Origin of the sequence: Photorhabdus cinerea, assembly GCF_011189575.1 — a bacterium.
Lineage (GTDB): Bacteria > Pseudomonadota > Gammaproteobacteria > Enterobacterales > Enterobacteriaceae > Photorhabdus > Photorhabdus cinerea.
In genome coordinates, this window is the sequence record NZ_PUJW01000025.1 from 1 (window position 1) to 57529 (window position 57529).

Below are 57529 nucleotides of genomic sequence, written 5' to 3' on the forward strand. Positions count from 1 at the left end.
AAGGCCAGATCACCATTGGTGACAAAGGACTGGACGGTAAGGCGACGGATTATGTCGATATCCTCAGCCGGGCAACGGAATTAAATGGCAAAATTCAGGCGAACACCCTGTCGCTGACGCAGGGCGCTAACCGCATCAACCTGAAAGACGGCACAGTGAAACCTGTCGCTGGCGAAGGGGCTAAACCGCAATTAGCCGTGGATACCAAAGCCTTAGGCGGCATGTACGCGAATAAAATCCGGCTGGTGGCGACTGAGGATGGCGTCGGGGTTAATCTCACTAATCTGACCACAGCGCAGGACGCTATCCGTTTAACTGCTGAGGGTAAAATTATTCTGGGGGAGATACAGGCCAAAACAGACCTTCACATCAACAGCAAAGCCATTGAAACAATAGCAAAAAGTCATGTGCAGGTGGGTCAACATCTGATGTTGACCACCGACACCCTCCACAATCAAGGCCAAATCCGGGCGGGGGGAGATATCACCCTGAAAGCGGCCAAACTGGATAACGTCAACGCAACCCGGCAAAGTCACCCCATCATTACCGCGGGGAAAAGCAGTCGCATTACCGCTGACGAGATAAACAATGTGGGTGAGTTAAGCGCCGCGCAAAATCTCACCCTGACCGGCAAAAATTTTTCAGCGGAAGCGATAAAAGACCATCAGGGGAATATCTTCGGTAAACTCAGCGCCGGTGGGGATTTAACCGCGGTATTTAAAGAGGGATTTAGTTTTAATTTTGATAAAGAACATTTTAAAGCGGGAAAGAAATCCACTGATCTGGCGTTAATCACCGGGAAAAACATTGCTCTAACTGCCGGAGATTTAGTGAGTCGTGCGTCAATGAGGGCAGAACAAAACTTAATCGTTGACGCAGAAACAATCTATTTAGGTCAAGGAAATTTAAAAGCCGGGAACCATGTCATGCTGGATGGAAAGTCACATCTTGATGTGAATGGCTATGATATCTCCGGTCGTGATGTGACCTTGCTTGCCAGCCGAGGGCCGCTTTTTGTTGTCTCTGGAGACGACTATACCTCGGAAGGAATAAGGGCATTAACCACGCTTTCTGCTGATAACCTATTACGCATTATCGCCGATGGTCATATTAATATTGTAGATACCCTAATTAACCGGGCGAAAAATATCTTTGTGGCGAGTAATGAGTGGATTGATATTAATCAGCGTTTGGCCGCGGATGAGAATATTAATCTTCACGCGGGTGGAGGGATAAATTTAAAGGGTATTTCCCTGACCGCCGGGAAAGATATTACCCTGACCAGTGGTGATTCGCTTGATGTGGGTAACGTCACCGCCGGCAACCATTTAACCCTGATTGCCGGCAGCAAGATGACGGAGACAACATTATCGGCAGAAGGGACGACCGTGGTCGCCCAAAATAGCGCCGCACTGCACTTAGCTGGCGGGAAATATACCCCGGTGACTTCGGCGTTGATTGACCTCGCATTAGGCCATGCCCCCCAACTGACCCTCAATATCCCAGACATAGCCGGGGGCCTACCCGGGATTCAACTGGCGGATAAACGCGCGCGGATTGCCGTGAGAAACAACCTGCCTATTCTCCATATTGCGGCACCAAATTCCCGCGGTGTTTCACATAACCGTTATCAGGCGTTTAATGTTGGGGCTTCCGGGCTGGTGTTCAATAATGCTACCGAGGCGACCCAATCCGTACTGGCGGGACCCATTGGGGCAAACCCTCACTTCAATGGTCAATCGGCTGAGTTGATTATTCATGAAGTGGTGGGGACGGTGGCCTCAAATCTACAGGGCCTGCTGGAAGTGGTGGGGCAAAAAGCCCGTGTATTCATTGCCAATCCGAACGGCATGACCTGTAACGGCTGTGGCTTTGTGAATACCTCGGCGGTCACCTTATCCACCGGGAAACCGGTGTTTGATAAAGCGGGCGCGTTAGCGGCTTTAGACGTGAAAAAAGGCACCATCACCTTTGATAAAAAGGGGCTGGATGCCACGGCGCAGGATGATGTCGATATTATCAGCCGGGCCGCCCTGTTTAACGGCAAAGTCCGGGCAAAAAACCTGACACTGGCACAAGGACCCAACCGGATTGATGTCAAACGCGGCACCCTGGTTCCGATTACAGGAGAAGGTGATACCCCCTGGAAAGCGATTGATGTCCAACCATCGGGGGGCATGTCTGCCGGTAAACTCCGTCTGTTGAGTACCGAGCCGGGTAAGGCAGTTAACCTGACCCACCTGACCGCCACGCAGGGCGACATCCGTTTGACCGTTGATGGCGAGATAACGCTGGGCAATATACAGGCCAAAACAGACATCACCGTGAGCAGTCAGGGCATTAAAACGGCGGAACAGAGTCAGGTGCAGGCCGGGAAAGATATCACGCTGGCAGCGAACACGCTGAACAACATGGCTAAGATTATCGCAGACGGTAATATACGGTTGTTTATTGACCGTTTATATAATCAGAATCGGGGACTGATTCAGGCCAGTCATCATCTCTGGGTGCAAAAAGACGCGAGCGGTCACCTCAGCACCGGGATTGACAACACTTCAGCGACGCTGAAAACCCATAACGGCGATATTATTATTCGCACCCAAACATTAAATAATGCCTGGAAGGCCAACGTCGCTGCGGGAATGAACGCTTATATCAATGCGACAACGCTGGATAACAGTCAAAGCCAGTTTCATGCGAAGAAAAATCTTATCTTAACCGGTCACGACTTTAACAACGGGATGGACGGTAAACTTTCAGCCGCTCTGAATGTGGTGGCTGACTTTATTCATCAATTCAGCGGGAGCGCGTTAATCTCAGCTAAAAATATTCTGCTGCATGCCGGTGACATTACCGGCATGGGGCACCTCAAGGCGGAAAATGACCTGTCCGTTATCGGCGAATGTCAAATTGATGTTAACAACAGCAAACTGGCGGCAAAGAAAAATCTGACCCTGATGGCGGGTAAAGAGATTGATGCCTTTCAAGCTGAGTTGAAGGGGGAAAATGTTGAGCTACTGGTGCGTGAAGGCGACATCCAACTGGGATGGAGACAGTTTGAGGCATCATTACCCACCATTTCGGCGGATAATCATTTGCGGATTTCCGCGGGCCGCGATCTGGATCTCGCCGGTATCCAGTTAGCTAAATCCCGTCATCTGACATTCAGTGCGGGCCGTCACCTGAATGCCTACCAAAGTCAATTGAACGCGGCGGGCCATATTCATCTGTTTGCGGGCCAGGATTTAGTTTTGCAGAGAGCGCGGATCAATGCCGGGCAACAAGTCACGCTCAGTGCGGGTCACGATATCGATATGTCTCGTCCCAATACGCAGCAGGCGTCAGACAGTCTGTTTTATTTATCCGAATTAGGCACACAAATCACCGCAGGTGATGACCTGCAACTCAGTGCGGGGGGCGATATCGTTGGTAAGATTGCCAGATTAACCTCGACGCAGGGAAATGTGTCGGTTAACGCTGGCCGGGACTTCATTTTCTCTGCCCAAAAATATTCGCCGGTTAATGATGGCGATAAACACTACCTGTATGCCACCGGCGCCATCAACGCCGCGCAAAACCTCACCTTAGCGGCGGCAGGCAACCTGCTGACATCCAGCACCCGCCTGACATCCGGCAGGGATATGCGGCTTTCAGCGGGCGGGAATGTGCGTTTTGAATCATTACAAGAATTTATCCGCGAGGGAAATATTGGCCGCTTTACGCAACACGCCAGCCGGCTGAAGAGTGGCGGGGCATTAACGCTCCACGCTCAGGGCAGTATTTTATTCCAGGCAACAGAACTCATGGCTAAAGGTGTGATAGATATCGCGGCAACCGGCGGCTTTCTCTATGCGCAAGCCATGGAAGAAACCTATAAAAGTGAAGAAACGCGGAAAAGCTGTAAAGGCTTGGGGTCCATAAAATCGTGTAAAGTATTTGGTTCTAAAACAGAACATAAAACACAAATCAAGAATACCAACAAAGTCACGGAATTGACTGCCGGTGGGGATATTACCCTGATGGCAAAAGATGACGTGACACTGGAAGCGAGCCGGCTCGACACCCAGAAAAACGCGAAAATCACCAGCCAGACCGGGAAAGTGAACTTCCGGGCCATGCCCAATACGGATGTTGAGCAGACCATCACGACATCAAAAGGCTTTTTCATTACGCACCACGATAAAGGCCACAGTGAGACGACCTGGGCCATCCCGTCCGTGCAGGTTGGCGGAACACTGACCGTGGAGGCGGCAGCCGGTATCAGTGCGGATGTGAAAGTGAAAGACGGACAGTTACTGGAAGACACGTTAGTGAGACTTGGTAACACCCCCGGTACCGAATGGTTGAAAAATCTCCGAGACCGCAACGATGTTCAGTGGGATCTCGTTAAGGACGCTTACCGTAGCTGGGACAAAAAAAGCGAAAGCTTAAACCCCGTGGCGGGTGCCGTAATAGCGATTGCAGTTGCTGCGGTCACGGCGGGTTCGGGTCTGGCGGCCTGGGCGGGAAGTGGTGCCGTGGGGGCGACAGGGGCCACCGGAGCTACGGCGAGCGCGGTTTATGGGGCGGCTTATGGCGGCATGATCGGGCTGACCTCGCAGGCGGCGGTCGCCTTAGTTGAAAACAAAGGCAATCTCACCCAGACACTGGCAACCTTAGCGAAACGTGATTCCGTCAACTCCCTCGTGACCCAAATCGCGGTGGGTGGCACATTAGGGGGATTAGACCACACGATGGGCTGGAGAAAATTAGTGGAGGGAAAAGCCGTTGTCGATCCGATAAAAGCGCAACTTCCCTTATTGAGTCATCATAACTGGAGTCAGGTAGCCCAGCGTGTTGCGGCGCATTCCATCGTCAGCTCAATAATCGGTACGGCCATAAATGGCGGCAGTTTTACGGACAATTTGCAAACTGCGTTGTTGAACAATGTGGGAAACCAGATTAATGCCGAAGGGGCCCGGCTGATTGGGGATAACAGGGAAATTCTGGGGGTACCGGGTAAAGCGATTAGCCATGCGGCGGTGTCTGCGCTGGCGGCGGAAATTGGTGGTGGGGATGCCAAAGGGGCGGCAGTGGGTGCTCTGGCGGCTGAATTAGCGGCCATTACAATGGAAAGCCGACTATTTGAACCTGCGTATAAGAATGAAACAGAGCGACAAATTCATAAACTTCAGGAAGCGCTGACTGGTAATGAAGCCAAGGCTCAGACAGCTAAATTTATCGGGGCGTTATCAGGTGCCCTGATTAGCCATACCCCGGAAGGCGCTTACAGTGCAGCGAACAGCGCCGAGCTTGTCTACCGTAATAACATGACTGAGCATATGCTGTCTCAGTTATCGGTAGATAATCAAAAGGATATCTTAGCAGCAGAAAAAGGGGATAAAGCGGCGGAAGAGCGCGTCATTGCACGGCGGGATGCAGCGATTGCCGTCACCGCAGTGGCAGCAGGCGGCTATGCGCTGGTTTATGGCGGTCATATACTGATTGCCGGCTCGGCTGAAATGGCAACGGCAGGACGCGTTGCGCTTGAAGGCTGTAAAACCAATCCGGCACTGTGCCTGAACAATGTGGGAATTTTTGTTGCGGATACGGTTGCGCCGGAGGCGGCTGTTGGGACCGGTGTTTTGGCTGCTGGAACGGTAAAAGTATTAGGTAACACCAAAGAAGGTACGAAGAATCTGGCAGAAGAATTGAGTCATGCCTCAAAACCGCTGTTAAGCAATGTTAAACCTGATACCCATGCCGTAACTCGCTTGATTGAAAATGAGAAGTTATATGCTGGAAAGGGGACGACGGCTCAATCAGTTCAGAAATGGTCAGTAGATCCAGCGACTAAAGCAGCGGATGAGGCAGGTGGTGTTTTAGTTAATGGTATTTATAAAAATAATCCTACAGCTCAGAGTATAACCGGGCTTTTAACTGATTCAGGAAGAATTGGTAGCAAAAATATGAATGGTCAATTTATGTATATTGTTGACCCAAAAGGGAATGTAATTATTGGTACTCGTAGTGGTGAGAGAATGCCACATCCAACTTTAATTGGTGGTAAAGATCCACTAGTTTTAGGGGCTGGAATAGTCGAAATTAGAGCAGGTAAAATTTACTCTATAGATAATGCTTCGGGTCACTATAAACCAGGCTCAGGTTCTTTAGATGCTGCTAAAGATGCTTTTGGTAAATTACCAGATAAATATTTTAGTAAAGATTTTCAGGGGTATAAACCATATGATAAATAGTTTAGATTTAAAAGGAACGTGGGGACTATATCCTTGGTTTGATGAGGATGATGTTAATTTGATCTATCCAGATGATTTAGAACGTGTAAGAAAACTTATTTTGCATGGAAAAGTTTTCTATTGTTCAGAACAATGTGGGAAGTTTATTAGATTAAATTATGGAGATTATTCTTTTAGAGTTAAACCTGATTTGTTTAAACCAGTCAGAGAAGTTCATTTTATGGTGGGAGACAACGTAAAAGTTGCCTCTTCGCTAGATAAAAGAGGTACTATATTAAATATAGGATGGCATCATAAAAATGATGAACCAATCTACTATTTATCTTTTAATGGTAAAAAATCATCCAGACGTTATGCGGAAGATGAACTTATTCCAGTTCAAGAATAAACTCAGCAGGAACTTCCTTCGTCAGCCAAACGCCATTGTCGGCTAAATAGAACTTAAAGCCTTGTTGAGACATCAACAGGGCTTTTATTTTAAGCACAACCGGTTTACCGTGTCTTTGACCAACTGACATAGCGATCTGTTCGTCATTGGATAAGTGGACATAATGACGAGAGCCTGTAACTAATCCTTGAATCTTAATAGAATCAAGAAACCGTGTTGTTGTACCATGATATAAAAACTCAGGCGGTGTCTGTTCAATATGTTTAATCTGAACTTGCTGAGTTGAATGGCCTTGTGCTGCACGGATTTTTACTCCGTCTTCCGAAATCGTAAAACGCCTCTTATCACTGGTAGCAACAACTTGTTCAATGAGTTCCTTATTAAGTGATTCACCATGTTGATTAGCATGAGATACCAGTTTATCAATATTAACCCAGCCGTCTTGCTCAAGAGTTAGCTTTATCGCTTCGGGTTGATGCCGTAAAACATAGCTTAAAAATTTACTCGTTTTATCAAGTTGCTTACTCATACTTTTTCCTCTACCCCGACCCATCAGATCAACTGCCCCCCGAATGTTAGACAAACATATAACATTCGGGAGTGAAGTTCACTATGCCAGATAAATGCCGAAGGGGCCCGGCTGATTGGAGATAATGGTCAGATTCTGGGGGTACCGGGTAAAGCGATTAGCCATGCGGCGGGGATGCCAAAGGGGCAGCAGTGGGTGCGTTGGCCACAGAACTGGCTGCAATAACATTGGATGAAACCTTTAGCGACCCAATGGCAATTCAGGCCGGTGGTAAAATCCTTGGCGGCGTTGCGGGGGCCATTGCAACCAACAGCGCAGAAGGTGCGAACAGTAGTGCCAATACCGGTGAAATAGTGATTGTCTATAATTCGCTGGCTCATCTTCTGTCCGCCGCAGAGAAAGAAAAGTCAGGCACACTCAAAACCTACGAGGAGAAAAAGCAAGCCTTTTGTCAGCAGTCACCGGCGGTGTGTAAACAAGCCGGAGACGTTATCAGTCTTAGTACTGATTTCGTGCCGATATGCCACGATAAGCTGCCTCTATGATGTACTGAACTCAGTATTGTATGATATTGATTTTATTAATCATAATAATAAGAGGCTGTGCAAAAGGACACCTTGCGTGTCTGGGAGAAAATGCTGTTGTTATTTTCGATCATGGTTACTTCACTCTATCAAGTCATCCTAAGCAACGTGAATGCGTTAATTACCCACCGAAACCTATCAAATTGCCGATTTTAATCGGTAATACAACCCGGTTTCCTCTCAACACCCCGCCTTGAAACAAAGCTTTACTATCGAAAACATAGCACGTTCAATAGTAACACCAAGCAAACAAGAAAAATGATTTCTAAATGGAAATCATTTTTCTATGGTGCTACAGTCTTCATGACATATTTATTATATGAGATGAATGACAGTGAAAAAATCAGAAAATATACTAAATGACAATTGCTTAGATTTGAATGTTTTGTCTTACCAAAAAGGTGTGCTGGGATTCAAACTTGTTTTGGTTCTGGGAATGTTGAGTGCTATTGGCGCTCTTTCGACTGACATGTACCTCCCTTTATTTCCCGCTATGTCTCACGCACTAACCACAACTCAAGCTGGTGTTCAATTAAGTCTAACGTCATTTATGTTTGGCCTCGCGATTGGACAATTAATTATTGGCCCTTGGTCGGATGTGATTGGTAGGAGAAACCTTCTATTAGGCGGTATGGTTTTGCTAACTGTAGCATCAATTGCTTGTTCATTTTCTTCAAGTATTGAGATGTTAACCATTAGCCGTTTTTTTCAAGGTGCTGGTGGTGCATCAGGTATTGTCTTGACACGAGCCATTGTTTCTGACCTTAGTTTTGGTAACAAAGCCGCATACTATTTCAATCTGATGTTAGCGATACAAGGTGTAGCGCCGATAATTGCGCCATTGATAGGAGGCATTGCTGCACATTTTCCGTGGCCAGTTGTATTTGTCTTTTTAACGGTTATTTCACTGATACTCACCGTCTTAACGTTTGCTTATGTGCCAGAAAGTTTGCCAAATAAATCAGCATATAGCGGGATTAAGAACAGTTTAGTTAAACAGTTTTTCAAACTGTTCAGAAATAGAGTCTATATGGGATATACGTTAGTATTCTCAGCCACCTTTGGAGCACTGTTTGCCTACATTTCAGCATCACCTTTTATATACCAGTCCATGTTTAATTTCACCCCAGGATTTTTTTCTGTTGTGTTCGCAATTAATGCCGGAATTATGATGTTCAGCAGCATATTGAGTGCCCGATGGGTTGAACGGATCGGCGCTAAAAGGCTTGTCATAGTTGGTGTTGTAACAACTTTTGTCTTATCTTGTTTGTTACTGATTGTAAATTATCTCAGTGTTTATCAACTTGAGTTAACTACGGCCATTTTCATGATGCTTATGTTTACGATGGCGTTAATTTTCGGCAATGCAGCCAGTTTAGCATTAACAGCGGTTCCTGATTTAAGGGGGGCAGGCTCTGCTGTCCTTGGTGCCCTTCAGTTTGGAACAGCTTCTTTGACGGCATTTTTAACTGGTCTTGGCAAATCTGTATCTCTGTTTCCTGTATCTATTGTATTAATCGGATGTGGGATTATGACTCTATTTTCCTTAATATTAGTATGTGTAAGGAGATAAATGAAGTGAGGGGTCATAAACAAAACACGATTGAAATTCTTGGTGCCAGGCAAAATAATCTTAAAGGAATTGATTTACGTATTCCTAAAAATGTCATCACAGTATTTACCGGTGTTTCTGGTTCAGGTAAAAGCTCTTTGGTATTTGATACAATTGCAGCGGAATCCCAACGACAACTTAATGACACTTTTCCACCTTATATACAGCATCGGTTACCATACTATAGTCAACCGGATGTGGATGAAATAAATAACCTCACTACCGCAATTATCATCAACCAAAAGCGTATTGGTGAAAATGTCCGTTCAACGGTTGGTACAGCATCAGATATTTATACCTTACTGCGCCTCTTATTTTCCCGAATAGGCACTCCGTTCATCGGGTATTCCAACATTTTTTCTTTCAATCATCCGTCAGGAATGTGTCCACATTGCGAAGGATTGGGCATTACCAGCACAATAGATGTTAATAAGCTGGTGAATGAAAACAAATCGCTGAATGACGGTGCAATTGAATATACCACATTTGCACCAGGCACCTGGCGATGGCGTCGGTATACTCACTCTGGTTTGTTTGATAATAATAAGAAAATTGCCGATTACTCTGCCGAAGAACGCCAGATTTTACTGTATGCGGATAATATTACTCCAGAAAATCCATCCTCAGGTTGGCCTAAATCGGCTCGATTTGAAGGGATCATTCCCAGATTCACGCGCAATTATCTTGTGAAAAACAACAAAGAGTACAAAAGTGAAGAATTTCAGAAAATTGTTTCAATAAAACAGTGTCCTGCCTGCTATGGTCAGCGGCTTAATAAACATATACTATCGTGTTTAATTCAGGGCAACAGTATCGGCGATTGTATTAATATGCCGATTATTGAGTTGAATCAGTTTATAGCAACACTAAATATCCCTTCTGTTAATACGCTGATTGATGCCTTAAAAGAACGTTTAGTATCAATGTGTTCTGTTGGTTTGGATTATCTGAATCTTAACCGCCCGACGGCAACATTATCAGGTGGAGAGTCCCAACGGCTAAAAATGGTGAGACATTTAGGCAGTAGCCTCACTGGAATGACTTATATTATTGATGAACCTAGTTCCGGTTTACATCCAGCTGATATTACAAAACTGAATACGCTGATCCAGCAGCTGCGTGATAAAGGCAACACTATTTTAGTGGTCGAACATGATCCCGATGTTATTAAAATCGCAGATCATGTGATTGATTTAGGTCCCGGCGCAGGTGATAACGGTGGAACGATCACTTATCAGGGAAATCTGAACGGGTTGCTAACTTCTGAAACATTAACAGGAAAATATCTTTCTCAGACAATCCCGCTCAACCGAAACCCAAGAAAACCGATTAGTTATATCCCTGTTAAAAACGCAACGCTACATAATCTTAAAGGGATCTCTATCGACATTCCATTGGGGATAATGCTCGTGATCAGTGGTGTAGCAGGCTCAGGAAAAAGCTCCCTGATTATGGGAGAGGTTGTCCCGAAATGTGCCAATGCTGTCGTTATCGACCAAAAACCTATTCACACCTCGAAACGTTCTCATATTGCATCGTGGAGCGGTATTTTTGAACATATCAGGGAACGTTTTGCCTTGGCTAATAAGGTGGATAAATCGTGGTTTTCGCCAAATGCCAAAGGAGCGTGCCCTGAATGTAAAGGATTGGGTGTCATTGAAACTGATTTGGCTTTTATGGATTCAGTAACCTTACCTTGCGATGCTTGCCAAGGACAAAAATTCAATCAACAATCCCTGAATTATAAATACAGAGGTAAAACGATTGTTGAGCTTATGGATATGAGTATTACGGAGGCGTCAAATTTTTTCGCGGGAGACAACCAGATCCAGCTAACATTAGAGAATATTCGGAATGTTGGGTTAGGCTATATGCGCCTTAGTGAATCGCTTGACCATCTGTCTGGGGGAGAGTGCCAAAGACTGAAACTGGCATCTTACCTTAATAATGAAAGTGACGTGTATATTTTTGATGAACCAACAACCGGACTTCATCCTTCAGATGTAACGATACTTATGACGTTGTTTCGTCGCCTTGTCGAACAGGGAAATTCTGTTCTGATCATTGAACATAACATAAAAGTTATTGCAGAAGCGGATTGGGTGATTGATTTAGGCGAAGGTGCGGGGACTGCTGGTGGACAGGTAATGTTCAGTGGCACACCACAAACGATGTTTGAAAAGGGTAATTCATTGACTGCGAATTACTTACGTCAGCATTGCTGATAAATAAAACCAACAAAAAAGTAAAGCGTTAATTGGTTCAGTGGGGACAACCAAGTGTATTATTCGCATACCACATCAATTGTCCCAACAACATCCTATAAGTAATACGTTACTTTATAATGTATTGATTTGCAGTTCCTTATCTGCGCAGGGCGCTAGCACACTATTTTAGCCATTTTTTAAAGACGATTATTTCTTAAAAACCAACTTTAATAATGTTTATATCGAACGAAATTTAATTAAATAATTTTTTAGGATTTTATAGTAAACCAAAGAGTTAAAGAACAATATTGACATTTTAAATCCAAATATTAATCAAAGTATGTTCACACCCTGCTTATCTGTGTAACCTATAGCATTATTAATCATCCAGTTATAAATAGGAAATGCATCAGTAGTTAAAAAAGACTCGTTATGAAACTGTATTGATGCCACATTATTAGATTTCAAAGCAATAATTTCACTTTTACCTAATCGTTCAAGATAAACCAATCGATTGTATTTTGGCGTAAACCAGTGTGGTAATTTGTGCATCGCGGCAAAACTATTATAAAACCCTACATAGCAGGTCATACTATCAATAGCTATTTTATACTGCATTCCTTGCCGTGTTTTGGGAAGCCGTTTGATGGGCAAACCAAATTCAGCACAAATAAGTTGATGTCCCAGACAGGTTCCAATTAGTGGTAAATTTTGTTTTAAACGATTTGTAATCAGTGTCCGTCCCATTACCATCTTGTCATGATTAACAGCGTTTGGGTTTCCTGGCCCTGGACCAATAAAAAGGATATCTGTTTTACCTGTATTCATTAATTGAGGCAAACGCATACCAGACTCAAACCATGAAACTATCGTCACATCATGTCCTATATAACGTAGTTGGTGAGCAATCATCTCAGTAAACAAGTCTTCCATATCAATGAGTGTAATGGAGGGGAGGGAACTGGTTGTTAATGCAATTTTTTTAGAATTCCCTAACCAGAAGGAAGACACTTTCTGATTTCGTTGCCGTAATATTGTAGTGATATTACTCAACACATGTTCAGATAAATGGATATTATTGGTTAGATTAATACTTTTTTTCTCCTCAAAAAAAGAACTCATTAAACCACTCAATTTTGCTTTGGTTTCTTCAGCTTCATTTTCTGGAACTGAATCACGAACAATTGTTGCCCCTGATGTCAATCGGAAATGCCCATTTTTCGTAATATCAGCAGCTCGGATTAAGATAGCAGAATCCAGATAACGTTGGTTATTCTTAACGCCAATCATTCCGATAACACCACTGTAATACCCACGACCACGATTTTCCCAGCGTTTAATGACTTGAGATGCATTTTCCACAGGGCTTCCGGTCACAGTTGGTGCGAACAATGACTCTTTCAGGATAGTTTGAATTGTCTGTGATGTTGAACCACGGATAAAATATTCCGTATGTGCAACCCGAGACATCATTTTTAATTGAGGACCAGTTACCGTAATATCACTGTCACATATACGGCTCATCATTTTTAGCTCCTCATCAACGACCATGAAGAGCTCATTCTGTTCCTTTTTGTTGTTAATAAAATGGTATAAAGCCTGTTCTATTCCTTTTTCTGGATATTTTAACGTACCACTTATTGGGTTCATGGCAACATCTTTACCATCCACTAGAATATGTTGCTCTGGACTACTGCCGATAAGATAGCGTTCTCCAGTATAAACAATCCACGTCCAATAAGAACCACTTTCGTTTATCAATAATCGATTAAATAGCGAAAGGGCATTCTCCAATGAAAAGTCTTCAATATCACCTTCTAAACTTCTCGACATAACAAAATTACTGCCTTCTCCAGCATTAATCTCATCGTTGATCACATGTTCCACCACCTGGCTGTAATTTTTATCTGTGATATCGAAATGTATATTAGACGCTTTTATTGGCTTACTATCCTCAATAATCCCCCAGTTATTTATCTGATAACGAGTTTGTGTTTCGATGCTCATGATAATGATAGGTTCGTTGTCGTTATGGCATGCAAACCCTTTTTCAGCGATTTGATTAAATGGAATAATAATTAATTGAGAAGCACTCAGTTCTCCAGAAAGTGTTATATCCATCGTACCGAAATCGTCTGATTTCAATGAAAGAGTTGGCTCCAACGAAATTGGCTCTAGTTCTGAGAGTGAATGGCTGTATTTTATTTCCCCCTCAAATAATAAAAAAGAGTCTTTAGCATCAGATAATGGGCGATAAATACATGCAAAAGGTTTATTTGTCTTAACTAAACGGCTAAAGAGATTTTTTGCATCATTTGATTTCAGCTCTCTTTGTGGTAATTCTTTCAGCGACATTATTTCCCCTTATAATCTGTTTTATCAGGATCTTTAGTCTCCCGATGTATTATTTTTTTAGATTTGCAATGATTTGCTCTGTTGATGCCACTACAGAGCATATTTCTGCCGCCATATTCAACGCTATGCGGTGTTTTTCCTCTGAAAAATCTGCCACAGCATCTGATATAAAGAAGGTCTCGATATCATGTGAGTAAGCATCAATAGCGGTGGCCAGACATCCTATATGTGCATACACACCACAAATGATCAGTTGATTGCGGTTCAAATCCCTTAAATGGTGTAGCAGATTAGATTTGAAGAACGCACTGTAACGCCATTTAGTCAGTACAGTTTCATCTTTAATAGGGGTCAGGAGTGGAATAATTTCCCGATGTTCATCTTTTGCTTTCATGCCTTCACCCCATATTATTTTTAATAATCCCCGTTGTGCTGGAGTCATACTACCGGGTTGAGCAGTATAAAATACAGGGATATTAAAATTTCTAGCAATACTCAATAGTGTATGGGTGTTTCTGATGACACTATTTATCGGACTGGCTTCGGTTTCAAAAAAATCCACAAAGTATTTTTGCATATCATGGATCAATAAAGCGGTGCGATGCCGATCTGGAAGCCAATTTGCTGCCGATTTGGGCAAATCTGTATATTTAGGTAATGGGTACGATAATATTTTTTCCATTTTGTATCTCTTTGTTTGCTATGTACTAACAGCTACCTAATGCAGCACCACCATCCACCAATAAAGTTGACAACGTAGTTTGACTAGATTCTTCACTTAGATAGAAACAAACAGCTGCGGCAATTTCATCTGATGTGGCAATCTTGCGTAGAGGGATACCGATACGAAATTGCTCTGGATCACCGTCCAATGTGCGACTTTTATCATTTTCATTTTCCCACATACTGCGTAGCATTGGTGTATCTGTTGAACCAGGAGCCACAACATTACACCGGATTCCCAATGGGGCTACCTCTAACCCAAGTGCATATGTAAAGGCTTGGGCTGCCGCTTTTGAAGCACAATATGCTGCCATCGTTGCCCGAGGTACTCGTGCGGCATTTGAAGCAACAGTCACGATGCTACCTTTTTTTTGCTCCGTCATATAACTGGCAGCAGCTTTACTGACGTTGAATACCCCCGTCGCATTAACAGCAACGATATGATTCCATGCATCAATATCTGTATTTTCAACAGAACCGTGATGTAATACACCAGCACCATTCACCAAATAGCCGATTGGTCCAAGTTGATTTCTGATCGCAAGAAATGCGCTACCAACTTGTTGAGGTTCGGTAACGTCCACAGAAAAACCGATAATTGGTTGAGAATATTCATGGCTGAGTTTGTTCACCAGAGATTGCAAAACATCAGCCTGTTTATCAATAAGTGCTAAAATTACTCCTTCCATCGCCAATCGTTTAGCGATGGCTTTTCCGATACCACCACATGCACCGGTAATAACTGCAACATACTTTTTGTCAAATGTCATAACATTTCCTGATCAATTGTCCATAGTTTAATTAGTTCAATTGCCTGTATTTTATTTAATCGTGGGCTGCATTATAATGTTTGATAATTCGGACTCTTTAGGATTGAATCCGCAACCAAAACATTCGACGATATCTTCAGCCAAAACAGGTTCCGGGCTATTTATACAGTCGCCGCGCCATACTGGTAATGTTATATTTTGGTATTTTTCAATTGCATTAGAACGCGGTTTTGCATATTGACCCGCAATATACGACCAACTGTGATCACAGTTTTATTCAATAAAGTAGAAAAAATTTCTGATAAATTATGTAAAAAATCGATTTTCGGAGTAACCGATTGCTGGTCACATGCAATAATTCGTTCAGCACAATCACCAAAATTTGAATTATTACCACTTTGTCTAACCAAACTTTTTCCAATTGCTTACAAAGATACGTAAAATTTTTATGATTAATCAATGGCGGTAAATTTAATAGTTCTTTTTTATGACATCGCATCAAGGTAGCTTTTTATCACTTGAATTGATCGTTATTTACTCATTCATGCCATACAGTTGTTTTATATTAGTAGTTTTTATGAATATACATATAAATAATCACCGACTTGATGATATGAATCATCCATAACTTACCCACACCTTGTCAACCATTAAAACAAAATTATTATATAAAAAATTATAATGAATTGATTTCAAACAATTTAAATTATAGATAGAGATGATACTCAAAGAAATATTATTTTATTCTTCCACTTTCAGTACGTTAATTACTAACCTAATTACTTTAGTAGATGGTTTTTTATTTTGGAAATCATTTGACTGGTTTTAAGATTACATTGTAGACTTCGATTCATTAACACCTCAGACAATAGATAGAAACAAACCCAAATGAACATATATTGTTTAAATATATATTGTTTAAATATATCTTTAAAAAACTAAACTATTAGCTCTTAGGGTCTAATTCTCCGCCACCTATGGTGTAAACTGATAGTTTTAAGATATACCCTACTCACATTGGGGTATTTCATTATATCTTAGCTACTTTAATTCATATTAAGTATGAGAAGGATTCCTGCATGATTCAAAAACAGGTTGAACAATTGAGTACTATACCAAGCGTTTTGTGTGAAATAGTAAATAAATATCCTAATAAAATAGCGTTAATATTTCATTCAAAAAAATTATCGTATCGTGAACTTTGGGAACAATCAGCCCAAGTGGCGTTTGTTTTACAAAAAATGGGAGTAAAAAAGGGAGATAAAGTAGCAATTAATATAACTCGTAGTCTTGAATTATATCTGACGCTGATAGCAATAATAAGGTTAGGAGCTGTTATTGTTCCATTAAGTAATTCATTTAATAATATTTCAAAACAGTATATAGCAGATTGTATCAAGGCTGCTGACGTTAGTTTACTGATTTCAGATACTGATCACTTCGAGCCATCTAAATTTAAAAAAAATAGTTCAAAATTAAATTATCTAAAAATAAATTTCCTGTTTATTTCTGTAGAAAAACTTTTTTCTCAAGCCAGAGATTTAAATTGTATACCAATAGAATTTGAATCCATGTCCGAAATGTTAGTTGTGACAGACCCAGCCATGATATTGTTGACGTCAGGCTCAACAGGTAAACCTAAGAGTGTGATTATTCGCCATTGTGGTTTAACTCGTCTTGCAACCCCTATCAGCCAGTTAGGTAACACAGATAATGACCGTTATTTACAGCTTGCAGAGCCGTCATTTGCTGCAAGTGCTAATGAAATTTGGATAAGTCTTCTGACCGGAGCCACACTAGTTATTTATCCAAAAGACGTCCCCGATTTAGAAGAACTAGATGACATCATTAGTCATCAGCATATTTCTATTCTTTTCTTATCCGGCGGACTATTCCGGTTATTTGTAGAAGTTTCTCCAGATACTTTACATAAACCTGATTGTGTCATTGTTTCAGGTGATTTTATTAACCCCAGGCTGTTTTCAACTGCCGCGAAAGCAGGTAAAGGGCGAATATTCAATGGAATGGGATGTACGGAAAATTCAGCTCTCACTTCTGTTTATCAGGTGTTACCCGATGAAATATTTGATGCTAATTCGCCAGTTCCTATTGGTTGCCCATTACCTCTCGTCAATATGGTCGTACTAGATGATAATTTAGAAATTTGTGCTCCGGATATACCTGGGGAACTTTACATCAGCGGTGCAGGGCTTGCAGTAGGATATTCAGATCCTGAATTAACCAATGAGTGTTTTGTCTGGTTGGATATTAATGGTAATCACGAGCGTTATTACCGTACTAATGATCAAGCTAAAAGAGATAAATCCGGTAATTTTACATTACTAGGACGCACCAACCACATGTGCAAAATTCGTGGTTTCAGGGTCGAAATCACCGGAGTGGAACATACGCTACGTTCGCATCCTCAAATAGAAGATGTCATTGTCACTATAGAGCAGACAGATAATGAACCTCTGTTACATGCCTGTTATCTGAATAAATCAGGCTCTCTATCCAACACCAATCTTCGAGAATTTATGAATTCAAGACTGCCATCATACATGGTTCCAGAACGGTTTACACAGGTTAATTCCTTGCCAATGAATAAAAATGGTAAACGCGACCGAAATAAAATGGCTCAGCTTATTGCTGATGGAATGCACAAACAACAAGATGATAACGTAGAATCAAAAATTCTCTCAATATGGGAGGAGATAACGGGTTATAAGAATCCTGATCCAGCAACTTCGTTTTGGGAACAGGGGACAAATTCCCTTCATCTAATCAAATTAGCCTCTCTTGTCAGTAAAACACTTGGTATTCATGTTTCATCTGCCGATGTGTTTTCAGTGGATAGTGTCAAAAAATTAGCAGCTAAGTTTGGAAAAAACGACTTGGAGAGAAAAAATGGGCAATGAATCATTGAACAAATCAGTAAAGGATACATGGGATAACAGAACATATATACCCAGTACACAAGGGCAAAAAGGGTTATGGTTACTTGATCAGGTACTGAGTCAACCCGAAAGCTACAACATCCCATTACTTATAGAAGTGGGGACTCAGTTAGATCATAGTTTACTGGAAAAGGCTGTTACTCAATTTGCTGAAGTCACTCCTGTTTTACGCACACACTTTACATTTCATCAAGATCAGCTTTATCAAGTTATAGAACAACCCTATCATATTCATATTATGCACAAAGCTATCACCGAGGCGAATCATCCAGAAAAAATTATTCAACAAATGGCGTCAAAACAATATGATTTGGCAAAAGGACCGTTATTCGATATCTGTTTAATAACAGGGGAATTAAAACGATGTTGGTTGGCGTGTTGTTTTCATCATATTATCGTTGATGCGCCATCAGTGACTATTTTTATAAAGAATATTCTCGAATGTTATGCTCATTTAGTTGAAAACAGAGAGTTTAATTATCTGAAAATCAGTGCTGATTATTTGGAGTTCACTCAATGGCAAAAAGAGCAATTAGATAAACCTGAAATTTCCACCATGAAAGACTATTGGAAGGAAATACTTACTCCGTACCCTTCTATGATAGATCTCCCAACTGATTACCCCAGAAAGGAGTGCAAAGGAACCAAAGCAGGTTATCGGAATTTACAACTTAGCCATGATGACGCATTGAAAATATCTCAGCAGGCAAAAAATCTTGCAATGACTCCTTTCATGTATATGACCATGTGCTGGCAGTTTTTGCTGTATCGTTTATCTGGTCAAAAAGATATCACAATTGGTATTCCTTTTACGCTGAGGGATAACAGTGAATTTGAAGAAACTGTGGGATATTTGGTTAATACTTTACCATTTAGATCTCATTTAGATTCAAGTAGTACAGTGAATCAGTTTGCAGTATCAGTCCGTAATTGCTTTATTCAAGCACACTTAAATAAGCAATTACCGTTTACTGAGATTGTTGCAAATACAGGCCAGAACTTCGGCTTAGATAACCCCGTGTTTCAAACATTACTTGTCAATCTCGATACTATCAATGGTGCATTACAGGATTTCCCTTACTCAATAAAGGTCACCGAGCAGTATATTCAATCCGCTAAATATGATTTAACCCTATTTGTTGAAACGGGTATATCTCATCAGTTAATTATGGAATTTAATGCCGAACTATTTAGAGGCAACACCATCCAATATTGGCTGGAGCTATATAGACAAACAGTTTTATATATGGGAGAGTGGGGTGAAAAGACTTTAGGTGAAGTTGAAATACTCACTCAAGATGAACAACTATACATCGTAAATCGTTCAAGTACTCCATTAGCTGATATGAACAACCCATGTTTTATTGGTGAGATAGAAGAATATGCAAAAATTCATTCGAACAGTATTGCATTAATAACACGTCACGGTCACTGGACTTATGGATGGTTAAATCATCGCGCCAACCAGCTAGCTGAATTCATGTATACAAATCATACAATCAGTGCGGGTTCACGAGTAGGTTTATTGCTAAACCGAAATGAAGATTCTATTGCCGCTTTGCTAGCCGTTTTGAAAACAGGCGCATCTTATGTTCCCATTGACCCCAATTATCCCCAAGAACGTGTTGAATATATGCTCCGGGACGCAGCGGTGGATTGTATCATAACCACCAGTGAGTTTGTCACAACATTATCTGCGACCATCCATAAAATTGTGTTATTAGATGAAACGGTATTTATACGGGATGTTAACTGGCAATCAGTGCAACGGAAGCCAGAAGATGAGCTATATGTCATCTACACTTCCGGTTCAACAGGACAACCCAAAGGAGTGCGTTTACTAAATAAGACACTGTCCAATCTTCTTACATGGCAAAAAGAGATCACTATTTGCGTTGAAGGTGATTGCACACTTCATTATATGTCTTTATCTTTCGATGTTTCTGTACAGGAAATATTTGGCACTTTATGTACTGGCGGAAAATTATATATTGCAGATGAAGAGGAACGTAAGGATCTACATCATTTACAAAGTATCATTGAGTTAAACGAGATCCGCCGGGCATATTTTCCCTATGTGGCACTTCAACATTTGGCTCAATTAACAGCCACGAATAAAGCTCAACTATCAATGCTTGATGAAGTTTACTCAACAGGTGAACAGCTGGTTCTTACTTCTGATATTAAACATATGTTTAATACCAACCGAAGACTGATTAACCTTTATGGTCCTTCAGAGAGTCATGTTTGTTCTGCTTATGTCATGCCGGCAGATATATCTTCGTGGGGAGACAGCGCATCAATAGGGTATCCACTACCCGGATTTACAATGCTTATATTAGATGAACACAGACGTATAGTTCCAGCTGGTGTCGCAGGTGAACTTTGGATTATCAGTGATTTTCTTTCTCCAGGTTATCACAACAAAGATCATGAAACTCAAGCACGATTTTTAACCGGAAACTGGCTAGGTACACTGAGCCAACATGCTTATAAATCTGGTGATCTAATAAAACTAAAATCCGATAACTCATTTACATATCTTGGTCGTTTGGATAACCAGTTAAAAATCCGAGGATTCCGCATTGAACCATCAGGAATAGAAGCAGTTATCAATTCATTGGATGGTGTAAAAGTATCCGCAGTCATTGGAAAGGAAATATCAGCAGGTAACAAAATGCTGGTGGCTTTCATAATCACAACTGAACCATTAGAACGCGTTGAATTGTTAACTAGGTTACGCAGCTATCTACCAGATTATATGGTTCCAAATGAGTTCATATTTTTGCCTGATCTTCCAACTACTCCCAGTGGTAAAATTGATCGAAAAGCACTGCATCACATTGAAATAACTAAAATGTCGGATAATGTTGAAAAAAACGACATTGAAGAGGTTCTGACTTCAACCGAACAAACAGTAAAATTACTCTGGCAAAAAGTTTTTCCGAATCGGGCGATTAACCCAGGAGATAATTTTTTCAATATCGGAGGGCATTCGTTGTTAGCAACACAGCTAGTATATTTACTACGCAAAGAATTTAATGTCGATTTTCCGATTAAATCACTATTTAATGCAGCTACCTTACGTGATATGGCTGATTCGGTTGAAATGTATCTGAATAACGACAAAAAATCAGATGATGAAATAAAGAATACATTTATTAACGATGCTTTCATCCAGCATGATTGGACGTATACGCTCCAATTAAATCCATCAATGAGTAGTGATGTATTACTCACAGGTGCTACCGGTTTTTTAGGTATCTATCTGCTTCGGGCTTTACTGCAACAAATTACGGGTAGAGTCATTTGTTTAGTCAGGGCCATAGATAGCAATGCCGGATTGAGCCGTATAATAAAAAATGCTCATTGCTATGGCATCGATCATGACATTGATTTTTCACGTGTTGAAATTGTGGTGGGGGATATTGCCAAAGCGAAATTTGATCTAACAGAGGCAGAATACCAATCATTATCAGAAAGAGTATCTAAAATATATCACGCAGCTGCCCATATTAATTTTGTTCTCCCATACAGTTCTGTTAAGGGAGCGAATGTCGATGGTATCGTGGAAGTCATTAATTTTTGCTGTCACCATGAGCGTAAGAAGCTGGAGTATATTTCTACTATTACTGTCTTTGCACCGGACTATCCCAAACAACCAATAACAGAAGATAGTCTCCCTGACTATCCGAACTCACTATCTATCGGTTATACTCAAAGTAAATGGGTAGCTGAACAGTATGTACAGCAGGCCCGATATCAAGGTGTTGATATCAATATTTATCGGATAGGGCGTATATCAGGTGACAGTATGACCGGTGCATGTCAAGAAGATGATTTTTTATGGCTACAAATTAAAAGCTTTATCCAAATGGGAATTGCACCATACCCTGAATTGCTAACTACTGATCTATTGCCAGTTGATTTCGTCAGTCAGGCCATTGTGGCATTATCAGCCTCTAATAAGATACATGAGCATCAAAACTTCCATTTATTTCATCCGAAAGGCACAGATTTTACCCCAGCATATCTGGCTATTACACAAACAGAGTATGACATCACAACGGTTTCTGAATCAGCATGGTTAGAAAAACTCGAACAGATGGTTGTCAATGGCGATGACGTGGCTCTGGGATCACTGATCCACCTTTTTAAAGAAAATGCTTTGAATATTGGCAATAATACCTATAACAACCGAAGTACACGCGAAGCCATTAAAGTCCTAGGTCTCGATTTTCCAGATATTAATGTAAAAACTTTCTCAAAACTAATTTCTTATTTTATGAATAAAGAAATCATACGGTCATATAACCCTGAAAGCAAACAATATGTAAGACACTAAGGAGAAATGATGTTTAAAGCTGTGTTCGATAAATATATAGAAGCAGTTTTGGAAAAATCACCAACAAAACTTGCTGCTCTATTTTGTAACGATGGCATTCTGAGGTTACCATTTCGTACCAGTCGCGATACAATTGAGAGCCAGTCACAGATACTTGAGCATTATTCAGCAAGTTTTGGTCAGGCACCTCTGATTTTTACTTCTGTTCAGGATGTAGAACTGTACTCTACAGATAATCCTGATATTTTTATCGTTGAATATCGACTGAATGGTAAGACCTTGCCAGATAAAAAAGACTTTTATTGTTTATATATTAATGTATTTAAATTGAACAACGGTAGGATCAAAGAATTACATGACTATGAGGATGTTCTTAATCGAGCAACCATTTTCTCTTAATTTTGGCTGTTTTTAATCGTAAATTAAGCAAATATTTATAAGCCTGTTCTATAAAAAATCACTTTTCTTTATAAATTTTTATTTATGGGACAGGCAGTTAACTCGATTTCTTATTCAATATTCAGGTTATAAAAGAGCCCACATGACAACAGATAATCAAGATACTTGTGATACTACCATAACATCTTTTGAAGATGCATTGAGCAGGCTTCAGTGTGTCCTTGTTGCAAGAAGGACCATCACAAACCCGGAGGGTATTTCATGGGCAGAATATGATACTTTACATTTACTTCGACAATATCAATCTATGAATCCTACTGCGATTAGCGAAAAACTCGGCTTTACTCGCTCTAAAATGTCTAAAATTCTGAGATTGCTAAAAGATAACGAATTTATTAAACAAGAAACAGGAGAAAACGATAAACGCGAGTTGGTCACTAAATTGAGTCCAAAGGGGCTAATGTTTTTGCAGCGAGTCGAGTCCAACAGACACAATATGGCTGATATTGTGGCATCTAATATGTCCCAAAGTGAAATAGCCATATTTACAGAACTTTGTCATCGTGCCGCAAATCTTTTATATACACAAACACTAATTAATGATGAGGATTAAATATTATGAAGATAAAATCACGCTTCACAAAAACTAAAGCTGAATTAACCTATTAAGTGCAGCAGGTATGATAGATGTTGGGGTTGTGGTTGAGCAGACCCGCCGGTTACCCGGACGGGCCCCTCCTTAGAACCGGACGTGCGGAACTCATCGAGGCGCAGGCTCCTTGCCTACCGTGACGCCGGATAGATTTAAGCAAGCCAAAAATTCATCAAAAATTAGTGTTGCAAAAAGGGGGGTGACCATAGATTCAGGATCAGATTCAGCTTTTTCCACGTCAGTTGGCGACGACCACCTTTACGGTTGAACCATCTGTAGATTATTCGCGTACTTTGGTAGATAAACTGCCCAACTCGTCTCTGGTTATCAGATATGCCGTGATAATTTATCCAGCCTCTGACTACTCTGATGACGGTATTCAAAACGAGCCTTTTGTCAGCAGTCACCGGCAGCGTGTAAACAAGCCGGAGACGTTATCAGTTTAGGTACTGACTTCGTGCCGATCATTGGTGATATCAAAGGTTTTGCCGAAGCCGAAAGCACGTTAGATTATCTGGCCGCCGCCGTAGCGATTATTCCGGGTGCGGGTGATGCTGCCGGGAAAACTATCAAGGCGGTAGAAAAAGCCTTACAGAAAGGTGACGTTGGGGAAGCTTCCAAACTGTTCAATAAGGCCAGTGATGAAATAACATCAGTATCACGCCCCGGTCATCGGCAGTCAGAAATCAACGTAGGAACAAAAACCACCCCAAAATTTTACTGGTCTATAAATTAACCAAATAATTCAGAATGAGATCCACATCGGATTAAGATTAGTTCCTGTTTTTCCCAATCAATATCCCATATCAACAAAAAATCTGGCTGTATATGGCATTCCATGCACGGTTTCCAATTTCCTCTTAATTGATGCTGTTTAAAAGTCTCCGGTACAGTACCCGTAACGATTAGCCTGTTAATGAGTGTTTTAAGTGGTTCTGTGTTCCTCTTTCTATCCAGAATCGCTTTTTTTAAATCCTTTTTAAATTGCGCTTTCTGTCTAATCTTCAGCATCATCACCACACACACTAGAAAATAATTCATCTGCTGAAATGAATACCTCATCAGTTACCGGTGCAGCAATTGCTTTTAGAGTTGTCCTGTTAGGTATCTTTAACTCAATAGGAAATTCCTGCCTTAATGAAACCTGATTTAAAAATATCCTAATAGCATCAGATAGACTTATTCCCAACGCGGATAGCACCTTTTCCGCATCTTCTTTCAACTTGGGATCAACTCTTGCTCTGACAATTTCAGCTTTTATAGTTGCCATTTTAGCCTTAGCTCCTTGTTATCAGTTTACATCACAATGTAGCACACACGAGCCACAAAAATAGCTTTTAATCTTCTTTGAACAGGTTAAATCTTTGACTATATTACCCACCTCAGAAATGCACTGGTAATAACAATCAAAAAAACAAAGCTTTTAAGCCCGGCATTAAAACCGGGCTAATACACTTAAGGACGGTACCTATCTCAGCAAAAATGACACTGAAACGCCGTCCCCTCCCAAGTCACCTGCAATTGTGAATAATGTTGATTCTCTATCGTTGCCGTCAGCAATTTGCGACTGATCTGCGGTAATAAAGTATTCGTAATAATGGAATCAATCCTGCGAGCACCAGATTCCTGTTCTATACAACAGGAAATAATCTGTTGCGTCACTCGGTGGTCAAACTGCGCTGCAATACCATAATTTTCCCGCAGACGCTGAGCCACCCGCGCCAGCTGTAATTGCACAATATTTTCCAACATTTCATCACTCAATGATAAAAAAGGAATCACTGTCAGGCGGCCAAGCAGTGCAGCAGGAAATGTCCGTAACAGCGGTTGGCGTAACTGCTGGGTCAACGTTTCCATATTCGGCAAACCATCCTGCCAAGTACAAGCGCTGATAACTTCCTGACTCCCCACATTCGAGGTCAATATGATCAGCGTATTACGGAAATCAATACGCCGACCTTCCCCATCTTCCATCCAGCCTTTATCGAATACCTGAAAAAACAGTTCATGCACATCGGAATGGGCCTTTTCCACCTCATCAAGCAATACCAAACTGTATGGGCGTCGCCGAACCGCTTCCGTTAAGACGCCACCTTCACCATAACCAACATACCCCGGAGGCGCCCCTTTCAGGGTTGATACACTGTGTGGCTCCTGAAATTCACTCATATTAATGGTAATCAGATTCTGTTCACCACCATACAAGCTCTCAGCAAGTGCTAATGCCGTTTCGGTCTTCCCTACCCCAGAAGGACCACACAACAGAAATACCCCCACCGGTTTATTCGGATCAGCCAAATGTGCACGCGCCGTCCGCACCCGCTCACTGATGATATTTAGCGCGTGTTGCTGACCAATAACCCGTTGCCCCAAGCTGTGTTCCAGCTTCTGGACAACATTGAGCTCATTTTTTACCATCCGACCAAGAGGGATGCCGGTCCAATCCGCAACCACCGCTGCAACACTGTGCGCATCCACCGCCACCGTAATTAATGGCTGTTCTCCCTGCAATAAACTCAATTGTTGCCGACAATCCTGTAACTGTGTCTGCCACGCCAAACGCTGTACATCATCCACCGGTATTTCATCATCGGCAATCAGTTGTTGACGCAAGCTGATAATCTGCTGAGCCAGTGTCATTTCAGCCCGCCAACGCTGAACCATCTGCTGCTCCGCCGCCTGTAATTCACGGCGCTGCTCATCAAGCTGAGCTAAACGTGCATCATGATCACCACCCAGTTGTTGCTCACGACAGACAATCTCATATTCCATTTGGAGTGCATCAAGCTGACGGCGATAATTTTCCAACACCGCCGGTTGACTGTGCTGGCTAACCGCGACCCGTGCACAGGTGGTATCAAGCAGAGCTATAGCTTTATCAGGCAATTGGCGAGCCGGAATATAACGATGAGAGAGCGATACTGCGGCTTCCAAAGCCTCGTCCAGTAATAACACACCATGATGCTGTTCCAACTGCCCAGACAAACTCCGTATCATTTGTAAAGCCAGCGCTTCGTCCGGCTGTTCGACCTGCAATACCTGGAAGCGCCGGGTCAGTGCCGGATCTTTTTCAATATGCTTTTTGTATTCCGCCCAAGTAGTAGCACCAATAGTACGCAACTGTCCACGCGCCAGTGCCGGTTTCAACAGGTTCGCTGCGTCACCAACCCCTTGCGCACCACCAGCGCCAATCAGCATATGAATCTCATCAATAAACAGAATAATGGGAACTGGGCTTTGCTGAACTTCATTAATCACCGCTTGCAAACGTGCCTCAAATTCTCCTTTCATGCCAGCGCCCGCCTCCAAACGGCCAATATCCAATGACCAGAGCTGAACATGACACAATGACGGCGGTAAATCGCCTGATGCAATACGCAATGCCAATCCTTCCACCAGCGCCGTTTTACCCACACCAGCCTCACCGGTAATCAAAGGATTGTTTTGCCGACGACGTAGCAGAATATCAACCAATTGGCGGATCTCCTTATCCCGCCCAACAACAGGGTCAATTCGCCCGGCCTTCGCAAGTGCTGTCATGTCCTGCGCATAACGTTGTAACGCGCTCTCTGATGTTGACTTATTATTCCCATTCTCTGCTACTGATCTCTGAAGACTATTTTCCGTACTGTTGCTCAGGATATGAGTAAAATCCTGCGCCAGACTTTCCGCATTAATACGGGCAAACTGGGCGGAGATAGCTAACAAATGCTGGCGCAGATTAAAAGTCGTCAACAGGGCCAGCAATAGGTGAACCCCACGAATCTCACCTGCCGCAAAGGTCACAGAGCTACACACCCAAGCCCGTTCCACTGCTTCATCAATATGAGCGGAAAGATCGGAAATCGCGCTAGCTCCGCGCGGCAATGCGTCCAGAGCCTGTACAATATCCCGTGCCACCTGCTGCTCATCCAGTGCAAAATGGCCCATGATCTGTTGCAGATCGCCCGCTTTTTGCTGCATCAGCTGATGCAACCAGTGCGCCAGTTCAACATAAGGATTGCCTCGCAGCTTACAAAATGCACTGGCGCTTTCCAAAGCACTAAACAAGGGCGGATTAAGTTTATTAAATAGTGACTGGCGATTGATATCTGACATAGAACCCTCGTCCATATTGGATAGAAAAGAAAACAGATGCAGCTTGTTATGACTACGCAGCCTTATCTGGACTGAAACAGAGATCGCTACGATCGTGATGATGGGTGTTAAGCCCCAGCCAACAGTTTTGCCCCAGAGACTGAGCGCTACCTAATGAACAGCCCTGATAATGTTGGTGATCCAACGTAATTCTGAGCTTCCAGGCATATTCAAGGCCGACATAACCCCGAACCCAGTCACACAATTGCTGAAGATCATCACAACAGGATGTTGCGAATCGTGAAGCCGGTAAGAAACGCTGATATGCCGACCAGGAGAGCGGGCCAAGTTCCAGACAAAATGCATATTGCACATCGGCCACCGCAATACCGAGACGAGTTGAGCATCCCAACCGGGCACCTGAATGCCCGTTATGCAGCCGTAACTGCTCATCACGAGCAATCGCTAACCAATGAAACTGGTTTTCATGTAACGTAACCGGTAAACCAAAGTGGTAACGTAACAAACACAGCAAACCCTCTTTATTACGCGGATAACGGCTCAGATGCCCAGCCATATAGTGATGCGTCCGTTCCTGCCGAAAGTTATAACTCGGAATGTGTCCCATGCCGATAAAGCTAGCAAAAAAGTGGTCAAAACGACGGTTATCGCTGCGATCAAAGGAAAGACAAGGCTGAGCATCCGCCCATGCACGCCAAAACAAGGTTATTAAACGGTGCTGAAAAAGGTTAAAAAAGGCACTCAGTGCATGATCTTTATGTTGCTTCTGACGTTGCCAGGCAAACTCAGTGACATGTAAAGGCAGAGGCCCATTCGGGCCAAACAGACCAAAGTTATTGATATTAATCTGATAGCAAGTGCCATCTGGGTAAGGCACGATGGACGCAATTTCTGCCGGTGCAAAGCACAACGTCGGTTGCTGTCCCAAACGCAATGGCTCATAACGCGGTAAAGGTGAACGTCCCAATGAATAGGGCGCGCCTGACTGTGCATCAATACGCCGTAGCAGTTGAAACAGATCGAAATCCCACGGTGTTTTTTCTCTTTCAGACCAAAAGTGTGTATCAAGGGCAGATGATGCAGTCTGTATTTTTTCTCCAACTTGTACGATCTGATTGTCGGCGTGTATGGCGAATATCTTCATAACAAGGTCCTCACCCCATCACGCCCCGACCAGAATCCGATCGTCCCCCGTTGCACACTGGACAGCGTTGTTTCGGCAAAACTGTTTACTGTCACCAAGCGACTAAACAGCTGCGCCAGTACACTTCCCATTAACCAAGGAGAACGGCCAGAAAATGCCTGTTCATCGACCTCCAATGCTACGCTGATTCCACGCCGAAACAACGGTGTACCGGCCATGTGGCGATTTTGAGCCTGTAAGCGACAACAACGGATACCGTTAATCTGCTGCGCAATCACCGCATCTGCCTGACTTGCATGAAACCGTAACAGCTGTCGTAGTTCCGTTTCACCCTGTTCAGTGGTGCAATCCTGCAAGCTAAAATAGTTGAGCTGTAACTGATTGATTAGCTGCCAACAAACGCTACTCTCTGCCAATGCCGGACGGGGATTACTGGGGCCTTTACGCAACTGAACGGCAGAAACAGGTACAGAATCCTGCATCACCAAGCTTTCTTGTGCCTGTCGTTGCAGCAATAAAGGAAGATCACGGTTAGTACACAAAACTTCCGCGCTGAGATATTTCAAATCACTGCGCCAGGGCGGATGATGCTCGTCTGCCAGCGAGACATAAACCTCACTGCCAAGATAATCAGAACGCATACCATAGCGGTTTACATCCTGTAGCAGCAGACGAGATTCACGGCGGATAGAAAAATACCCCGCATTAACCAACGCATCATCATGCTGCGTATGATAAAGCGGATGGAAAATATAGCGCTGGTCGCCATCATGCTGAGTACCAATACCGCGTAATGCTGTGACAGAAAAAACCTCATAATCAAGCGGACGCATGTTATCAACCACAACATGGTATTCATGCTGTTGTTCATTAAGTATCATCGGCTCGGCAGTACGAGGGAAAAGGTTAATAGCAGGGGTACAATGCAAAGCCAGATGGCTAACATCCACCACCTTTTCCAACTGTGGCGAACGTACATCCAATAGGATCTGAATTTCTAATCTCTGTTGTTTACCGGCCTGTGCCAGCAATGGCTGTAACCCACTGATACTGAAAAACTGGAAACGGGCAGGAAAAGCGAAATATTCCTGCAACAGGCGATAAGCTTCTACATTGCGCAAATCAACCGGCAACAATGCCTGTTCCGAGGCAAAACCCTCATGACGCAATGCCTGAGATGGCAGCAATAACCGCTGTACTGAACTGCCGGGAATTTGGCACAACACCCCCTGACAGTGTGCCATCAGTAATTCCAACAATTGTAACGCGGGAATATCGCCGCCACTGAGATAAAGCATCAGCTCATCACATTGCAATTCGCCCAATGACACATTATCAAAACACGATAGCTGAATACGCAAAGCACCCTGTACATTCGCACCGCCAAGTGCAGAAAGTGGAATATCCGCTGGAACACCACCCAATTCAACCTGTAGCAAACGCAGTGGTTGTAAAGTGACATCCTGCGCTGTACGGTAGCAACAGTTAAGCCCCTTCTTTTTCAGTGCCAAACTCTCCATCAGAGAACCACGAGGTACAGGAAAACCTTTGCTCAGATCTCCTTTAGTCGGATCTGGCTGTAATTCAACAATTGCCATCGAAGGCAGGCCAGCAAGGTAGTTAGGGTAAAGCGCTTCCAGTAACTGAGCGGAGAAACGCGGAAATTCAGCATCCATTTTGAGTTGAATGCGCGAAGTCAGAAAAGCAACCCCTTCCATCAAACGCTCAACATAAGGATCGGTAACTTCATTACCTTGCATTCCCAATCGCCCAGCAACGCCGGGATAATGACGAGCAAATTCTCCTCCCATTTCACGCAGCCATGCCAACTCACGATTGTAATACTCCAGTAATTTTTCATGCATGATTTACCCTCCATTCACCAGCTCAAAACGGCCATTTTCCAGATCAACATGACTACTGAAAGCAAATGCCAATGGGCGGGAAGAGCACAACAGATGCCCGCGGATTTCAAAGCAGAGAATATTGTGAGCATTCAGTTTTTGATCGCCCTGCATACCCGTGATGGTTAATTCCTGCGGCATAATGCGCGGTTCAAAATGGAGAATAGCTTCGCGTATCGCACGCTCAATACTTTCCCAGCTCACCTGAGAAACAAACTTTCCAGCCAGTGCACGAATACCAAAATTCAATGTGCTGGTGCTGACATGCGGCCATGATGAAAGATCGGCACCAGAGGAATAATGGTCGCAATTAAGTAGAGCCTGTAAATTATGCAGAACCGACAAACGAAGTTGCTGAGCACTGTCACCATACAGCGCATCTTCCCGATCATTTCCGCTCTCTGTCAGACGTTCAAGTAACATGGGAAATGTCTGATGATTGGCATAAACTGCCGACCCCCTACGTTCCCGGGCGTTTTTTTCTGGTATTCTGCTCATCATTTAGCCCATATGAATCTGTTCAGAATCCACTTTCGTTATCGCCTGTGACGTGATAATGGTATTACGTGCATGCAGACGGACATAATCGCGCGCCTGACAATCCAGCTGCCCAACCCGGACATGTTCTGCCTGTTCAACCTTACGCAATACGCGCTGGCTGATTTGCACTACGGTTTTCCACAAGGCTTCCACGCGCTGCCCAAGCAGACAAGCCACATTCACCCAAGCAGTCAACTCATCACCGCTGTAACGCATATGAGCAATATGGCAATCACTCTGCTGCGCCGTGATCTGCACAGATTGGCTATCAATACTGACCTGTTCAGCGCTGTGGAGCGTTAATTTGCCTTGCGGAGCGATACATAAGTCCCCCGGAACATTAAGCGTTACAGTCTGCTGCTCATCACTACGACTCAATACAGCCAGCACCCATAGCCGATGGCTATCGTCACCACAAATCAGCACCTCGTCACCAGTTTGTGGACTCAGCAAACAACTGATAGCAACACGACATTGCCAGCCACGTTGTTGATACTCGACGATGACATCACCGGTTGGCAGTATGCTGACTACTTGCCCCGCAGCCTGTTGAGGGAGATTAATCCCCAATGGAAATGGTTTTTGCGTTGCGTTCATAGATCAACCTCATCACTAGTAAACTTCTGACTTCCGTTAAACGCTAGCGGCGCGCACTCCACATCTCTGCTGCAAACAGCGCTTCATCCTGTTCCAAAATGCCTTGACGGTTGGAGAAACGGGTTGCTTGCTGACAGGCCCGATGCATCAGCGTGCGCTTAAAACGCGCCTGACGCAGATCGGCGTGACTGAGATCTGCCCAACTGAAATCGGCATAGCTCAAATCGCAGCCGATAAAAGAGCAGTTATCCGCGTGCGCATAGCGCCACTGACTTTGCACTAATGTGCTGTGAGAGAAATCAGACTGGCTCAAACGGGCGGCAATAAACTGCCCGTGATTGATTTTTGCCTGCCGACACTGCGCTTCACGTAAATCACTTTCAATAAACAGCGCGCCCTCAGCCTGTATCTCATCCAAACAGGCACCTCGCAGAGATGCGCCTTTAAAACAACTCTGCGTTAATATCGCTTGTCGGAAATCGGCATGATCCAATTGGTTATCGGTAAATTGGCAAGCCTGAAAGGTAAGTCCTTGAAACTGTCCTTCACGTAGATCGCAATGTGCAAACACGACCCGTTCAAAACGGCTACCTGCAAAGGTGACACTGCGCAGATCCATACCGAACCAAGTCAAACTCTGGCAACGACAGCTATGCACCGCACCATTGTGAATATCACAGTCGTACAGTATGACCTTATCAAGCGAACTATCGGTAAGACGCACATTATTAAGGTGAGAAACGATGAAATAGCTACTATCAAGAACTGCATGCTGCAAAGAGAGCTGTTCCAGCTGACAGTCATTAAATACGCAGTTATTCAGTTGAGTGCGATCAAAGCACGCTTGCGACAAAGTACATTGTTGAAACGAACACCCCTTGATCGCCATGCCCTGAAAGGAGGCATACGATAGCTGACATTGCTGAAATACTGTCTCATCAAGTCTGCAACAACTGAGATCAACACTTTCAAAAACAACATTGACAAACACCATACCAGCCAGATCCCGCCCTGCCAGCAGGTCGTTAGTCAGACATATATCTTGAATAATTTCCCCTTGCGAAATCAGCTCACTCAGTTGTTCCGGCGTTAACGTTTTCATATTAAGTCCCCGCTGGCACAAGGTAGAGTTTTACACTGATCAAGCAGAGCACCCTGCAACTGAGTATTCACATCAACACTGGATTGAGAAATATCGGCGCGAAACAGATTAGCGCGACGCAAATCTGCCCCCGCTAAATGGGACTTTTGCAGTATTGCCCCCATCAGGTTAGCTTCCTGCAAATTACTATTCGTCAACAAGGTACGAATAAACAGAGAGTTGCTGCCATTAACAGCCCGCATTTGGGCAAAACTGAGATCAGCTTCGCTGAAATCACAGTTTTGCAGTACAGCCTCTGAAAAATCAGCGGCTTCAAGGAGTGTGAGGCGAAAGTTACAACTGGTCAGCCGCGCATGCTGGAACAGACCGGAGCGAATATGAGTTTTACCCGTAAATACACAACTCTCTAAGTGTGCATGCTGGTATTGAGCATGATCGAGTGCACTATCAAGAAAAGTACAGCTATCCATCACCGCATGATTGAAACGTACTGCGGTAAACCCGCCATTGATCACCGTCATACGTGTCAAATGGGCATGACTAAAATCCAGCTCTTCCGGCACCAGATCCATAAACAGGCAATTTTCCAACCGTGCTTGGGAAAAATGGCAATGGTAGAGCATGCACTGACGCAACAAAATATCACTCAGAGAAGCCTGGGAGAAATCACACATGACCAGCTCCGCCTGCTCCAACAACACACCACCAAGGCGTGCACCGGTAAAATAACAGTTGTGACACCGTGCTCCAGTCAGTGAGACATTATCTAAACAGGCAGCATTCAGCGAGGTATTATTCAGTGAGGCATAGGCCAGCATCGCTTCACTCAGATCAGCTTCATCCAGACAACAGTTATCCAGATTGGCATTTTCCAGCAGGGTACGTTGTAAATTAGCCCGACGCAGATCCAAACCAGAAAGATCGGCCCCCGTCAAATCCATATCACTGAGATCACGTTTTGTTGCCATGCAAGCCATCACATGGCGACGTAGCACCTCTGCTTGTTCACCCTGCAATCTGGTAGCTGGTGGACGCGTATTCGCTGACAACAGATACATCTGATGCAAGCTGCGGTGTGTCTGTTTCAATGTTTCAGGTGTCTGCAATTCCGGCGTTTTTTGCGACTGTTTGTGCAACAGATCCAACATGCGGTAGTAACTTGCCGGGCCAGCCGGGGGAGCACTGGTTTGTTTCGTTGCTGCATAAGCAGCACTTTTTTTCTGAACACGCTGTTGTATACGTTCTGCCTGCCGCTCCAGACTGGCAACCAGCTCAGGTAATTTATCGGCAGTCAGCGCTTTTTCCCCTTGCAGCGGCAACTCTGTCAGCAGTTGATTGATATCCTGATCTTGCTTCTGACTTCTCGCCTGATGCCGCTGGCGCAAATAGGTTTCACGCCTTGTCATCGTCTCGGCCAATGCACTGGGTGTAACCTGCACATCATTATCTATCCAAGGCGCAATCAGGCTTTCATCCATCAAATCCTTTTCCCGTAGGGTAAAAAGTGCACCTTTCTCTTTTTCTGCTCGTTGTGTCATCACCTGTTGGTAATGGGCAACCGGACGCTCAGACTGTGCCAGCTCCATAGCGACCAACATCTGATGTACATCCGCGGCATCATCTTCATTAATCGGACAGGCACCATGCCAAATGAGTGCCATGCGTTCCAAATGAGGCATAAACCATGCCGTGGTAGCACGTAAATGGACCTCCTCAAGACGCATTTCCTCACCACGCTGGCGGTTGATAAAACAACGTGCCTGCCAGCCCGGTAACGTTCCCTGTTGTACGGCCTGAGTGGGATGCATATTCCAGATGCGCCAGCTAGCAGCGGGTGGCAAACAAGATTGTCCCGTCAACCACTGATCCTGTCCGGCCATATTGAACAGGTGCCAATCGGTATCGCGGGCAAAACCGGGAAATTCATGTGCCAGCCACTGTTTATCATATTTTTTCCCCATCAAGCGGCTACGTTGAGGCCAGCTAAAATCCAGTGGTGCAAAACTGGCTGGCGGTACACGCTGATATACTGAATGCAGCAACTGGTCAGGCAATTCAACATTAGGTAATGGATGCCACAATACGCCATCATGGGTAACCGGTTCATCCCCCTTACCCAACGGGTTTTCTGCCGTACAGTTACCGCCAAAAGCATTTGTCCAATCAAGATGCATCTTCTCAAACGGCTGTGGCGCTGAAGGATGCCCGTTCTGCCAGTAACGATCACCAAACACCATCAGGCTTTTTTCTTTATCAGCAACCTGAATCCTCGCTATACAAGCCTCTTTTTGCGACTGATGATTCGTCCAGGCATAACCGGTAGCAAAGAATTCTGCACAAGGCTTAGGGATGGCAAGATCCAATACTCCGCCGGTGCTTTGCAACTCTTGTGAAACCAGTTGCCATAGCTCCGGTTCTGGCCTGATTTGTGGTGAATCGCTCATATCGGTCAGCGCCATCACCGTGACGCCCAAATAGTTTTGCTGCTGCCAGCGCCACGGACGATGTAAGAGTCCCAATCTCAGAGGTTTTATAATTTTCATCACCAATTCTCCTGTCTTGTGCCTTGGTATGTCAGATAAAAATACTTAAACCACTGAGACTGAGACTCAGTGCTACCGCATTGATATTTATCTGTCCCAAGCTAAGGTTGAGGGTATTGGTTGACATATGGAGCGTGGTATTACCGATGTTCAGCATATTATTTGACATCACCACACCCTCATTTTTCATAGCAATAGAGGAGTTGGTGTAATTGAGCATGTTGACACTCTCCGTCGTGCCACAAACGGTTAAGGTATTGCCGGCATGGGTTTCTATGTGGCCCTCAATCTTATGCTCCATATCTTTTGTTTCGATGCACACCTTACCGCCACAATTAAGATGAGCATCGGCATCTGCCTGAATTTTCAGGTTATCTTTAACATGTTCTTGCCAGCTACCATCAATACTTCGCGTTACCGCGCCCTTAATTTCTACTTTCTGATCCTTATCTACGCGTCTGTTATCAACACCGTTGATCTCAACACTGACCCCCTTCTTGTAAATCACTGAGGTTGGAATTTTCTGTTGCTGTTGCTGCTCCGATGCTTTCTGATCCGCGATTTCCTCCGGTGTCAGCCCCTGTAATGTCATCAGCTTCTTCTGCGCCTGATTATTGGGATCGCTGCTTTCTTTGTTGAGATACAGGCTGTCACCGTAGATGATTTGTTTACCCGCATCGAACAGAATATTGCCCCGCGCATGATAGCTGATGTTTTCCCCGGCATGCTGGCTGATACTCTGACTGACCTGTGTCTCTGATTTACCGTGGATACGTTCATACCTGCCACCCGCAATAAAATCTGCGCGTCCACCGACACCGATAACGGCAGTTTTCCCTAACAGGAAGGTTTGAATATCCGGCATCGTTTTCAGGGTGTTGCACATGCCATAATGCTTGAAATGGGTTTCGCCTTTTATCTCCTGAGCTAAAACACCATCAACAGTAATATTTTTATCGTGCTCAACGGAGATATTCATGTCACGTTCAGCGTGCATCGTGAATGATTCACGCCCAGGCGCATCTTCGAGAAACAGAAAACTGGCATTTTCTACCCCGCCCTTCTTACTGCGGCTCATAAAGCCCATTCGGGTCGCATCATCGGGTAACTGCCAAGGCGGCATACACTCTTCGTTATACACCCGCCCAGTTACCAGCGGGCGATCCGGGTCACCGTTAATAAAATCAACCACCACCTCTTCACCGATGCGTGGGATTTGTAAGCTGCCATATTTCCAACCAGCCCAACTGCTGGAAACTCGCACCCAGCAAGAGCTGCGATCATCCGGCTGGCTGTATCTGTCCCAACGGAATTTCAATTTGACACGACCATATTTATCGGTCCAAATGCTTTCTCCTGCCGGCCCCGTGACTTCCGCCGTTTGGGGGCCACAGGTTTTCGGCCAAGGCGTTATCCGCTGTGGACGCCAGACAATATCAGCCGGCACTGCACGAAATGTGGCCTGAAATGGCCCTTTATCCTGATTACACTTGTCCAATTCGTCATACAGCGTACAGTCATACAATTCATACTCTACATGTGTGACAAGAAAAGCGTCTGAATCAGACGGAAAAGGGCTATTTTGCAGGGTAAAAGTACTTCCCGGCGCCACTCCGCACGCGGTCGTATTACCATACATCTGTTGTTGTTGCGCTTTAAACGCCTGCTGACGAATTTGCGCATAAAATTGACCGTGCTGATTGTCGATATAGCGTCCCGGCCATTCGAAAACATCAGCCTTATTCGCTGCAAACGACGCTGGATTACGACATACTTCTAATAAATGCGCCCGTGGTTTACGGAAATCATAATCATCTAGCGTGTAAACCCGCGGCGTAATTTCCTGTGCCGTATTCCAGCAGGTAATACCTTCCTGATGATCAACAACACCCGGTTTTGCAGCTAAATAACGAATTTGAGCATAAGCATCATTAAATGGCCGATGCGCATTCGGGGAATCAGCCAGAATTAAAGTATGCCCCTCTTTCTGATGACTGAAATAATAATAAATACCTTCATGTTCCATTAATCGACTAATAAAGTCAAAATCACTTTCCTGATATTGAACACAATATTCCCATTGACGATAATGGCTACTGAGACGGTTTTCGATATTGATATTATATTTTGCAAGTAGGCCAGCAATAATATCCGGCACACTCTGTCCCTGCCAAATATGACAATCACGGTTTTGCGTCAAATACCATAAAGAAGGATGCAACGTGAAGATATATAACTTATCCCCACCTTCCTGCAAATAATGTCCAGCATATTCGATGCGCGTAATATTACCATGCAAGAAACGGGAACCACCCTGTATCAATGGTATCTCCAGAGACATACTCTTACCCAATAATGACTTCATATCGAGATCATTACATGGACAGAGAAACTCCACGTTAAACTGATACAATTGCGACAACGATTCGCTACCGGTTAATTTTCTGAAACGCAGTTTATCGCTATCAGAAATATTACGCGGTATATTCGCAATCATGCGGGCATCTGTACGATAATCGGATGTTTGACTCATCATGATCTTCTCCAATAAAACAGGCCCGTCTTACTATCAATGGGCGTCGCTCGCGCTAATATCTCAGGCGATAATAGGCTGTACAGGTCAGAGCAGAACATCAGGTAATAACATGAGATTTATTTTCTCCTTAATAGATGCACCGTTATCAGGTATTCAACGGATTGAGACCGATGCGCAATATACTGACTATTAACACTGACATTTGATATTGGTAAATCAGGAAGCTACCTGATTACCAGTACAATAATGACAAATATGGAGAGAAAATATGTTTCGTAAAAGATCAAGAAGATCAACGAGATCGATAACATCGAATCAAAATCCGACGCGGTCGTCTTATTATGACAGCCCGGCATTATTCGACAACCTAGCCAGTTTATTGTATCCAGAATATTACTGGTTTCTGGCAGACTTACCGGATGAATTACAAACTGAATTGGCAAAACCAAGCCTGCAAAAGAGGGAGAAAGAATGAAGCGGCTATCTATCATCAGTGCCTGCGAAATGACGCGTAAGGCATTTTTATACTTGCTAACACCGCATGTAGACGTACTCCATACGTATTCATCACCATCAGAATTTACAGCCGCCACAGACGAATCGTATGGCTTTATGTTATTAGATATCTGCAACCGTAACCGGGAATGGTTAAGTGAGATAGCCGGGTTTTGCCAGCAATATCATTGGTTATCTGACTGGCATCTTAGCTTGTTGATTGACTCCTCATGCGGAACCAGCCGAATAATAACGGAGTGGCCTGGTATTCGCAAAGTATTTAATCTAAACCAACCTGTACAGGCATTATATGATGAATGTCTCGCGTGGATACAAGAAAACGATGATGGCAGAGATAATTTAAGTACTTTTAAATGATGCTATCTGGATCATTTTTACTTGTTGACTCTATTATTGCAGAGAGAAGTAATATAATAATAAATAAACTTCTCATAATCTCCACCTCGTTATATTGAACAATCACATATAATATAAGATCCACCTCAGCAAAGTTGTAATTAACAATATATCAAAATAAACATCAAGTAATAGCATTGTATTTGTAGAATAATAAGATTATATGTAAAAGAGCATTCTGAGCGAGAGATACAAAAAAACCTACTGTCAAAAAGTAGGTTTGTTATTAATCTGTCAGGCCCTTTAAGCTTTGACAGATTTCGCCAAATCATTTCCTGTCATTGCAGGAGGACTATCCAACTGCGCAGGCAAACATACTTTGCTGGTGCAGACTACGAGCAAACTGACAACTTAGACTCAACTCTTTCCTACTATGCCCCCGAACCAGCAAAGCCTCCCAACGATGATGATGACCTGGCACAAAACCAGTACAAGCAAACCCGGCCTGTTGCAAAATTTGCATAGCCTGAAGGGTACCTTCCCCTACCGGGAGTTTCACATAGACCAATTTGCGAGCCGGTAGCTCTGCCACCTCTTTTATCCGCTCAGTTGTCTGTTTTTCTATCCACACTTCCAACCTTTGGCCATGACTCGTCATGCTGATCTCTGCATCAACTGCCCCCTCCGGTTTTAGAGGCTCCTGACCAAATACTTGAGTAACCGATTTCAACCAATTTTGCCAACCCAAAGGCCAGTGTAATTCTGGAAAGGGCCAACTTTGTAACGGCAGGCAGCCCAAAACTATGCTTTCAGGATGCGTCTGATCAAATGGTGATGTTACATAGTCCGGCAACAAGCCGGTGGTGTGAAAGCCCAAATTTTGGGCTAAACGCTGGCTGTGATTATGCGACGATACTTGCTTGATAGTGAGTATACTCAAGCCCATTTCTCTGGCCTGATCGCACAAATATTGCCCCAGTGCAGTGGCGATACCCTGACCACGCATCTGTGGATGTACCGCGATAAGCGCGAGTTCAGCTCTTAACGGACAACGATCATCCCGCCATAGTGCTGCATGTCCCAATACCTGGTCATCCTGTACTGCAACGGCAGAATACCAGTGTTTTGCCGCATTATAGCGGCCAAGCATAGTTGGCAAATAAACTTCCGGGTAGACATAATCTTCGCCATAGACCACCCGGAATAAGGCGCTGACACCGGTGGAGTCCTCTTCCCGGAATAATCGAATCAATGGCATCACTGGATTTATGCTCATGCTGCCTTCTCTTCAACACGATAACCACGATGATCAATCACACGCATCAGCTTACCGGAGCGTGGATGAGTCAGCATATTTTCGAGAGCACAGTCGACCACCTCAACATACAGCTCGCCCTGACAACATAGCTTGGCTATCGCGGGTTGGACTGCCAACAGCGCTTGACGGATTGATGTTGTAGATGATGACGTCGATGATTGATCTCTGGCCAACAGTAGTTTTATCTTATCTATACCATCCTGACGGCTCAGCAATAACTGCCAGGCAAGTATTCCTTCTTGCTGTTGCAGTAAATGAGCAATCTGGTCCGGAAAAAGAGACAGCGTGGACACTCGAACTCTGTGAGCACTTCCAGCCCGCCCCTGCAAAGCGAATTTACGCTGCGGTTTCCCAGGTTCCTCACACCAACAAGCCATATCACCAGTAGGATAACGGATAACCGGCATCAGACGCCGTTGTAAGTTGGTAACAACTAACATGCCATTCTGCCTTGGTACGGTAATAGGCTGACCACTAGCTTCGTCAATAATTTCGACAATCGTCTCAGCATCAAAAACCCGATGTTCGCCATGGCAGCAATCCGGAGCAGCTGCCCCAATGAGGCCAGCATCAACACTGGCACAACCAATTGAGCCAATGCGTGCATTAGGAAACACGGTACTCAGCAATGTTAGTTGTTCCGGAAACAGACTTTCACCACCGTACAACAGGCGTTCAATATTGGGTATGGACTGGCCGCTCTGTTGCAAAGTGCTGGCAAAACGTAGCAATTGCACGGGCACTCCGACCAGAACGTTGATGCCCAGACTGACAATAGCGTCAGCCAATGCCTGATCATCAACTGAACAAGTGAACGGATACTCGATCACTGGCACCGGTGAATAAGACAAAGCGCCGTGAATGAACAACAAGCTAGTATATAGATCACCGGCAAAAAATAGATTGGCAACGCGGTCACCGGGCTTTAGCTGCTGCGCCAGTCCTTGCCCGAATGCCCGCACAAAAGCGCGCCATTCGTCACAACTGAACACCGATAATCTGCCCTCACTGGTAGAGCCACCTGTTTTGAAAACATGGCCGCCGTTGATAGGGCCGGTCAATACCGGCCAGTTTTCCAATGGTTGCGACTGCTGCCAGTAGTTAGCAGGATCGATTAATGGCAAATCAGTCAGCGTCCAGCCGGAGCGAGGCAAATCACGGTAAAGATCCCTAAAGAAGGGAGCATGATCGCGGGCATATTCAACCAGATCGTATAATGATAATGTCATGATTTACTCAAAAAATAATATTATTGGTCTCAGAGTCGGTAATCCAGCACTAACGGCGTTTTGCCACTTTGCGGATGATGACGGAACTGTCCAACTGGCGTAGGAATCACTTCCAGTTGCAGTAATCCACCGCTGACAACTTGATTTAGCATCCTGCTATGTTGTAACAGATGAATACGCACCTGATCAGCGTCCCCATCCGCTAATATATGAATATAATCACAACCATCAGAGTTATTTCCCACCAACCACTGCACCGGAAACGCTAACCCAGCCGATAACTCTGTCGGATTCAGGAAAATAGAACCTACCCGTATCAATGCACCATGACGCCCCTCCAGTTTAAAACGTGGAGCTGGCAATCCGCAGGAACAGGAACCCGGCAGCCAGTGACCTAAATCACCTAAATCGTAACGCTGAATCCACTGCCCTTCCCGTGCCAGAGGGGTGAACACCAATCGGCCTGTCTCACCGTTCGGAACAGGCTGATCGCTGTCCAGAGCCAATATTTCCAGCCATTGAATATCAGATAACAGATGGAATTCTCCATCGTGGCAACAGGCACAAGCATGACCCAGAGGACCCGCATCTACTGAACCGTAAATTGCCGAGCGGATCACCTGTACACCAAAACTGGACAAAAACTGACGTCTATCTTCGCTAATATGCTCCCCACCAGTAAAGACTTTGCGTACACCACCATAAGCACGCAACGTGGCTTCTTCACATTCAAACAATCGGTGTATAGTGCTTGGCATCCCCACCAGCGTATTGACCCCTTGAGTGACAATAAAATGCCTGATTTGGCTAAAATCATCGTCTATCGGGCCTCCCATTGGGTAATGCGGCACGGATAATTTATCCAAGATAGTGAAAAAACTGAGCATACCGCCATACAAGTTGCCACCATACAGCAAATTCATTACCCGATCCTGAGCCGGGTCCAAACCAGCGGAAAACAGGCCATCTGCCGCAGCCTGCATCTGGCTGTGATAGTCTCTGCGGCTGAAACCCGCCAGTTTGGGGGCACCACTACTACCACCACTGCGGAAAAATAGCTGTGCTTTCTCAGTGACGCCATTTTGCTGAAATTTGGCTTTATCCATCACAGGAATCCCGGCCAATTCTGGCGGATTAACCGACAATTTATCCAACGAGACATGGCTCGGCAGTTGCTCAGCTTTCAAGCTAACAGAGACACGTCGTGCAAGCCGAGTCAATGCATAAACACCATCATGCGGTTCGCCTTCATAGCCATCGTGCATAGCGCCAACCTGACATATGCGGCTAACTCCAGCGGCCAGCAATTGGCGACTAAGCACAGTCAGTTCATCTGTTTTGGCTATCAGGCCACAACTTTGCAAATAAGGGCGCCACGACAGCAAAATTTCTACTAATTTTGCCCGCGGTGCTGGACGAATTTGCAAAGTACGGTATAACGGTGATGGCACCAGTTCCTGACGCTGTATCCAGGCTACCCGCCATCCATTACCCTGTTCTACCGACCCCGTCAGACCAACAAAAGATTGGTCCAACTGCAAAAACGCCATCTGACTGCTGATTTCAGCCGCTTCTTGTATATCGGGTTGTAACGCTGGCCATACTGGCGCCCGCTGAGCCAACGTGGTAGCCATAGCACTCGCCACCTGCCGTAAAACATCCTCATCAGTGCTGTCTACCAACAAACACTGTGGGCTGGAACACGCTTGCTGATCAAAACGGCAAACATCATCAGCCAACGCATCGTAATCAGCACTACTGGCAGCTACCGGATCAAGATAAGCAAAACTGATACGATGTCCCCAATCTATCCAACGGCAACCGGGCCGCAATTGGCTACGGATAGCTGTCAATGCAGTATTACTGCCCCAGGCTGACACGGCATCAGCACAATCCAATAATTCTGACAATTGATCAGACGGTAAAGGCAATACAGATACATAAGACGCTAACTTACCGCTAAGATCATGACGCAAAAATTCAGCCAATATCTGTGCATTAAGACCGCGATCACTACTGCTAGGACGCAACCAGTTGACATTGCCAACCAGCAAACTTTCCAGCACTGCCATAAATGGCAGCAACGGAGCATTAGCTGGCGTGATGTGCACCACTAATCCGAAAGGTTGCCAAGTTTCAAAACGTGGTTGTGTATAGTCAAAACGGCGCAAGGAAAACGGCTGTTCGCCCAACTCGTGTCGCAACTTTGCTTCCAGCGAATCACGATGACAAAAACTGCGTAAAGTATTGATTGTGGTGGTATCCAGTCCAAGTTTAGAAGCGACAGCATCGAGACTGTCGGCAAAGCGCCCGGCACATTCCAATACTTGTTGTACGTTTGGGGGACAAGCCAGAGTATCAGCAAGACTATTTTTAAGTTCAACCAATACAGCTGCGGGCTCTAAGTCAGAGATAACCTTACCATTAATTAAATACATTTCAGGATTCCTTTATCAACTCAGAAGCGGCAATCGCACAACTGCGGTTTTTACTCGTACCAGCACGACCCAATAACTCAAACCAATCGGTAGCCACCCCACAGCCACATTCAGCAGCTGGATGCAGCACAGCCAAATCATTCACCACAATACTGTGGGCTGGGCTGGAAGTGATATAAGGTGATATCAGATGTAGAAAACCGGGCTTGCCATAGGATTGGACAGCCATACTGGCCGTATCACGAATATAAGCACGAGCATAAACCGGCACATGAAAATGATGATTTCGGCACTCAACATAAGGCACCGGATGTTCAACCGAGCCATAACCATCCCGGCAACGCTCATCAGGAATACCCAGTTGTTCTCCTAAACGCTGATACAGCAAGGATCTTGGTATCGCTTTATCGGCGTGCGTTTTCCAGCCACCACCTAAAAATACTAATGACTCAGGATGCAGCTGCATCGGTGGCAAACCCATTTCCCGCATCCGTTCCAGTGCAAACCAAAGGAATGCCGGAAAACCCAGCATACGCACTGGCAACCCTTGCACCACAAACTCCTGCAAAGATCGGATCACACCAAATGGATCAAATTCATTGCCTTTTCCGTTATGGCGCAATGCATAACAGACTTGCGCCACTGGCGCGTATTTACACAGATACTGATCGGTATAAGCCGTTCCCAGAGTAATTGCTCCGGCAGGCTCATAACTCAGCAGCAAATAATTGCAGGGCTGTTGTGGCGTATGCCAACCGTAATACTCGAAAATGCGTTCAACCATATTCTGAGCTGCGCTGATACTACGAGTATCGTAACGCATACGGCTTTTTTGACCCGTAGTTCCGGATGAAGTTAATTCCAGTGCATCCCTGCCAGAAGAGCTGAGCAACAATTGCTGTTTGAAATAATTAGCGAAAATGGGTGGCAGACGCGACCAATCGTTCAGTTTCTCTAGTTTTTGAACGTCAAAGCCGCCTGCTTTCAGCCACTGGTAGTAACCGGGAGTGTTTTCACAATGGTACAACGTCAGCTCAAGCATGGCGGCATTAAACAGTCGATCGCAATCACTATCGGCACGATAAGGGTGATCAAGTGCGCAAAGAGCGTCAACATAAGTAAGAGAAGTCAAAAGTCATCTCCAGAAAAAAAAGAAAAAAGGGCATTTACTCCCTTAAAATAATAAGTAAGCAGTTTCACCAGCCCGCAGGTAAAAACCCAAATAGCCAAACAAAAAAATCATTGCATGGTGAACACAACTACTTAACCAAATGAAAATAAATCATTGCATAGGGAAAACTAATATTTAAACTTGTTAATTCCTTGTAAGTAAAACAATAAAAATACAACAATTATGATTCAATAAAGGTCAATGTAATAACAAATCTCTCGTTAATAGCCTTATCATCGAATCTAATCATAATTATTTATACGTTAATAACTTGAAAAATAGTTCTCAATGACTACATCAGGCATGGTTTACGATCAAGAATTAACATTTAAGAAACAAATAGAATTTTAAAGTCTCTACTATATTCATACATAATTAATAACTGGCATAATAGTTAATAGTGTTACTTTTCTATTTCAGAAATTTTCTCAATGAAAAATACCCTGACCAGAAATATAACCATTAAATTCAGGGGAACAAGAATTTTATATTTAACAATTGCATCACTTCAATACCGATTAATAACGAGAATATCATATAGTCTATTTCTACTTCAGTGATGAAGAATATTCAGAATTACTTACAGCATTATAAGAAACACAAGTCTAAAACCTGTATTTTCATTAACAACATTGACAATGCCAAAAAAGCACGCAACCCATGATACTATCGATACAAAAAATCTATTTGATAAACATAAAATCCCTTTAAAAAAAACATATTAGAAAAACAAAAACATATTCCTATACATACGATAGAAACTAGTTTTAACATTATTAATTTCCTTACTTGATTAATTACTCACATTAATATTCATTAATTAACCATAACTCCTGACAAGGAATGAAATACTCTTCAATAACAATCAAGTAAGAATTATTATAAGTTATACCATATATAATTACATTTCAATAAAAAATCACAAAGTTTTACTATGGTAAAATCGCAATAATGCACAATATACAACTAACATCTTAAGCATTGTTACTATTTACCACTTAATTTCCACAATTTGATATATAATTACAATTATATATTATTTTAATATAAAAAATAACAACATGAATTAATTGCCATTTTAATACATACCATACGACCGTCAGTGTAAATTAACAATTGTGATAATTTCAATTTTTACTATTTCCAGTATAAAAGAAAACACCTTCCCCAGAAATAAAGATATATATCTGACATACAATTTATTATCAGCGATCATAAATTTATTTAATTCATTCCAGCTTGATCTCTTAAATGCATTAATAAAAAACCGTGACAACCAGATTTAAAATAATTATCACAGGCAATTATGTCATTAAAAAAATCTATTCAGTTAGAAATAGTGAAGTATATAAACATACCTCCTATTACATCTATATCCTTCATCTTTCAAGTTGCTGCTTTGTTGGCTGCGTTCACTTGCCGCCGCGCTGCAATTTGAAATCTATTGGGTATATTTCTACTATAATTCTTATTGTAGTTATTACAGTAACATCAGTAAAAGTAGAAAGATTACAGCGATTCCTATTATGACTACCAACTTTATCCATTTATTTATCAGGAGCATAAGATGAAAGAAACTGAAAAAAAAGAAAAGGGTGAAATGCTTGATAGCAATGATCATTTCTTTTTTGTTGTTAACCTAACAAACGAAAATTTAAGAGGTCAGGTGATTTGGAGTAACTCTGAAAATACCAGTACTCTTGATGTCAGCGGATTAAGACCGGGGACGGCTTCGTTTCTTCAAGGATTCTACCCAGCTAGTTGGAAAACTGATTATTGGCAATGGACTGAAAGAGGAAGAAAATATCAATTGGATTGCTATGGTAGCGATATATATGTCGTGGTTGTCATTAGCTACTATGGCATTAGTGTCTTACCAACCGCAACCAGCCCTGATACATGGCAATGGTAATTTATCTTTCACATGATTATTTACTCGTGTAGTATTAACCATGTGGAAAATATAAATAATAACCTCTACCTTAAAATATAAGTCGAAGCCGGAGAAACAGCATATTGTGATAAAATCACAATCTTTGTTGAACTGGCTTGCAGTTTTATATTCTCGAATATCCCTCATTGAGCATCAATAACGCGGTTAATCGACGGGAATAGTTCTTATCACGGGTTTTATGGATAAGTTTTCTCATTATAATCTTGTTGCGAAAAATCTTTATGCCAGTGTTGGTTTCGTTGAAACGGGAAAATTGATGTGGAAGCAATGGCGAGGATATTGGAGTCTCACCTGAAACAGCATTTTTGGCGAAATGTACCGATATGGCGAGCCGATTTCTTCATCATTTGTTGAATCGATGATCAATGAAGTTATCGCTAAACGGATGGAGAAAAAGCAGCAGATGCAATGGAGCCAGCAAGGTGCGCATTACTTACTCCAGACACGCACAGCAGTACTCAATGATGATTTGAAAACCCAATTTGAGCATTGATATCCCGGCATAAAATTAGGTGATGAAACGGAGCACTATTGGACAGAAGCGGTTGCCGCATAAGTGCCCCAAGATTTTTATGCTCACCAATTAATCAACAAAAACGCTAACCGGTACACCAAAGCGAACTGAGAGTTTACGCATAGCTTCAAGCGTTAACGAACGTTCACCTTTCAAAATACGACTAACAAGGGAACGCATCCCTATTTCGTCCTCAAAATCAGTCTGATTCAGGCCGTACTGATCCATCAATGTACGCAGAATTGCTACACCACTTTGTGTGCTAGCAATACGTTCATTGAACTCTGTAAACTCTGGTGCACGACTTTCGTAGGTGTCAATTTTAGCCGTAAGCATATCGACCAGCGGACTATCTGGATTGTGCTCGACCAGATATTCTACCAGCTTCATAGCCTCATCATAATCTTTGCGGGAAGTGCTGCCCCCTAAGAGAGGGACAATGCTTACCAGACCATTTACTGCCTGAATTGCTTCGTTGATCATCATTCTTTATTCCTCCGGTAATAATCCGTCAATTTGTCATATTCTGCATGGGTTGATATGTGCTTGATAAAAATTTTCCCACGCTCAAAATCTGCAAAAAACATCACTCTTAGATTATTGCCGCCAACATTAATGACCCACCATTTTTCCCGATATTTCATCCGATCCAGACTAGGGAATACGCACTTCATTTCATCTGGAGAACTGAACTTTAAGCGCTGCAACGACTTATATAGATCATCAAGTGCGGCGGAACTATTTGGGTAGCAGCGTGTAGCTAAATCAAACGGCTCCCTTGAAATAACATGCATCTCCATACCCCATTGTTTCCAATTTGGAAACAGTATACCGCAGGTTTATTATGTTGACAATATGGAAACAAATTATTCTACAGGAACATGGCTGGCTTCCGAAATAGAATCGTTTTCATCGCAACAAAAGCCAGGAAGACAAAAAAAGTATTTTATTAACTCTGGTTGACCGCAAAACGCTGTATACCATTATTGTTAAACTTGATAGCAAGCAGGCATCAGAAGTAGCAAAAGCGGTAGTGAAAGTATTATGCCCGTTAAAACAAAGGGTTAAGACCATCACATTCGATAACGGTTTAGAGTTCGCAGATCATGAAATCATGAGTAAAAAATTAGAAACCCAAATTGACTTTGCTCACCCTTACTCGCCTTGGGAAAGAGAGATAAATGAGAATACCAATGGATTAATCAGACAATACTTTCCAAAAGGAACTGATTTTAATGAAGTCTCTGATCAGGAGATAAATTTTGTGGTAAACCGATCAAATCATCGTCCCCGAAAAACACGGAGTGGGAAAACACCGAATGAATTATTTAAGGGAATACGAACATGTTTACTTCCCGATTAACGATGTTGCACTTATTATGTGAATCTACCTACTTAAAATATCCCGCTACCTCTGCAATAAATAATATCGATTAAGTAACTGACTAAAACGGGTATTAATTTGTTGACGTAATGCCGGAGAAACGGCGCCATTTTTTTGTTGCTCCGCCAATTGACGCAATAATTCTTCCAATGGCGGTGTAGTGGACAACGGTTGTCTGATGCCAAATACCATCGATTTCAGTTCAGATCCGGTAAGATAACGCCCGCGTTTTTCATCCAGTGCATCAAGTCGCGCCGTCAGTTGTTGCAGCCGTGATTGAGCCAGATGGTAATTTTCCAGTTCCGACATCGGCAGGGCCGTGGCCTCACGTTGCTGTAACCACTGTTTTTCCATGTCCTGCACCATTTGGCTAGCCGGCCATAATGTACGTAACTGCTGTAATAACTGCGAGCTATAGCTCAATCGCCATAGTGGCGGCAGTGCGTCTAAGTTTGTCAGTTGGGTATGACTGGCATCTATTGCTTTATCCTGCAACCGGCTCAATAACACCGCATTGTCAGGGTGATGTAACTCAACCAATTGTGTTGAAAGCAATACTTGCGGTAACGGATGCACTGTTTCTAGCAAAGCCTGCTCCATGAAAGGTGATTGGTGCACCCTGTCCACCAGCCAACTCCCCGTTACAACCAGAGCACATAATGCAATACCCGCTACAAAACCATGCCATGCTTTCCAACGGGATGCAGGCTCCCCGCGAATCACTTTGACCTGCGGTTGCTCAGAGGAGATAGTTTCGTGTACCACATACATCAGTTGTGGTTGAGGATGTTCCATCGGCATCACCATAGGATTGCCTTCGTGAACATGAGCCGAGGAACGAGAGACGGATACCGCCCCCTTTTCCTGCTCTAGGCTCTCCAGTCGCCGGGCATGGTTGTGGAGCTGTACACGCAAGCTATCGAGTTTGCTTACATGTTTCAGTTCTAAACGTTGAAGCACCTCACACAGATGTTCAAGCACCTTTTCCGTGCGATAAATCAGCGGCAGGTCGATGTAAGAGAAAACGCAGGTCCGCAACACCTGTTGCAAACGTGCGACCAGCCAGGCAAAAATTTCAACCCGCACATGAACGGGTTGAGGCCAGAACTGTGACCATTGATGACTAACTAACCCATCAATCAGTGCCAATCCTTCATCCATGCCCGCTAATCCGGCACGTTGGGCGCGAGCCAGTGTGTACCAGGCAGCGCTTTGCAGTTCTACACCATTTAAACGAAATAATGTCAGACAAAGCTGTTCAACTTTAGCCCAGTCAACATCTGGCCGTGCCGGGTGGCTCAGTTTGCCCATTTCTTCTTTCAATGCACTAAATTCAGGCAGTGCCCGTGGGTCGTCCCCAGTATGTACGGTGTAACCGGATGATATTGTGGTCATGATATTTATCCTTAAAAAGAGTTAATCTATGCGCCCTTGCTGGCGTAAATGGCGGATCAATACCTTCCCTTCCGGCACAAATTCAGTACTGAAACGCACCAATCCCACACCTTTCAATTCAGCGTTGATGTCATAACGCAGATGCGCCGGCTCAAGCTGCGGCAGTAATGTCACATTGACCTGTTTCAAACGCGGTTCATAAGCCAGCAATGTATGTTCAATTGTCGCGATCAAACGCTGTGACGAAGCGGGCAACTCTTGCAGGATAGTGTTGAGATCAGGCAAACCATAATCCGGCAAATGGGTGAGCGAACCCGCACGGCAGTTGAGGATACGCTGCATATTGTTCAGTACGGATAAAATCACCTGCTCCTGTTTACTGACCTGATTGATATCCAGATCTTCATTAAAGTTAAGCGTCAGCATTTCGTAAAGTGAGGGTCTCATCTGTTTCATCGGTTATTCCTTCATGGGATTCAGTGTTACGGTGCCGTTACCCAACTCAATAGTGCGTGGTTTATCCGCATCCAGTTCGTCACGCTTGATCACCAACCGCCAATCATTATTAGTGGCATCCGGTGTATGGAATAGCCCCACGACCGCCACAAACTTCGCCGCCTTTTCCATCGGCATATCCAGCATCACACTTCCTTTCGGTGCCACCCTAATATCCCGTTGTGCCAACCTGTCCGCCTTAAGCGCCTCACTGTCACCTTTCAACAGTTCCGCGTAACTGGCGCGCTCAAAGGCTTTATTGTCTTTGAGTTGATAGACACGTACCACCGTACTCAACGGCATTTGTGCGTCATTGGTGTTAAGCGCACTGCGGGCGTTGAAATCCAGATGCAGTGTCTTCACTTGTTTATGGAAAATAGATTGAGTAACAGCTACTGTGCCGTCGGTTATGCTCTGAGTCAGACCGCATCCAGCCAACCCAGCCGTTGCCAGCCAGACCATGCTACTCATCATGACTGATTTAAAATTGATAGTTGCCATTCTCGACCTCCCGATATTGATAACTTGGCAATAACCCTTGATAGTTTCCCAGATTAATCGTCACCATCCCTGAAACAGCCTGTGTCCCCGGTTTTAATCCTAATACACCGGTACGACCTAACCGGACACGCTGTTTTCCCAACTGAGCCGGTGGCAATATCCCTTTAGGTAAAGAGAGATGTAATCGCACACTGCAACGCCAACCCAGATAAACACGCAGCAGTACTAACAGATCGGTATGCAACTCCCTTTGCGGCAACCAACCCAGAGCTTCATCGGCATCTTCGGTATAAAGATGAAGCACCATCTGACTATTAACATCCGTTCCCGTTTTACCCAACACCAGACGCTGAGAGAGCTGAATGGGATGGTGACGACTCAGACGGGCCGGTTGGATCAACCACACCCGGCGGCGATCATGCGCCGTCACCCGTGTCTGCGTCAGAGGTGCCAGCAACGCGACCAGCTTAATGACCCCTTCGGCGGTCCGCATTGGCAACCGCATAGTCCCTAGCAGTGCCAGAAAGCGGGAAACCGGCGTAGCAATCTGTTGCTGGCTACCCGGTATGCCCAAGCCAACCAGCCCAAGCAAGCACTGTGATGTGTCGTCTTTACCGCCCGGATGATAAGTGGCTGGATAGGAATATTTACGCCAGATACGGTAATACTGAGTCATCATCCTGTGGTTAAAAATATCCAGAAAATCTGTCACACCTTCATAGCCTTCACGCCGCTGAGCAATATCGTCCAGATAAGCGGTAGGCAACGGGGAATCCACACCGTACAGGCCAAGAAATAAAGTACGTATTGTCGGGAGCTGTTCCGGCTGGACCTCATCCCATTCTGCATTTCTCAGTTCACTAGCAGGAAAACCCATACCAGGATGGGGCCGGAAACGTATCGGATCATCACTCGGTGAAATCGTGCTGCCCAGAGGTGGACGCCCGTTCTGTATACTTTCCAGCAATTGGCAGAAACGATAGAAGTTAAAACCGTAAATATTTGGTGCCAGTCGCTGCACTAACCGGGAATACGCTGATTGTGATTTTCTTTCCATCGCAAACATCTCTCCGAAGGTTGAAGGACCAGTGTCAGTTGGTTAAACAGATGAATATCGGTATACAGCGAAAAGAAACGGTTCAGCATCTCACCGAACAGAAAAATATCGCCTTCACCGGAGAAACCGTTACTGTTAAGAGTAATTTCAATATCAACGCCCCTCAGCAGATAGCCCTTTTCAAAGCGTTGGATCAAGCTATGTTTCACCCCGACAATGGCATCCAGACGACGACAATTCATCTCATCATTAGTCCAGTTATAAAGCCCTAACGTACCGCGCAGCACTTCCGGGTTATCCATCATGCTAAGAAAGTTGGAACCGAGATGGCTAAGAACTCGCCAGTGGAAACGGTCATTCGCCGGGGGATAGCAAGGTAACGTCGGTGAACAAAGATTTTTCACGCACAGTTTGCCTCCAGTGGACTGTAATGTCTGTTCGAGTTGCGTATCACGCAATGCCCTACGGGGTAACTGACCATTCGTACCAGTGATACGCAGCGACAATGTTTCATCATCAATTTCCGGATCATTTTCAAACGATTCACCGCCAAGGATCAGCCAGGTATCATGCAAACCCGAAGGATTTGGAGATACACGAGTGTGATAGTAGCGTTCCGGCGCTGTATTACGCATGATGCCTCCCCGATGGCGGAAACTGCTGAATGGCACAAAACATTGTGTTTCACCCCGTCCAGAAGAGAGCACCTCATCCACTGAGTAAATTTCGGTATGACCATCCTGAATCCGCATCGGGCGCAGCAAATATTCATTTTGCATCCGCGAAATGTGCATCGGATCAGCTTCAACATTAAACAGGTTGATCACGGGTACACAATGCAACCGGATATTTTCCGCCGAAAATGGCAACTCATACGACCACAGTTCACCCAGTACCATTTCCAGTTCAAACCAAGGGGTACCATCAGGGATATACAATGTTTCCAGACCGTTGAGTGCTACAAACATAAATTTTTCACGGAAAGTAAAATATTCCAATAACAGTTGATAGCCGCTGAACGCACTTTCCCCTTTAGGCCACAGAACATCGTCACTATCGAAACCCATTGGTGAAAAATGCCCCTCAAAACGGCGACGCTCCATCCCCGACACGCGGACATAAATGTTCTGAGTCTGCCGGGTGAGTGCCAGATGCAGTGCAGAGCTGAGCGGACTATTCGCTTTGAGGTACAAAGGCAGTCGCGTTAAATCGACTTTATTCCATTCCGCTAATCGACCACAGTCAAAACGCAACCTGATCACTGAACGCCCATCGGTTTCATTTTGCAGCGTGGCAGAAGTGATATGCAGCGGTGTTATGCACACATCACGAGTCGTCCGGTAGTAACAGCGGGTCTGGCTCGGTCCAACAGGTTTTGATACCACCTCAAACCCTTTGCCAATATTTTCACTTTTTTGCAAATCCTGGTAATCCGGTGCCAATTCAACGATAGAAAGTGAGGGAATCGTGCGCATATAATGCGGCCACAGTAGACTCACCAATCCTTCCGTCAGTTCTGGCAAATCATCGTCAAGTTTCTGACGCATCCGACCCATCAAGAACGCAAAGCCTTCAAGTAACCGTTCCACATAGGGATCAAGATCGTGCCCTTCGTCCAGATTAAGCATTGCCGCCCGATCTGGGTGCGCCAGCGCGAACTCTTTACCTGCTTCACGCAAATAGTGTATTTCCGCCTCGTAATAGCGGAGAATTAAATCATCCATAGGATTGTTCTCATGATTGTTGTCATAAAAATAATGTTACCGGTTCAACCTGAGTGAACCGAAGAAGGAATTCATGCCAGTAAAATCAGCCACATAGCACCGCAGCTCTAACCGGATCAATCGCCACCAGCCCCGCTAACAAAGTCTCCATGTGTTGTGCCATCCGCGCTTTATCCTGTTCACTGCGCTGCGCTTTCATCCTCAGCAACTTAAGCAGACACGCTTTCACCTCAAACATCAGTGCTGGCTCCCATTCGCCAAGATTAAATTGCTCATTGGCGTTCAGCTCAGTCAGCAGATGCAAGGCCATTTCATTTTTGCCGTATTGCTCCGCCACCCGCGCCATCAGCAAGCGCTGTAACCAGCGCTGACGCGCGCCGTTGATACTCGGCAACTGCCCCAACCAGCGCAACGCAGCATCTATACCTTCACTGTCCGCCAGTTGCTGCGCTTCCGGTTCCAGAGCTAAAACATCATCATCGTGCTGGGGCTGCATCGGTGAATGTACAAACGACCAGTCTGTCTGAGAGTCATGAACCTGTTGGGCTATCCAGCCGGACGTAACTTCATCCGCAAACGGTGTCCCGTCGTTATATGCCAGATTTTCCAGTCCCGGCAGCCGTTCAAGTAACATTCTCAGATCATGTTTAACCATCTCTGTCCAGCTTTCATAGGTGCTACCTAATCGGTTTAATGCCTGACAGAGATACCACTGCAAATCCAGCCAGAAGTGGTTAACACTTTCCGAGAACATTCGGTCGGTTTGCTCCAACAAATCGTGCCAGTTTTGTTGCCGGTAGAGCCGTTTTAATAAGGCCCGATATTCCATGCGTGGCGGCACCAACCGAGTACGTCCGTCAGCATCCAGAGGAGGTAATTGATGCACGGTATCCCAGCGGACACTTCGCATAAGCCGTGCAGAAGAGAGCCAGCCTTGAGGCTGTTCACGCAGATAACGCGCCAGTTCACGTGCTTGTTCCAACAGAGCACGCCCGGATTGTACCTGCCCCCATGATACAGATGACTCACCCTGAGCTGATGAATTACTCAGCCCACCAGATAAAGGCATCGGAGCAGCCGTTTGGGGTACCACCGCATCCACACCACCAGACTGCGCCAGTCGGTTTTCCAGAGTGCCTGCCAGCCCAACAAGGGAGGGCCGGGCATTTTCGTCCCAGGTGGCAAACGTCTGTTCCAATAACGCCAAAGCGGATACGATGCGTTCAAAATCAGTACGGTTTACCTCTGGATAGCGTGACAAACTGTCCTGAATTTTGGTGCCAATCAGCCATTCTAGCGCCGCTTTTCGACTCCCCGCCCGCTCAGGTAATAAGGCTTCACCAAAACGATCTACCAGTGCAGCCAGTAACGCCAGCCCATCAGCCAAACCACTTTCGCCATCTTGATGTAAGCGCGCCCACACATAATAGGTCGCCACGCGGACATCTTTACATTCGGTGGTCAGCAGTTTTTCCGCTAATTGACAGATAAGCTCGGTATCAATGCCACTGAGCTTGTTCAGCTCCTCCCGCATACGCTGAAAATCGTCGTTATAAACCGGATCATCCCCTGCGGGAACCTCAGCACTAATGGGTAACAGCCAGTTTTCCCACAGAGCCACCCTCTCCCGTGCTTCTGCCAACGCATCACGCCCGGCAAAGCAGTTAGTTATCAGTTGATTCAGCATGGTTTATTCCCCTTTATCACTGAATATTTGTGTCGGTAATCGGAACCCTTTCAGCCCCAACAGCACCAGCGGGCCTTTCCCCTGCGCCGTGCGTAAATCCCAGGTCAGCGGCAACCCGTCCGGCGCCATAAACCTCAGCCGGTAACGCCCCCCCTCCTGCGCTTTCACCTGTGCCTGTTCCAGCCAGCGCAGCAGCCCCCACTCCCCCGGGTAATCACCAAACACCCGCGCCCCGGTATTCACACTCGTCCACGTCAACACCACCCCAGGATTATCGCTCTCTCCCGGCCAGCGCAAACGCTGCCAGCTCTCCATCTGGTTAAAGTAACGCAACCTCTGACCGTCTATCGTCAGGTCCGTTTCCGCCACATCCCGTACCGGCTTCGCCCGCAACTCAAACCGCATTCCCTGACCCCCGTTCGTCAACAGCACATCCGATAATTCACTCAGCTGATTTATCGCCGTCAGAAACGCCGGGTTTACATGCAGCCCCTGACTCCCCTCCTCATCCACCACCCAGTGGTTGCCCTCTTTATGCAGCACGCCCCCTAACTGACTGTGCAGAAACTGCTCTATCCGTCCCGTATCGGCCTGAATAAACTGCCCCAGCACCGGCAGCGACGCCTCATCCTGCTCATCGACAAACGGGTAGCGCCCGTTAAACGCCGCCTGCCAGTCTGCCACCACCGACGCCTGCCACTGCGCATTGATACTCGCCGCTGACGGGTGCAGCACCGTCTGCCATGCCTGCATTAACGGCTGCACGAACACCGACTGACCAAAACCGTTCCATTCCGCCCCCAGACTCGCCGCCATCAGGCTGCCATACGACTGGGTGTCCGTCAGGTCCACACTCTTTCCCTGAAACACCGTCTGCGCCAGTACCTGCATTCTCTCCTGCGGGTCATCGGTATTGGCGATTTGTTGCAGTTTCAGCCGTATCCGCGTCACCCGCGTCAGGTAAGTTTGCAGACTCAGGGTCCGGTCTGCCGTCATCAGGGTTTGGCCGCGGTTTTTCCCCATCAGGGTCAATAACGGACCGAAGGTGTTGTCCAGGGGACTGGGCGGACCGCTGTTCGGGTCAGGGGTCAGGTCAGTCACGGGCCGGTTCGGTTGCTGGAACAGATTGCGGGCCGATTTCACCAGCGAGTCCGATAATCCCTGCCCCGGCTGCCCGGTTTCCCCCTGATACGCCAGCGTGTTCATCAGCGCTATCAGCGGCGACTGACGCACATCCGCCATTACGGTTAACTGGTCTATGGTGTCGGACAGATTATGCCCTTTATTCCACCGCACACTGTTGAGGAAATTCAGCCACGCCCCGGCAAAATCCGTAAAGTAACGCTCGGTCAGCCGGGCTTTTAATACCGCCGGGGAAACCGCTTCCGCAATAGGCTGACGGCCATCACTCAGTACCCAGTCAATCTCTTCTCGCCGGGACGCCACCACCTCCGCGATGGCCTTCTGCACCTGACCTTCCCACGCCTGACGGGTAAACATCCCCGGCACCACTTGATTCGTGCTAAACAGCCGGCGGGCATCGGTCGCCCCGGTCATCTGTGCCAGCCCTAAATCCCCGTAACTGGGGG

General features: G+C 44.6%; 41 protein-coding genes and 3 pseudogenes. 15 read left to right on the forward strand and 29 right to left on the reverse strand.

Annotated features, from left to right (window positions below; genetic code table 11):
- Window positions 1–6236: two-partner secretion domain-containing protein (locus C5469_RS18605; RefSeq protein WP_242689527.1), on the forward strand; the 6236-nt coding region annotated here is incomplete at its 5' end.
- Window positions 6226–6624 carry a DUF6960 family protein gene (locus C5469_RS18610; RefSeq protein WP_166309776.1) on the forward strand — a complete coding sequence of 133 codons (399 nt, stop codon included), beginning with the start codon at window positions 6226–6228 and terminating at the stop codon, window positions 6622–6624. The genes C5469_RS18605 and C5469_RS18610, both read left to right, overlap by 11 nt.
- Here the strand turns inward: C5469_RS18610 and C5469_RS18615 are convergent.
- Window positions 6605–7153: an RNA 2'-phosphotransferase gene (locus tag C5469_RS18615; RefSeq protein ID WP_166309778.1), complete on the reverse strand. Its 549-nt coding sequence runs from the start codon at window positions 7151–7153 to the stop codon at window positions 6605–6607. The two genes, C5469_RS18610 and C5469_RS18615, sit on opposite strands and share 20 nt — an antisense overlap.
- A 191-nt stretch (window positions 7154–7344) precedes the next feature.
- Here C5469_RS18615 and C5469_RS18620 point away from each other — a divergent pair, with 191 nt between their 5' ends.
- The 3 genes from C5469_RS18620 to C5469_RS18630 all read left to right on the forward strand — a co-directional run bounded on the left by C5469_RS18620 (window position 7345) and on the right by C5469_RS18630 (window position 11574).
- The gene (locus C5469_RS18620; RefSeq protein WP_166309780.1) at window positions 7345–7698 is read left to right on the forward strand and encodes a hypothetical protein; all 354 of its coding nucleotides are present in this window, start codon (window positions 7345–7347) and stop codon (window positions 7696–7698) included.
- 367 nt (window positions 7699–8065) lie between these two features.
- Window positions 8066–9310 (forward strand): multidrug effflux MFS transporter, encoded by a 1245-nt coding sequence (locus tag C5469_RS18625; RefSeq protein ID WP_166309782.1) that lies wholly within the window; start codon window positions 8066–8068, stop codon window positions 9308–9310.
- A gap of 5 nt (window positions 9311–9315) precedes the next feature.
- Entirely contained in the window at window positions 9316–11574 is a 2259-nt protein-coding gene (locus C5469_RS18630; protein ID WP_339414579.1) for an ATP-binding cassette domain-containing protein, read from the forward strand.
- A gap of 315 nt (window positions 11575–11889) precedes the next feature.
- Here the strand turns inward: C5469_RS18630 and C5469_RS18635 are convergent, their stop codons facing one another.
- Genes C5469_RS18635 through C5469_RS23750 form a run of 4 tightly spaced genes read right to left on the reverse strand, consistent with a single transcriptional unit; the run spans window position 11890 to window position 15653 of the window.
- Window positions 11890–13911, reverse strand: coding sequence for a chorismate-binding protein (locus C5469_RS18635; protein WP_166309784.1), 2022 nt, complete (start codon window positions 13909–13911; stop codon window positions 11890–11892).
- Window positions 13912–13960: 49 nt separating this feature from the next.
- Window positions 13961–14593: an isochorismatase family protein gene (locus C5469_RS18640; RefSeq protein ID WP_166309786.1), complete on the reverse strand. Its 633-nt coding sequence runs from the start codon at window positions 14591–14593 to the stop codon at window positions 13961–13963.
- Between the two features lie 25 nt (window positions 14594–14618).
- The gene (locus C5469_RS18645; RefSeq protein ID WP_166309788.1) at window positions 14619–15404 is read right to left on the reverse strand and encodes an SDR family NAD(P)-dependent oxidoreductase; all 786 of its coding nucleotides are present in this window, start codon (window positions 15402–15404) and stop codon (window positions 14619–14621) included.
- A gap of 51 nt (window positions 15405–15455) precedes the next feature.
- Window positions 15456–15653, reverse strand: coding sequence for a 3-deoxy-7-phosphoheptulonate synthase (locus C5469_RS23750; RefSeq protein WP_339414581.1), 198 nt, complete (start codon window positions 15651–15653; stop codon window positions 15456–15458).
- Window positions 15654–16483: 830 nt separating this feature from the next.
- Here C5469_RS23750 and C5469_RS18655 point away from each other — a divergent pair.
- The 4 genes from C5469_RS18655 to C5469_RS18670 all read left to right on the forward strand — a co-directional run bounded on the left by C5469_RS18655 (window position 16484) and on the right by C5469_RS18670 (window position 23718).
- Window positions 16484–18322 carry a non-ribosomal peptide synthetase gene (locus tag C5469_RS18655; RefSeq protein WP_166309790.1) on the forward strand — a complete coding sequence of 613 codons (1839 nt, stop codon included), beginning with the start codon at window positions 16484–16486 and terminating at the stop codon, window positions 18320–18322.
- The gene (locus tag C5469_RS18660) at window positions 18312–22706 is read left to right on the forward strand and encodes a non-ribosomal peptide synthetase family protein (RefSeq protein ID WP_166309792.1); all 4395 of its coding nucleotides are present in this window, start codon (window positions 18312–18314) and stop codon (window positions 22704–22706) included. The genes C5469_RS18655 and C5469_RS18660 overlap by 11 nt, the downstream gene beginning before the upstream one ends.
- A gap of 9 nt (window positions 22707–22715) precedes the next feature.
- Window positions 22716–23105 (forward strand): nuclear transport factor 2 family protein, encoded by a 390-nt coding sequence (locus C5469_RS18665; RefSeq protein ID WP_166309840.1) that lies wholly within the window; start codon window positions 22716–22718, stop codon window positions 23103–23105.
- A gap of 142 nt (window positions 23106–23247) precedes the next feature.
- Entirely contained in the window at window positions 23248–23718 is a 471-nt protein-coding gene (locus C5469_RS18670; RefSeq protein WP_166309794.1) for a MarR family transcriptional regulator, read from the forward strand.
- A gap of 218 nt (window positions 23719–23936) precedes the next feature.
- Here C5469_RS18670 and C5469_RS18675 read toward each other — a convergent pair.
- A pseudogene (locus tag C5469_RS18675) lies at window positions 23937–24149 on the reverse strand (group II intron reverse transcriptase/maturase); the annotation flags it as partial.
- Between the two features lie 65 nt (window positions 24150–24214).
- Between C5469_RS18675 and C5469_RS18680 the strand changes: the two are divergent.
- Window positions 24215–24493, forward strand: coding sequence for a hypothetical protein (locus C5469_RS18680; RefSeq protein WP_207629200.1), 279 nt, complete (start codon window positions 24215–24217; stop codon window positions 24491–24493).
- Here C5469_RS18680 and C5469_RS24550 read toward each other — a convergent pair.
- The 10 genes from C5469_RS24550 to C5469_RS18730 form a co-directional block, all read right to left on the reverse strand.
- Entirely contained in the window at window positions 24490–24819 is a 330-nt protein-coding gene (locus C5469_RS24550; protein ID WP_422615869.1) for a type II toxin-antitoxin system YafQ family toxin, read from the reverse strand. The two genes, C5469_RS18680 and C5469_RS24550, sit on opposite strands and share 4 nt — an antisense overlap.
- Window positions 24755–25027: a type II toxin-antitoxin system RelB/DinJ family antitoxin gene (locus C5469_RS18690; RefSeq protein ID WP_166309796.1), complete on the reverse strand. Its 273-nt coding sequence runs from the start codon at window positions 25025–25027 to the stop codon at window positions 24755–24757. Before C5469_RS18690 ends, C5469_RS24550 begins: the two co-directional genes overlap by 65 nt.
- 203 nt (window positions 25028–25230) lie before the next feature.
- A complete protein-coding gene (gene tssH, locus C5469_RS18695; RefSeq protein WP_166309798.1) occupies window positions 25231–27855 on the reverse strand; it encodes a type VI secretion system ATPase TssH in 2625 nt (874 codons plus the stop codon).
- A gap of 52 nt (window positions 27856–27907) precedes the next feature.
- Complete coding sequence (tssG, locus tag C5469_RS18700; RefSeq protein ID WP_242689528.1) at window positions 27908–28999, reverse strand: type VI secretion system baseplate subunit TssG; 1092 nt, start codon at window positions 28997–28999, stop codon at window positions 27908–27910.
- Complete coding sequence (gene tssF / locus C5469_RS18705; protein ID WP_166309800.1) at window positions 28996–30864, reverse strand: type VI secretion system baseplate subunit TssF; 1869 nt, start codon at window positions 30862–30864, stop codon at window positions 28996–28998. The genes tssG (C5469_RS18700) and tssF (C5469_RS18705) overlap by 4 nt, the downstream gene beginning before the upstream one ends.
- 3 nt (window positions 30865–30867) lie before the next feature.
- Window positions 30868–31401: a type VI secretion system baseplate subunit TssE gene (gene tssE / locus C5469_RS18710; protein ID WP_166309802.1), complete on the reverse strand. Its 534-nt coding sequence runs from the start codon at window positions 31399–31401 to the stop codon at window positions 30868–30870.
- Between the two features lie 3 nt (window positions 31402–31404).
- A complete protein-coding gene (locus tag C5469_RS18715) occupies window positions 31405–32040 on the reverse strand; it encodes a DUF3540 domain-containing protein (protein WP_166309804.1) in 636 nt (211 codons plus the stop codon).
- Between the two features lie 43 nt (window positions 32041–32083).
- On the reverse strand, window positions 32084–33142 hold the full coding sequence (locus C5469_RS18720; RefSeq protein ID WP_166309806.1) for a pentapeptide repeat-containing protein: 1059 nt from the start codon (window positions 33140–33142) through the stop codon (window positions 32084–32086).
- A complete protein-coding gene (locus C5469_RS18725; protein WP_166309808.1) occupies window positions 33139–35685 on the reverse strand; it encodes a DUF2169 family type VI secretion system accessory protein in 2547 nt (848 codons plus the stop codon). Before C5469_RS18725 ends, C5469_RS18720 begins: the two co-directional genes overlap by 4 nt.
- Before the next feature lie 31 nt (window positions 35686–35716).
- Window positions 35717–38221, reverse strand: a complete 2505-nt coding sequence (locus C5469_RS18730; RefSeq protein WP_242689529.1) for a type VI secretion system Vgr family protein — start codon at window positions 38219–38221, stop codon at window positions 35717–35719.
- A 268-nt stretch (window positions 38222–38489) separates the two neighbouring features.
- Here C5469_RS18730 and C5469_RS18735 point away from each other — a divergent pair, with 268 nt between their 5' ends.
- Window positions 38490–38696 carry a hypothetical protein gene (locus C5469_RS18735; protein WP_166309810.1) on the forward strand — a complete coding sequence of 69 codons (207 nt, stop codon included), beginning with the start codon at window positions 38490–38492 and terminating at the stop codon, window positions 38694–38696.
- The gene (locus C5469_RS18740; protein WP_166309812.1) at window positions 38693–39094 is read left to right on the forward strand and encodes a hypothetical protein; all 402 of its coding nucleotides are present in this window, start codon (window positions 38693–38695) and stop codon (window positions 39092–39094) included. The genes C5469_RS18735 and C5469_RS18740 overlap by 4 nt, the downstream gene beginning before the upstream one ends.
- Before the next feature lie 331 nt (window positions 39095–39425).
- Here C5469_RS18740 and C5469_RS18745 read toward each other — a convergent pair whose 3' ends face one another.
- The 4 genes from C5469_RS18745 to C5469_RS18760 are packed head-to-tail and all read right to left on the reverse strand — an operon-like array spanning window position 39426 to window position 45190.
- Window positions 39426–40349: a GNAT family N-acetyltransferase gene (locus C5469_RS18745; RefSeq protein ID WP_166309814.1), complete on the reverse strand. Its 924-nt coding sequence runs from the start codon at window positions 40347–40349 to the stop codon at window positions 39426–39428.
- Window positions 40346–41620 carry a phenylacetate--CoA ligase family protein gene (locus C5469_RS18750; RefSeq protein ID WP_166309816.1) on the reverse strand — a complete coding sequence of 425 codons (1275 nt, stop codon included), beginning with the start codon at window positions 41618–41620 and terminating at the stop codon, window positions 40346–40348. Before C5469_RS18750 ends, C5469_RS18745 begins: the two co-directional genes overlap by 4 nt.
- 29 nt (window positions 41621–41649) lie before the next feature.
- Window positions 41650–44058 (reverse strand): acyl-CoA reductase, encoded by a 2409-nt coding sequence (locus C5469_RS18755; RefSeq protein WP_166309818.1) that lies wholly within the window; start codon window positions 44056–44058, stop codon window positions 41650–41652.
- A gap of 1 nt (window position 44059) precedes the next feature.
- The gene (locus C5469_RS18760; protein ID WP_166309820.1) at window positions 44060–45190 is read right to left on the reverse strand and encodes a LuxE/PaaK family acyltransferase; all 1131 of its coding nucleotides are present in this window, start codon (window positions 45188–45190) and stop codon (window positions 44060–44062) included.
- A gap of 1606 nt (window positions 45191–46796) precedes the next feature.
- Here C5469_RS18760 and C5469_RS18765 point away from each other — a divergent pair.
- Together C5469_RS18765 and C5469_RS18770 are read left to right on the forward strand one after the other, a co-directional pair.
- Entirely contained in the window at window positions 46797–47141 is a 345-nt protein-coding gene (locus C5469_RS18765) for a hypothetical protein (protein ID WP_166309822.1), read from the forward strand.
- Window positions 47142–47487: 346 nt separating this feature from the next.
- Window positions 47488–47739 (forward strand): annotated as a pseudogene (locus C5469_RS18770) (ISKra4 family transposase); the annotation flags it as partial.
- Between the two features lie 27 nt (window positions 47740–47766).
- Here C5469_RS18770 and C5469_RS18775 read toward each other — a convergent pair.
- Together C5469_RS18775 and C5469_RS18780 are read right to left on the reverse strand one after the other, a co-directional pair.
- Complete coding sequence (locus C5469_RS18775) at window positions 47767–48183, reverse strand: helix-turn-helix domain-containing protein (RefSeq protein ID WP_166309824.1); 417 nt, start codon at window positions 48181–48183, stop codon at window positions 47767–47769.
- On the reverse strand, window positions 48180–48491 hold the full coding sequence (locus C5469_RS18780; protein WP_166309846.1) for a type II toxin-antitoxin system HigB family toxin: 312 nt from the start codon (window positions 48489–48491) through the stop codon (window positions 48180–48182). The genes C5469_RS18775 and C5469_RS18780 overlap by 4 nt, the downstream gene beginning before the upstream one ends.
- Before the next feature lie 134 nt (window positions 48492–48625).
- Between C5469_RS18780 and C5469_RS18785 the strand changes: the two are divergent.
- Window positions 48626–49060 (forward strand): annotated as a pseudogene (locus tag C5469_RS18785) (IS30 family transposase); the annotation flags it as partial.
- A gap of 45 nt (window positions 49061–49105) precedes the next feature.
- Here C5469_RS18785 and C5469_RS18790 read toward each other — a convergent pair.
- The 7 genes from C5469_RS18790 to C5469_RS18820 form a co-directional block, all read right to left on the reverse strand.
- A complete protein-coding gene (locus C5469_RS18790) occupies window positions 49106–50476 on the reverse strand; it encodes a VasL domain-containing protein (protein WP_166309826.1) in 1371 nt (456 codons plus the stop codon).
- Window positions 50477–50497: 21 nt separating this feature from the next.
- A complete protein-coding gene (gene tssE, locus C5469_RS18795; protein ID WP_166309828.1) occupies window positions 50498–50932 on the reverse strand; it encodes a type VI secretion system baseplate subunit TssE in 435 nt (144 codons plus the stop codon).
- A 3-nt stretch (window positions 50933–50935) separates the two neighbouring features.
- Window positions 50936–51472, reverse strand: coding sequence for a type VI secretion system lipoprotein TssJ (gene tssJ / locus C5469_RS18800; protein WP_166309830.1), 537 nt, complete (start codon window positions 51470–51472; stop codon window positions 50936–50938).
- Window positions 51453–52529 (reverse strand): type VI secretion system baseplate subunit TssG, encoded by a 1077-nt coding sequence (gene tssG / locus C5469_RS18805; RefSeq protein ID WP_166309832.1) that lies wholly within the window; start codon window positions 52527–52529, stop codon window positions 51453–51455. The genes tssJ and tssG (C5469_RS18805) overlap by 20 nt, the downstream gene beginning before the upstream one ends.
- Complete coding sequence (gene tssF / locus C5469_RS18810) at window positions 52493–54253, reverse strand: type VI secretion system baseplate subunit TssF (RefSeq protein ID WP_166309834.1); 1761 nt, start codon at window positions 54251–54253, stop codon at window positions 52493–52495. Before tssF (C5469_RS18810) ends, tssG (C5469_RS18805) begins: the two co-directional genes overlap by 37 nt.
- An 85-nt stretch (window positions 54254–54338) precedes the next feature.
- Window positions 54339–55940, reverse strand: a complete 1602-nt coding sequence (tssA, locus tag C5469_RS18815) for a type VI secretion system protein TssA (RefSeq protein ID WP_166309836.1) — start codon at window positions 55938–55940, stop codon at window positions 54339–54341.
- A gap of 3 nt (window positions 55941–55943) precedes the next feature.
- On the reverse strand, window positions 55944–57529 hold a 1586-nt coding region (locus C5469_RS18820), incomplete at its 5' end, for an ImcF-related family protein (protein ID WP_278249776.1).

Excerpts from the sequence above, each read along its gene's own strand:
- C5469_RS18610 (WP_166309776.1), top strand. The coding sequence starts at position 6,226 with ATGATAAATAGTTTAGATTTAAAAGGAACGTGGGGACTATATCCTTGG.
- C5469_RS18615 (WP_166309778.1), bottom strand. The coding sequence starts at position 7,153 with ATGAGTAAGCAACTTGATAAAACGAGTAAATTTTTAAGCTATGTTTTA.
- C5469_RS18625 (WP_166309782.1), top strand. The coding sequence starts at position 8,066 with ATGACAGTGAAAAAATCAGAAAATATACTAAATGACAATTGCTTAGAT.
- C5469_RS18635 (WP_166309784.1), bottom strand. The coding sequence starts at position 13,911 with ATGTCGCTGAAAGAATTACCACAAAGAGAGCTGAAATCAAATGATGCA.
- C5469_RS18640 (WP_166309786.1), bottom strand. The coding sequence starts at position 14,593 with ATGGAAAAAATATTATCGTACCCATTACCTAAATATACAGATTTGCCC.
- C5469_RS18645 (WP_166309788.1), bottom strand. The coding sequence starts at position 15,404 with ATGACATTTGACAAAAAGTATGTTGCAGTTATTACCGGTGCATGTGGT.
- C5469_RS18655 (WP_166309790.1), top strand. The coding sequence starts at position 16,484 with ATGATTCAAAAACAGGTTGAACAATTGAGTACTATACCAAGCGTTTTG.
- C5469_RS18660 (WP_166309792.1), top strand. The coding sequence starts at position 18,312 with ATGGGCAATGAATCATTGAACAAATCAGTAAAGGATACATGGGATAAC.
- C5469_RS18665 (WP_166309840.1), top strand. The coding sequence starts at position 22,716 with ATGTTTAAAGCTGTGTTCGATAAATATATAGAAGCAGTTTTGGAAAAA.
- C5469_RS18670 (WP_166309794.1), top strand. The coding sequence starts at position 23,248 with ATGACAACAGATAATCAAGATACTTGTGATACTACCATAACATCTTTT.
- C5469_RS24550 (WP_422615869.1), bottom strand. The coding sequence starts at position 24,819 with ATGAGGTATTCATTTCAGCAGATGAATTATTTTCTAGTGTGTGTGGTG.
- C5469_RS18690 (WP_166309796.1), bottom strand. The coding sequence starts at position 25,027 with ATGGCAACTATAAAAGCTGAAATTGTCAGAGCAAGAGTTGATCCCAAG.
- tssH (WP_166309798.1), bottom strand. The coding sequence starts at position 27,855 with ATGTCAGATATCAATCGCCAGTCACTATTTAATAAACTTAATCCGCCC.
- tssG (WP_242689528.1), bottom strand. The coding sequence starts at position 28,999 with ATGAAGATATTCGCCATACACGCCGACAATCAGATCGTACAAGTTGGA.
- tssF (WP_166309800.1), bottom strand. The coding sequence starts at position 30,864 with ATGCATGAAAAATTACTGGAGTATTACAATCGTGAGTTGGCATGGCTG.
- tssE (WP_166309802.1), bottom strand. The coding sequence starts at position 31,401 with ATGAGCAGAATACCAGAAAAAAACGCCCGGGAACGTAGGGGGTCGGCA.
- C5469_RS18715 (WP_166309804.1), bottom strand. The coding sequence starts at position 32,040 with ATGAACGCAACGCAAAAACCATTTCCATTGGGGATTAATCTCCCTCAA.
- C5469_RS18720 (WP_166309806.1), bottom strand. The coding sequence starts at position 33,142 with ATGAAAACGTTAACGCCGGAACAACTGAGTGAGCTGATTTCGCAAGGG.
- C5469_RS18725 (WP_166309808.1), bottom strand. The coding sequence starts at position 35,685 with ATGAAAATTATAAAACCTCTGAGATTGGGACTCTTACATCGTCCGTGG.
- C5469_RS18730 (WP_242689529.1), bottom strand. The coding sequence starts at position 38,221 with ATGATGAGTCAAACATCCGATTATCGTACAGATGCCCGCATGATTGCG.
- C5469_RS18735 (WP_166309810.1), top strand. The coding sequence starts at position 38,490 with ATGTTTCGTAAAAGATCAAGAAGATCAACGAGATCGATAACATCGAAT.
- C5469_RS18740 (WP_166309812.1), top strand. The coding sequence starts at position 38,693 with ATGAAGCGGCTATCTATCATCAGTGCCTGCGAAATGACGCGTAAGGCA.
- C5469_RS18745 (WP_166309814.1), bottom strand. The coding sequence starts at position 40,349 with ATGAGCATAAATCCAGTGATGCCATTGATTCGATTATTCCGGGAAGAG.
- C5469_RS18750 (WP_166309816.1), bottom strand. The coding sequence starts at position 41,620 with ATGACATTATCATTATACGATCTGGTTGAATATGCCCGCGATCATGCT.
- C5469_RS18755 (WP_166309818.1), bottom strand. The coding sequence starts at position 44,058 with ATGTATTTAATTAATGGTAAGGTTATCTCTGACTTAGAGCCCGCAGCT.
- C5469_RS18765 (WP_166309822.1), top strand. The coding sequence starts at position 46,797 with ATGAAAGAAACTGAAAAAAAAGAAAAGGGTGAAATGCTTGATAGCAAT.
- C5469_RS18775 (WP_166309824.1), bottom strand. The coding sequence starts at position 48,183 with ATGATGATCAACGAAGCAATTCAGGCAGTAAATGGTCTGGTAAGCATT.
- C5469_RS18780 (WP_166309846.1), bottom strand. The coding sequence starts at position 48,491 with ATGCATGTTATTTCAAGGGAGCCGTTTGATTTAGCTACACGCTGCTAC.
- C5469_RS18790 (WP_166309826.1), bottom strand. The coding sequence starts at position 50,476 with ATGACCACAATATCATCCGGTTACACCGTACATACTGGGGACGACCCA.
- tssE (WP_166309828.1), bottom strand. The coding sequence starts at position 50,932 with ATGAAACAGATGAGACCCTCACTTTACGAAATGCTGACGCTTAACTTT.
- tssJ (WP_166309830.1), bottom strand. The coding sequence starts at position 51,472 with ATGGCAACTATCAATTTTAAATCAGTCATGATGAGTAGCATGGTCTGG.
- tssG (WP_166309832.1), bottom strand. The coding sequence starts at position 52,529 with ATGGAAAGAAAATCACAATCAGCGTATTCCCGGTTAGTGCAGCGACTG.
- tssF (WP_166309834.1), bottom strand. The coding sequence starts at position 54,253 with ATGGATGATTTAATTCTCCGCTATTACGAGGCGGAAATACACTATTTG.
- tssA (WP_166309836.1), bottom strand. The coding sequence starts at position 55,940 with ATGCTGAATCAACTGATAACTAACTGCTTTGCCGGGCGTGATGCGTTG.